The organism is Agrobacterium sp. ST15.13.013 (genome assembly GCF_027956525.1).
Taxonomy (GTDB): Bacteria; Pseudomonadota; Alphaproteobacteria; order Rhizobiales; family Rhizobiaceae; genus Agrobacterium; species Agrobacterium salinitolerans.
This window is the reverse complement of record NZ_JAQKGP010000004.1, coordinates 1-57,102: the sequence shown is the minus strand read 5'-3', so window position 1 is coordinate 57,102 and position 57,102 is coordinate 1. Positions and strand designations below refer to the sequence as shown.

Here is a 57,102-nt window from a genome sequence, read left to right as displayed (position 1 = left end):
AAGTAGCGCCTCCATTTCCTTCACCTGATCGCCGATGCCTGCCGTGAAGCGCGTGCGCAGCGAAATCGGAAAACTCAGGCGCTCCTTGCGGGCGATCATCGTACCGCGCCCCTGCATCGGCTCGAGAATGCCTTCGCTGGCCAGTGCGGCAATGGCGCTTCGGACAGTATGACGGTTGACGCCGAATTTTTCGGCCAGCGTCATCTCGGGCGGCAACATGCCGGTTTCGTCGTGATCGCCAGCCGCAATCTCGCCCCTGATCCGGTCGGCGATCTGCCGCCAGAGCGCTACGCCGTTCTTTCTTTTCATCGCTGCCGCAGGGCTCATGTCACACGCTTGTCATTCATCGACGTTAATTGTAACTTATATTGTATAGTTGTCTATATCAATAGACATTAGAGGTCAAGCGATGAATAACGAAGCTGCGAATATACATGCAGAAAGGAAGCGAGTGGCTGCGCTTCTTGCCCGCGCCACCGTTCAGGAACTTGAAACGGTCTGGAGCCGGCAGGATGCCAGCCCGCAGACGGAAAACGTGCGGGGGCCGGAAACCGGGCTCGTCATGGTCAAGGGCCGTATCGGCGGCGGCGGTGCGCCTTTTAATCTCGGCGAAACCACCGTTACCCGCGCAACCGTCAAGCTTGCCTCGGGAACCGTCGGTCATGCGCATGTTCTCGGCACCGGCCGCAAGAAGGCCTGGTATGCGGCCGTTTTCGACGCGCTCTGGCAGGAAAGCCCAACCCGGGACTTCATCGAGACCGAGCTTCTTTCACCGGTCGAAAAAAGACTGAGCGAGGAAAAGGAACGGAAAACAAGGGAAACCGCCGCCACGCGGGTCGATTTCTTCACCATGGTTAGAGGAGAGGATTGATGGGTGTGAAAGCCGAAGCATTGACGGGCGGCTTTTCCAGCGCCGTGTTCGATTCCCAGCGTATTTTCAAGAAGCTGATGGACGGCATGGCCCGTCCCGGCACGCCGCAGACAATCGAAACGGCTGTCGCCCCGCCGCTGCCGCTTGCCGCTGCCACCGGCGCGGTTCTGCTCGCGCTCTGCGACCACGATACGCCGGTCTGGCTGAGCGGCGCGTTGCGCAAGACCGCGGTGCCGGGCTGGATCGGATTTCATACCGGCGCAGTTGCGACAGACGAAAAGAGCGTGGCGCATTTCGCCGTCATCGAAGCGGGCAGCGCCGTCGCGTCCTTCGGCCTTTTTGCCCAGGGCAGCCAAGAGTATCCCGACCGCTCCACGACGCTCATCATCGAGTTGCCTGATCTGGATGGAGGGCGGGAACTGCTGCTATCCGGCCCCGGTATTCGCCACGTCAACATCATCAGCCCCACTGGCCTGCCGGACATATTCCCGAGGCTGTGGGCGGAGAACAACGCCGTCTTCCCGCGCGGCGTCGACGTCATCCTGACATCCGCCGACAGATTTGTCTGCCTGCCGCGCACGACGCGCATTCAACCTGTGGAGGCATAAGATGTATGTTGCTGTCAAAGGCGGGGAAACCGCCATCGCCAACGCCCACCGGCTTCTGGCCGACAAGCGGCGCGGAGACCGTGACCTGCCCGCCATGACCGTTGCGCAGATCGTTTCACAGCTATCGCTCGCCGTCGACCGGGTGATGGCGGAAGCCTCGCTCTACGATCCGTCGCTTGCAGCCCTTGCCGTCAAGCAGGCGCGCGGAGACATGATCGAAGCAATCTTCCTGTTGCGCGCCTACCGCACCACGCTGCCGCGATTCGGTTATTCGGTTCCGGTGGATACCGCTGACATGACGGTGCAGCGGCGCGTTTCCGCGACCTATAAGGATTTGCCCGGCGGACAATTGCTGGGTCCGACCTTCGACTACACCCACCGGCTGCTTGATCCCTCCCTCCTCGAAGACGGGGCCGTCGAAACCGCTACCCAGCGTGAAGGCGAGCCGGAATATGTCATGCGCGTTTCCGATATCCTCGCTCAGGAGGGGCTGATCGAAAGCGACGGCGACATGCCGGACGATCATATTGCCGGCGACCTGACACGGGAACCGATGGAGTTTCCGATGCCGCGTGACCTGCGCCTGCAATCGCTGGCGCGTGGCGATGAGGGTTTCCTTCTGGCGCTCGCCTATTCGACCCAGCGCGGGTACGGCCGCACACACCCCTTCGTCGGCGAAATCCGTATTGGCGAAGTAGAGGTCGAGCTTGATGTGCCGGAACTCGGCTTCTCCGTCTCGCTTGGCGATATCCAGGTCACCGAATGCCAGATGGTCAATCAGTTCAAGGGATCGGCGAAGGCACCGCCGCAATTCACCCGCGGCTACGGTCTGGTCTTCGGTCAGAGCGAACGCAAGGCGATGGCAATGTCGCTGGTTGATCGCGCGCTGCGCGCCGGCGAATTCGGCGAAGATGTCGTCGCGCCGGCACAGGACGAGGAGTTCGTCATTTCACACGCCGACAATGTGCAGGCGACGGGTTTCGTCGAGCATCTGAAATTGCCGCACTACGTGGATTTTCAGGCCGAACTCGGTCTGGTGCGAAAGATGCGCGCCGATTTCGAGGCGATCAATGCCAATGGCGCGGAATGGATGAGCGATGCGGCCGAATAGCTCAACGGCTGCGCTGCTCACCAAACCAAAGGGCGCAAAAGACGGTCGATGCTGCAAACACAGCAAAGAACACGGCTGCAAGAATTCCAATCTCCATGAGCTTGTACTCCTTTTTTCACAAGGCTAACGCGCAATGCTTGAAGAAGTTTCATTTGACGACGGGCTGGCTGCCTACAACTTCGCCTATCTGGACGAACAGACCAAGCGAATGATCCGCCGGGCGATCCTGAAGGCCATCGCCATTCCCGGTTATCAGGTTCCCTTCGCTTCCCGCGAAATGCCCATGCCCTATGGCTGGGGCACCGGCGGTGTGCAGGTGACCGCCTCCATCCTCGGTCCTGATGATGTGCTGAAGGTGATCGACCAGGGCGCGGACGACACGACCAACGCCGTTTCCATCCGCGCCTTCTTCCAGAAGGTCGCGAATGTGGCGGTCACCACCCGCACGAAGGATGCAACGATCATCCAGACGCGGCACCGCATTCCGGAAGAGGAGCTGCATTCGGGCCAAGTGCTCGTTTATCAGGTTCCGATCCCCGAGCCCCTGCGCTTTCTCGAACCGCGCGAGACAGAAACCCGTGTCATGCACGCGCTCGAAGAATATGGCCTGATGCACGTCAAGCTTTACGAGGATATTGCCCGCAACGGCCGCATCTCCACCACCTATGCCTATCCGGTGAAGGTGGCCGGGCGTTACGTGATGGATCCGTCGCCGACCCCTAAATTCGACAATCCGAAAATGCATCTCTCGGACGCCCTGCAGCTGTTCGGCGCAGGGCGCGAAAAGCGCATCTATGCCGTGCCGCCCTATACCGATGTCGTCAGCCTCGATTTCGAAGATCACCCTTTTGAAATCCAGCGTTTCGACAAGCCCTGCGCGCTGTGCGGGGCGGAGAATGTCTATCTGGACGAGGTGGTGCTGGACGACAGGGGCGGACGCATGTTCGTCTGCTCCGATACCGACCATTGCGAGGACCGCCGCGCCCATGGCCACAAGGGCCATCTGCTGGCAGAAGTGAAGGAGGCCGCAGAATGAGCGACGCATCGCTTCTGAAAGTCCGGGACGTTTCCAAATATTATGGCGACCGCGCCGGCTGCCGCAACGTGTCCTTCGACCTCTATCCGGGCGAGGTTCTGGCAATCGTCGGTGAGTCCGGTTCCGGCAAGACCACCCTCCTCAACTGCATTTCCACCCGGCTGATGCCGACGGCGGGCAGCGTGGAATATCGCATGCGCGACGGCACGGTGCGTGACCTCTATCATATGGGTGAGGCCGAACGGCGTTTCCTGATGCGGACGGACTGGGGTTTCGTGCACCAGAACCCGGCAGATGGGCTGCGCATGGCGGTTTCCGCCGGCGCCAATGTCGGCGAGCGGCTGATGGCCGTCGGCAACAGGCATTATGGCAATATAAGGCAATCGGCCAGCGAATGGCTGGAGCGGGTGGAAATCGGCACCGACCGTATCGACGACCAGCCGCGCGCCTTTTCCGGCGGCATGCGCCAGCGCCTGCAGATTGCCCGTAACCTCGTCACTTCGCCGCGTCTCGTTTTCATGGACGAGCCGACCGGTGGTCTCGATGTCTCGGTACAGGCACGCCTGCTCGATCTGGTTCGCGGCCTCGTCAACGATCTCGGCCTTGCCGTCGTCGTGGTCACCCATGATCTGGCGGTTGCGCGGCTTCTATCGCACCGCATGATGGTGATGAAGGGGGGTGACGTCATCGAACATGGCCTCACCGACCGCGTGCTGGACGATCCGCGCGAGCCTTACACGCAATTGCTCGTTTCCTCCATCTTGCAGGTCTAGCCGCGCGATTCCGAAAAATGGTCCCCGGTTTTCGGACAAAATCACGCGCAGAAAGAAAGAACCCACCATGACGACGCCTCTCATCGTTTCGGAAGTCTTCAAAAGCTTCACCATGCATCTTCGCGACGGTATCGAGCTGCCAGTCGTTCGCGATGTCAATTTCTCCGTCTCTAGCGGCGAATGCGTCGTGCTCGGCGGCCCTTCGGGCATCGGCAAAAGCTCGATCCTGAAAATGCTCTATGGCAACTACGCCATCGACAGCGGGCAGATTCTCGTTCGTCATGAGGGCCAGGTCGTCGATATCGGCAATGCCTCGCCGCGCACGATCCTCGATATCCGCCACCGCACGATTGGTTATGTCAGCCAGTTCCTGCGCACCGTGCCGCGCGTTCCAGCGATAGACGTCGTCGCCGAGCCGCTTTTTGCCCGCAAGGTTGCGGTCGAGGAGGCGCGAGAGCAGGCAGCGGCGCTGCTTTCGAAGCTCAACCTGCCGAAGGAATTATGGTCGCTGCCGCCGGCAACCTTTTCCGGCGGTGAGCAGCAGCGTGTGAATATCGCACGCGGTTTCATCACCGATCACGCCATCCTGCTTCTCGACGAACCCACCGCCTCACTGGATGCCGCCAATCGGCGGGTCGTCGTTGAGATGATCGCCGAAAAGAAGCGCAAGGGGACCGCCTTGCTTGGCATTTTCCATGACGAAGAAGTGCGCGAAGCCGTGGCCGACCGCATTCTCGACGTCTCGCAGTTCTCTCCGCGAAAGGCAGCGGCATGAGCGTCAAGGTCGGTCTCGAACCCGTCATCCACGACAGTGCCCGCGTCACCAATTCCTCGATCGGCCGCTATACCGAAATTTCGGAGCGCTGCCGCCTTGAGGAGGTCGAGATGGGCGATTACTCCTATGTCATGCAAGATGGCGCGATCTGGTGCGCCACCATCGGCAAATTCGTCAACATCGCCGCTTCCGTCCGCATCAACGCCACCAATCATCCGATGCAGCGGGCGACATTGCACCATTTCACCTATCGCGCCCGCAGCTACTGGGACGACGCCGAAGATGAAACGGATTTCTTCGCCGCCCGGCGTGCCAAACGGGTGGTGATCGGCCACGATGTCTGGATCGGCCACGGTGCGACCATCCTGCCCGGCGTCACGGTGGGGAACGGTGCAGTCGTCGGGGCCGGGGCGGTCGTTTCCAAAGATGTTGCCCCGTACACCATCGTCGGCGGCGTGCCCGCCCGGCTGATCCGCGAGCGTTTTACCGCGGAGCTTGGCAAGCGCATGGATGAACTGAATTGGTGGGATTGGGACCATGCGAGGCTGCGCAGCGCGCTGGATGATTTCCGCACACTCGCCGCCGAGGATTTCGTGGCGAAATATGGCGGGTAAACTCCCGCCTATACCGGAGCAATTGCAGTCCCGGGGTCATGTCCCGGGATTTCTGTTTGTCGGCTCCCGATATGCCACGCGGGATTTCCACCGCATGACAAGTCAGAAGAAAAGTTTGTCGGCGAACCCACGGGTGTCGTATCTGCGAATTATGTAATATTTTCTTCATCAAACTGACACTCACGCTTCACGCACCGCTGTTACGTCGAACCCCGTCAAAAGAAGATTGGACGGGGAAATGAGCTTTCACCTGAAGCAAGTCACGCGCCGTTTCGGCAACCACACTGCGGTCGATTCCGTAAATGTCGAGATACCGCAGGGTCAGATGGTCGGCGTGATCGGGCGCTCAGGTGCGGGAAAATCGACGCTGCTGCGCATGATCAATCGCCTCGTCGATCCGTCTTCGGGCTCCATTCATTTCAACGATACCGAAGTGTCTGCACTGAAGGGTGCTGCGCTCCGCAACTGGCAGCGCGACTGCGCCATGATCTTCCAGCAGTTCAATCTGGTGCCCCGCCTCGATGTGCTCACCAACGTCATGCTCGGCCGCCTCAACCACCGTTCAACGGCGCTCAGCCTTTTTAACATCTTCACCCATGAGGAGCGGCTGATGGCTATCGCCGCGCTCGAGCGGCTCGGCATCGAACATGTGGCCATGCAGGCGGCAGGCACGCTTTCCGGCGGCCAGCAGCAGCGCGTCGCCATTGCGCGTGCGTTGATGCAGTCTCCAAAGATGGTCCTGGCCGATGAACCGATCGCCTCCCTCGACCCCCTCAATGCCAAGATCGTGATGGACGCGCTGCGCGACATCAACGAGCGCGAAGGCATCACCGTCATCACCAACCTGCACACGCTGGATACGGCGCGCAATTATTGCGAACGCATCATCGGCATGTCCAAGGGCCGCGTTGTCTTCGACGGAACGCCCGCCGAACTGACGGCCTCCGCCGTGACCGAAATCTACGGTACGGACTCGCATGGGTCAGGCATCGACGAGACCATGACCTCGACCAGCATCAATATTCCAGGCGCGCAATTACCCGCGCGTCCGGTTCAGCAATCTGCCGGTCCCGAACCGCTGGCTTTGGCCGGGCTCTGAGGACCGCTCAGCATCGTTTGCGCCCGCGTCAAGGGCCGATACTTCACAACAAACTCCGGCTCGCCGGGAAACAGGAGAAAGTCCATGTTGAAGAAAGTCCTTCTTTCGGCAGTCGCCCTTGGCGTTCTGGCCGGTTCCGCCATGGCTCAGGACGTCAAGGTTCTGCGCATCGGTCTCGACGGTTCCGAAAACGAAGCCGACCAGATCCGCAACACCAAGTGCGTTGCCGATGGCCTCAAGGCTGCAACCGGCGTTTCCGAAGTTCAGGTTTTCCCGTCGCCGGACTATAACGGCGTCATCCAGGGCCTGCTCGGCGGCACCATCGACATCGCTTCCATGGGCGCATCCTCCTATGCCAAGATCGCCATCGCCGACCCCAAGGCCGTTGATCCGATCCTGACCTATACCGGCTCTGATGGCTCCAGCGGTTACTACACGATTATGGTTGCCCGCAAGGACAGCGGCATCAAGACGCTGGCTGACGCCAAGGGCAAAAAGATCGGCTTCGCCGATCCCGACTCCACCTCCGGCTTCCTGATCCCGAACGTTGCGATCCCGAAGGAGACCGGCGTTCCAGTCAAGGAATACTTCTCCGAAACCGGTTTCGGCGGCGGCCATGAGAACCTCGTTCTCGCCGTTCTCGACAAGAAGTTCGATGTCGGCACCACCTTCGGTTCGGGTGTTGGCAAGTGGGAAGAAGGTTACTCCGGTGGCAACCTTCACCAGATGGTCAAGAAGGGCAACCTCGACATGGACGATATCGTTCAGGTCTGGAAGTCGCCGCTGATCCCGAACGGCCCGCTTCTCGTTTCCAACAAGATCGGCGACACGATGAAGCAGAAGGTCGAAGACTTCTTCATGGAACTGCCGAAGAAGGATCTCGCATGCTTCCAGGGCTTCACCCAGGGCAAGAACACCGCCTACATCAAGGTCGATCCGTCCTTCTACCAGACGATCATCGACGCCCGTAAGTCCGTTATCGGCGGCTGATCCTGCGATCATATCCGGAAGCGGCGGTGCCCCATGGCGCCGCCGCTTTTGCCAATAAAGGAAAAGCGGCATGGCGACCACACTGCACAATAGTACCCTCTCGCCCGAGGGGTTGAGCGCATCGTCCAGGACGGTCATGCGCCATTATCAACAGCAGCTTGCGACACGACGAATCTATACCGTCATTTCGCTCGTGATCTTTCTCGTCATCCTCGCCGCCTCCCTGAATTTCGCCAATGCGGCCAATTCAGGCAAGTTTTTCGAGCGCCTGCCCTATTTCTTCGATTTCATGAAGACCTTCGTGCCTGACAGTCCGCTGGAAATCTTCCGGGCGATGTTCGACCTGCCGTCGCCCTATGCGGATGGTTCGCTGAAATATAACTACGTCGCGGATCGCGTTTACATCACCGACGGTTTCTACATCCCGCACTTCATCTACCAGCTGATCATCACGCTCAATATTGCGCTGGTCTCGACAATCATCGGCACGAGTTTCGCCTTCGTGCTCTGCTTCTTCGCCTCCACCAATCTCGTCGGCGCCGGGCTCGTGCGCTGGGTGGTTCGCCGGATTATGGAAGTGCTGCGCGCCTTTCCCGAAATCGTCGTCGCCGGGCTGCTGACCGCCATCCTCTCGATCGGACCGATCGCCGCCATTATTGCGATTTCGGTCCATACGATCGGTGCGCTGGGTAAGCTCTTCTTCGAAGTGGTGGAAAATGCCGATATGAAGCCGGATGAAGGCTTGCGTGCCGCCGGTGCCAACTGGCTGGAACGGGTGCGTTTCGCCATCGTGCCGCAGGTTCTGCCCAATTTCGTCTCCTATGCGCTGCTGCGCGCCGAAATCAACGTGCGCGCTTCCACCATCATCGGCGCTGTCGGCGGCGGTGGCATCGGCGAAGTCTTCCGGCTTTCGATCGGTAACGATCACGCGTCAAAGACCTATGCCATCATCATCCTTTTGCTGATCACCATCATCGCCGTCGACCAGTTTTCCAGCTGGCTGCGCCGCAGGCTGATCGGCCAACAATCCTTCGAATTCGGACGGGGAGCGGCCTGATGTCGTCCAGCTTCATTCTCAACACCGCCGACCGCGAAAGACTGACGGCTGCATATCCCGGCGTATTCAACCGCAGTTTCATGCAACGGTATGGCCTGCTCGTCGGCCTTCTTGCCGTCACCGCCTATCTCATTGGCTGCTTTTTCTTCTTCAATGTCGGACCGGCCTTCATGCAGGGGCGGTGGGATCGCGCTTCGAGCTATATTCAGGACTGGTACTCCTGGCGCGCCCAACCGCGCCTGCGTTTCGAAGACGGCAAGGTTGAACCGCAATGGTCGAGCCGCGGACAATATCCGGTTGATGCAAAGATCGACTGGCTGCAGCCCCTGCCGGGTGGCGGTTACAGCGTCGTTTATAGGGGTATGGAAAACCGCCTCGACGTGACCCCGACTCAAGTGGATGTCTATATCGACGGCAGGAACTATCCAATTATCATCAACGACGACGGGGCTGTCGCACCACAGGGGATACCCGACGAAATCCAGCAGGACGGCAAGAAGGTCCTCGTCCATTATGGCTTTGCCGGTCAGGCAGAAATCCGTACCAGTCAGGTCTATGTCCAGCGCCGGTTCCTCGGATGGGCGAATTTCCTGTTCGACACCAAATCGGAATTCTGGGGCAAGGGTTATGGCGAGCTTGCGGCTCTCGCGCTCTGGGGAGAGCGGCTCGATCCCGCACGCTCCAATATCGGACATATGGTCGATGATTTCCTCGACAACAGCGTCTGGCAGCATGCCGATATTCTGTCCAAGCTGATGCAGACGCTGGTCATGGCCTTTGTGGGCACGCTGTTCGGCACGCTCGTCGCCCTGCCGCTCGCCTTCATCGCCGCCCGCAACATCACCGCCAACAGGGCAGCAAACTGGGGCATGAAACGTCTGTTCGACTTCCTGCGTTCCATCGACATGCTGATCTGGGCGCTGTTCTTCACCCGCAGCTTCGGTCCCGGACCGATCCCCGGCATTGCCGCGATCTTCTTCACCGATACCGGAGCGCTCGGCAAGGTCTATGCCGAGGCACTGGAAAATGTTGACGACAAGCAGCGCGAGGGCGTCAAGTCGGTCGGCGCATCCCCGATTGCAGTCAACCGCTTCGGTGTGTTGCCGCAGGTGTTACCGGTCTTCATTTCCCAATCACTGTATTTCTGGGAGAGCAACACCCGCTCCGCCACGATCATCGGCGCCGTGGGCGCCGGCGGCATCGGCCTGAAACTGCTAGAGGCGATGGGTACGAATGCCGACTGGGACAAGGTCGCTTATATGGTCCTGCTCATCCTCTTTGTCGTTTTCCTCTTCGACCACATCTCCAATTCTCTACGTTCGCGGCTGATCGGCAAAACACAACACTAAGTCTGAAGGGATGGAATGGCGAACGTCGTAACGATGTTCGTCCTCTCCGCGGAACACCCGCACAGTCCCGATTTATGCCAGTCGTCATCATCTCCGTCTGTGTCTTCAGCACATTCCGAAGCTTGCCGCATTTCCAATACGCTTTTTTCCCTCCGCATCATCATTCTGTCACGGAAACCAATTACCTCGCACTCCTGACCTTGCGGGAAGCCGGCGAGTCACGCCAAATAGCTTCTCATCCCTGGTCTCCCATGACACTGAAGAGTGCTTGCCGTGCGCTATGCCATCTATTTTTCTCCGGCTAAAGATCACCCGCTGACGGAGGCGGCGTCACGCTGGCTGGGCCGCAACGCATTTTCCGGCACGCTGCATGACGACCACGACGACTATGCCGAGATCACGGAGGAGCCACGCCGTTACGGTTTCCACGCGACCCTGAAGGCTCCTTTCGAGCTTGCCGAAAAATACAGCGAAGCGGAACTGCTCACGGCCTTCGAAGATTTCGCGGCCAGCCAGTCCACCTTCGAAATTCCGCGCGTCGTCGTCGGTGCACTCGGGCCCTTTTTTGCACTGGTCCCGGACCGCACCTATCAGCCGCTGCAGGATTTTGCCGCCGAGATCGTCGATCATTTCGACCGGTTTCGCGCGCCCCTTTCAGAGACCGATATTGCCCGTCGGCGGCCACAGATGCTAACGGAGAGCCAGCGGCAGAATCTATCTCTCTGGGGTTATCCGCATGTCATGGATGATTTCCGTTTTCATATGACGCTGACCGGCCGCATCGACGAGAGCGAGCAGCCCGCCATGCACAAGGTGCTTTCGGCGCGGTTTTCCGAATTCACCGATCGACCCCTCAGCATTTCCGGCCTCGCCTTGTTCATTGAAGAAACGCGCGGCGCGCCATTTACCGTTCATAGCTGGCGCCCCCTTGGCCAGCCTCCAAAGAAAGATGCGACCCCATGACCGAGCACGCCCTTTCCAATGCCCGTATCGTTCTGGAAGACGATATTATTCTGGGCTCCGTCCTGATCCGTGACGGCAAGATCGCCGATATCAGCGCAGGCGCCTCCAAAACCGGCGAAGACCTGGAAGGTGATTATTTGATCCCGGGTCTGGTGGAACTGCATACCGACCATCTCGAGCAACATTATTCGCCGCGCCCCGGGGTAATCTGGGACAAGATCGCCGCCATTCAGGCCCATGATGCACAGGTGGCAGCTTCCGGCATCACCACCGTATTCGACTGCCTGCGGCTCGGTTCGGATGAAGACGGCGGCTTCAAGAAGGGTGAAATGCGCGAAATGGCTGACGCCATCGAGGCCGCGGCCGATCAGAATCGCCTTCGTTCGGATCATCTGCTGCATCTGCGCTGTGAGGTCGCCTCCTCGGATGTGCTAGAACATTTCGAGGACTTCGAAACCGATCCGCGCGTGCGGCTGATTTCCCTGATGGACCATTCCCCGGGGCAGCGCCAGTTCCAGTCGATGGATCAATATATATTCTATTACCAGAAGAAGCGCGGGCTGAGCGACGAGGCTTTCGCCGAGTTCGTGCGGCGTCGGCAGGCGGCGTCGGCCGAATATTCCGCCAAGCACCGCGATTATCTGGCCGCCCGCTGCGCCGAGCGCGGCATTACCGTAGCAAGCCATGACGACGCCACCGAAGCGCATGTCGGCGAGGCTATCGGCCACGGCGTGAAACTGGCGGAATTCCCCACCAGCGTCGAAGCCGCAAAAGCCTCGCACAGCGCCGGCATGAGCGTGCTGATGGGCGCCCCGAACATCGTTCGCGGCAAGTCCCACTCCGGCAACATAGCCGCCCGCGATCTTGCCGAGATCGGCGTTCTGGATGTTCTTTCTTCCGACTACGTGCCCTTCAGCCTACTCTTTGCGCCATTCCTGCTCGCCGATCAGGTGGAAGCCATCAGCCTGCCGGAAGCGCTGCGCATGGTCACCGCCACGCCGGCGCGCACCGTCGGCCTTCTTGATCGCGGTCGTATCGCGACGGGATTGCGGGCCGATCTGGTCCGGGTTCACCGCGAGGACGGTGTGCCGGTCGCCCGTTCCGTCTGGCGTCAGGGCAAGCGCGTGGCATGAACGATGATGGGCAGGATAATCGGCGCGAGCAATCGCCGGGTACGATGATCGTGGTTGTCGGCCCCAGTGGGGCCGGCAAGGATACGCTGATGGAGTACGCGGCAGCGCGATTGTGTGGACGGCCGGGCTTTCATTTCACCCGCCGCGTCATTACCCGCAGCGGCGATGCCGGAGGTGAAAACCACGATGCCGTTTCGATGCACGAGTTCAACCGGTTGGAAGATGCGGGCGCCTTCGCGGTATCCTGGCAGGCGCATGGGCTGAAATATGGCATCCCGGCCGCTGTCTACCATCATCTCAATGTGGGAGACGTGGTCATCGCCAACGGTTCACGTTCCGCCCTGCCGCAATTCGGAACCGCCTTTTCCCGTCTTAAGGTCGTGAATATTGTTGCCCGGCCGGATGTGCTGGCAAGGCGGCTGGAGCAGCGCGGGCGGGAAAGCCGGGACGATATTCTCCGGCGGCTGGAACGCAGCTCGCTGAACGTCAATGGAGATTTCGACGTTACGACCGTCGATAATAGCGGCGCTATCGAAGATGCCGGCCAAGCCATCATGCAGGTGCTGGAGCAAAGCGCAGACACCAATCGCACTTAAAATCCCGAAGCCGGGCTGCTCGACAAACGCTCTCTCAAAGCTTACCATCAGGCGACAATTTCCAAACATGGTACGCCAAGGCGAGGGATGCCTGAAAAGAGGGTCAGTGACGAGATAACTGTGGTGGCCGGTCTGGCTGCCGGCGTCAGCAATTATGCCCGGTCCCGGGGCATCGATATCGTGCCGATATGTGCGGCTTTGGACATTGATCCAGCCACATTCAGCAGCCTGACGGAACGCATCAGCCTCGATAGATTTTCCCGCCTGCTCGAAACCTGCGCACTGATTTCCGGCGACGACGCCTTCGGTCTGCAATGCGCCTCCACCTTTCCGGCGGGTGCATCCGGCGCGTTCGGATATGGGCTGATCAGCGCACCGACGGTACGGGCGTTCCTGCGTTTTCTTCAGGACCATGTTTATTACGCCACCAACAACAGCAATTTCACCATGGTAACGGATGCCACGCAGGTAACCCTGTCATGGTCTTTCGCGCCGGTTATCGCCAAACGCGATCAATATGTGGATTTGTCCCTTGCCGTCCTGGTGCAGCGTCTGCGTGATATTCTCGGAGACCGTATCAACCAGATAGAGATCGGTCTGGAGCGGCCGAAACCGAATAATATTCAGCTATTTAAAGAAAGAATGACCAGGCGCGTCAGTTTTTCCCAGCCGATCCATACCATGCGTCTTCCGATATCGCTTCTCGATGTGGTCAATCCGGCTGCGGATGAGCGGCTGTTCGAGTTGATGAACCTGCAATGCCGCATGTTGCGACCGGAAACATCGGCGGATGCGACCCATTTCATTGATCAGGTAAAGCGGTACATGCAGATGCGCCTCTCGGATACCGAGCTTTCACTCGGTGAGATCGCTCCTTATTTCAACCTGTCGGAACGCAGTTTTCAACGGCGGCTCGCAGAGCTCGGCACCAATCTCAACGAGATAAAGGACGCCATTCGCAAAAATGCCGGTTTCAAGCTTCTCGTGGAAAGCGATCTTCCTGTCTCCGACATTAGTTACAGGCTCGGTTATTCGACACCCGGTGCGTTTTCGCGTTCCGTCTCCCGCTGGTTCGGGGCGACACCGACGGATATTCGCAAGAAACACGCGCATCATTCCGCCGGATAATACATGTTGACGGCATCAATATTTCGCAATGACGCATTAAGTTTAAGAAATATTTCGGCGACCATCGCAATATGTGCCGAAACATAACAGTAAAACGGAAAACTTGGCGCGCGATGTTATTCTATCGGTGAGGCATATCACCTATTAGAGCGCCGCATATCCCCAAGGCGTGACGAAAACATTCCAGGGCCTTGAAGCTGCATTTTCCGCAAGATCGATTTTGTCTCTGGCGATATCGGTGTCGCAGTTCCTCTCAATGCTCAGAATAGAGCGTCCGCGCCGGGATCGGCTGGCTGGGAAGCCAGCTTTTATTGCGTAATTCCCAATGCCGGATGAAACCTATTGGCGAATTTAGCGTTTCTGTTCGCGTGTAGACAGAGCGGTAAACGAGCTGGTTTCGGGGAATGAATCATTGCCTGATCGTGCGCCGGAAAGGCCAATCTATTTTAAGGCTGAAAGAAAATGTCTTCAAATACACCGCATGAACATCGCCAAACGCGTGAAATTATCCTTTCGGAGCGTGAGCGGCATTATCTGGGTCTGGTCGCGAGGGGCAAGCATCCCTCCCATGTCGCCTTGATGACGGGTGCTGACGAGGCGGACGTAAAGGATACTCTTGAGCGCGTGCGACACAGGCTGGGTGCGGCCAATCTGCTGAACGCCGTCAGCATCGCATTGCTGCGCGGCCTGATCGAGCAAGAGGCATAGTCGCCGTTTATATTCAAGCTTACGCGAAACGTCTCCTTCCGTAAGCTGAAAACCGAATGAGCAGCTTTCTGCGTCAAAATCCTTCCATATCAGTGGCGGGATGGCGGACCAAAGCGGACCGGACATGATGCCCGGCCCTATCGACGCGAATGTAAAGCAGCCATGTACGGTTTGCCCGGCGGGTCATATTCGACCCGCCGGGTTTTTATCATCACATCAGAGCGATTGAATTTCGGCCAGAATATCGCTTTCGATCACGATGCCGCTTTCCAGTGCCTGTTTGCGAATCCCCTGACTGCGGCGGCCGGGCAGACGCACATTTTCCTGCTTTTCTATCTCGCCGGCGATAAGCGCCAACCGCTCGGTAAAGGTCGCGCCGCCTGACGATACCGGGTCTATGGCGATGATCGTGTGGCCAAGAGAGGGTGGCGCTCCCTTGTCGTCCAGAAGCGAAGAAGCCTGGAATGCGAAGTTCCCGCCGGTAATCGCGGCGGCCATGATCTCCACCATCAATGCCAGCGCAGCGCCCTTGGCCTCGCCCGCGGGCACCATGGTTCCCTCTATTGCCTCTTCGGGATCGGTCGTCGGCCGGCCGTTTCGGTCGAGCGCCCAGTCGCCGGGTATCGTTTCACCCTTCTGGCGGGCGGCCATGATCTTCCCGCGAGCGACCTTGGAGAGCGCGAGATCGATGACCAGCGGATCGGCGCCGCTGACGGGCGTGGCGAAGGCGATAGGATTGGTTCCATAAAGCGGTTTGTTGCCGCCCCAGGGCGCCATGGATGCCGGCGCGTTGGCGAACATGAGTGCAACAAGGCCCATTTCGGCGATCCGCTCGACGGTCAGCGCCATAACGCCTGCATGATGGGAGCGGTGGATTGCGGCAAGCGCAATGCCCTGCTGCCGGGCCATTTCAGGCAATTCCTCGAGAGCGCAATCGATCGCCGGATAGGCATAACCGTGGTTGGCGTCAACCGAGAGTACGCCCGGCTTCACGCGGGTCGCTGCCGGACGCGCCTCGCCATCGACCTTTCCAACCCGCGCCTGCCGGACATAAACGGGGATACGGCGAAAACCGTGACCACCTTGACCGGCCGCCTCGGAGGCGACGAGTGCCTTTGCCACCGAACGGGCGTTTTGCGGCAGAACGCCGTTGCGGTCAAAGATAGAGGATACGAGATCCTCCGCCTCTGCGATTGAGAATTTCATTCCGGAATGCCTCTGCTCGTAAAGTCTCCAAGACCTACACCATCGAAAACATTCGCGAAATGTTATTCGCGCGCAAACCGCGCCGTACGCACGGAATAACGGGTGCGCCCCAAGCGGGACGGCCTAGCGGATGCTGATCGGCAGTGTGATCGTTTTGTTTGCGTCCGGAGGTGGAGCAGGCACAGGTGATGCGCTCTGAATCCATGCCGCAATCTGCTGGTCGATAGAGGAATCTCCCGTAGACTGCACAACGCTGACACCGCTGATGGCGCCAGCATCGTTGACCCGGAAGCGAACCGTCGCGGTCATAGCATCACTACGCAGAGACCGGGGCTTGCGCCGTTGAATATGCGAGCGGACCTTCGACCCCCATTTCGCCGGTGAGGCGGACGATGACGAGAAGAAGCCGGCGTTGCTGCGCGATGCCGCCGTCCGGTCGGACTGCTGCGCTTCAGCTTTTGCCGTTTCGCGAAAGTCCGAGGCCTGCTGCCGTTTGGGACGCTGGCGCTCGATCTTCTTTTTCTCTTCCGGCTCTTTCTTTTCCACCTTCTTTTCAACAGGTGGCGGCGGAGGACGCATGACGGGCAGAGGAACCTCGATATTGTCGAGTTCCGCCATCATCTGCTCCTGAACGGGATCGACCGGCTCGACGGGTTCGGGAATTTCCTGCGGTTCGACGATCTCCTCGACGGGCGGTTCGGGCAACTGCACCGGCTCTGGCGGCGGCTTTTCCGCAACCGGCTCCGGTGGCGGCGGCTCTTCCGGAGCGGCTTCCTCCACCGGTTCGATGCTATCGCTCTTTACCTCTTCGGCGTCTTCGACATCCTGCGCCTGCGTCGTTTCTTCGGTGTGGACGGCTTCCGGTATCGCCGCCATTTCGATCATGATTGCGGCAGGCGGTGGCCCACCGGCATCCACCTCCTCGGGCTCCTGCATCAGATAATAGGCAAAACCGGCGTGAACGCCCAGCATGAGCAGCGCCGCGGCGGACCACAGCGTCACTTCCCCGAGACGGGAATGGCGGGCCTGCGGGTAGCCGTTTTCACTCATGGCGCGGTTCCCGGCGCTGCGGGTTGGCCAACAGTAGCGGGCTGCGATGCGGCAGCCGCGTTTTCCAGCCCTACAAGGGCGATCTTCAGATAGCCGGCATCTCTCAGCAGGTTCATGATTTCCATGAAGTGACCGTAGTCGACGGCCTTGTCGGCCCGCAGAAAGATGCGCGTATCCTTCTTGCCGCCCGTCTGCCGGTCGATGGCGGCGGCCAATTCTTCGCGGGCAACCGCATCATTTCCCAGATTGAGCGACAGATCGTCCTTGACGGTCAGATAAAGCGGCTCTTCCGGGCGCTCCGCCGGTTTGGCAGTGGATGCCGGCAGATCGACATTCACATCGACGGTGGCGAGCGGCGCCGCCACCATGAAGATGATGAGCAGAACCAGCATCACGTCAATAAAGGGCGTGACATTGATCTCGTGGTTTTCGGAGAGATCGTCTCCGCTATTTTCGCGAATACCGCCAGCCATGGCCGATCACCGTCCAACCAGCGATACTGCGGGCTTGCTGGCGCTGCCCGGCGGAATGCGGCGGAAATCGAGGTCGCGGCTGACAAGGCGCTCCACGCCGGCTGCGGCATCCGCCAGCAGGTGGCGGTAACCGGTGATCGAGCGGGCGAAGACATTGTAGATGACGACAGCCGGAATAGCGGCGACAAGGCCGATGGCGGTGGCGAGCAGCGCTTCGGCAATGCCCGGCGCGACGACGGCAAGATTGGTCGTCTGCGATTCCGAAATGCTGATGAAGGAGTTCATGATGCCCCAGACGGTGCCGAACAGACCGACGAAGGGAGCAGTGGAACCGATGGTCGCCAGAACACCCGTCCCGCGCGACATGCGGCGGCCCGCATGGGTTTCGATACGCGAGAGCGCCGAAGAGACACGTTCCTTGATACCGCCGCCATCAGTATGGTCGACCACCGCATCGGAAAGCTGCATTTCATGGGTTGCCATGCGCAGCATCAAGGCTGCCGGACCGCCCTTCTTTTCAACCGCTTCGGTGGCCTCAGTCAGAGTTTTTGCCTTGCGAATGACCTTGAGCGTCGAGCCGGCGCGCACCCGAGCACCCGCAAGCTCGATAGACTTCGCGACCCAGACCGTCCAGGTGACCAGCGATGCGAAGGCAAGACCGATCATGACACCCTTCACGACCCAGTCGGCCGCCATAAACATGCCCCAGGGAGAAAGGTTGTGCGGGATATCCGCTCGATGTTCAGCGCTCGCGGGTTCGGTGCCGAGAGGCTCTATCGGGGTCGCGGCTTCATTCGGCGCGGTCGTCTGGCCCGTCTGTGCGGGTTGCTCGGTTTGCGCCGGCTGCGGCGCCAGGCCTTCGGCTCCCGGTGCGGTATTCGTCGCAGGCTGAGCGGGTGCAGACTGGACTGCTGCGCGCTGAGTTGACTGAGGCTGCGAGGGCGCGGTGGCAGCCGGCTGTCCCGGCGCCATCGCGGAAGGCTGGACTGGCGCGGCGGCCGGAGCGCTCGGCGTTACAGGAGTAGTCGGCTGAACCGCTTCTGTTTGCGGTGCGGGCTGTGCCTGGGTTTCCGGTGCCGTCTGAGCGAAAACCGCGCCGGCATTCAAGCCGGCCAGCAAGGTGACAGCCATGGCAAGGGAGATATGCCTAGTTGTGTTTGCCTTGTTGAAGGATGCGGAAGAAGTTGAGGTCTCAGCTGACATAATTTTATCCCGGATTTCCGTCGATGAACTCATCCGCAGATTGACCGGTTGTTGAAAACCGGGGCCTTGAACGGATGCCGTCGTGAAAGCTTGACGTTCCGATAATAAACCTGAGTTCCTTTGACAACTATTATATTGTCAAAAGACGACTCGTAAACTCTTCTTTACAAAAAATTGACCGATCGACGGCTTTCAGCTGTTCTGCGAGGGCGAAAACTGTGCGACGAGCGCATGGCGGTCACCAGGATAGGTGACACGGACGCGGGTGACATAATCCGCCCCATGCCACGTCCGTCGATCGATGACCAGACAGGCAGCACCGGAGGCAATACCAAGCGCCGCCGCATTTTTACGGTCGGCCGAAACAGCGCTGATGCGGTGTTCGGCAGCGCTCCAGGGCACCATTTTCAGCAACCACGTCCCCGGCCCGATCTGTGAAAAATCCGCAGCTTCCGCATCCGGAACGGCGGTAACATTGATGATGCGTTCCTCAAGGCAAAAGGGAACGCCGCTAGCGAAATGCGTGCAGGTGAGTTCCAGGATCTGGGCGTCGGCAGCAAGCGCCATGGCCGCACCGTCTTTTTCCCCCGCAGGACGCAGCCGTCGTTTGTCGAGATGGTAACTGTAGACGAGACCCAGCGCCTGCACCTCCCGTTCAATATCGTGGATTTCCAGAACGGCGGATTGCGCATGGGGTTGGCGAACGAAAGTGCCAAGCCGGCGGCGTCTTTCGATGAGTCCGCGCTGCACCAATTCACCGAGAGCCTTGTTCACCGTCATGCGTGAACAGGCATATTGCCTGGTCATCTCGTGTTCGAAGGGAATGCGATAACCCGGCGGCCATTCGCCCGACATGATGTGGCGCTCGACATCATTGCGGATGCGCTCATGCAACGATTTTTCTTGAAGATCGGCGCCAGCACTTCTCATCCCGATGCCTTTATCCTCCCCTTTCGCCTATCCATGGGCCGCAGCGGCAATCGCCTCACTGCGGATTTCCTCCGTAAGCTTCGCGCGCAGCTGCGAAAATTCCGGACTGGCCTTGATCGTGTAGTGACGCGGATGCGGCAGGTCGACCGGCGTGATCGACTTGATGCGACCCGGCCTTGCGGACATGGTCACCACACGCGACGCCATGAAGACCGCCTCTTCGATATCATGGGTGACGAAAATGACTGTCTTCTGCTCACGCTCCCATATGCCGAGCAGCAACTCCTGCATCAGACCGCGTGTCTGGTTGTCGAGAGCGCCGAAAGGCTCATCGAGCAGCAGAATTTTCGGGCCGTTCGCGAGCGCACGGGCAATGGCCGTTCTTTGCTGCATGCCGCCAGACAATTGTTTCGGCCAATGATTTTCGAAACCGCGCAGGCCGACCTTGTCGATATAGCTATCGACGATCTCCCATTTTTCCGTCTCGGCCACGCCGCGTTCGCGCAGGCCGAAGGCGACGTTTTCGCGGATCGTCAGCCAGGGAAACAGGGTGTAGGACTGGAACACCATGCCGCGATCCGCCCCCGGGCCCGTCACCGCCTTGCCGGACAGCAGGACTTCGCCGGTTGTCGGACGGTCGAGACCAGCGATGATGCGCAGCAAGGTGGATTTTCCGCATCCCGACGGGCCGAGGATGGTGACGAAATCATTGCGGGGGATTTCCAGATCGGTGGGCTGCAAGGCCAGTGTCGGCTGCCCGCCCTGCACGCCCGGAAAGGTGCGGCTGACGCCCTTGATAACGAGCTCGTTCATCAGGCAAGCCTCCAGGCGAAAAGCTTCCGGTTCAACGATTTGAACGCGAAATCCGAAATAAGACCGATAATGCCGATGACGATGATGCCGAAGATGATCTGCCCGGTCGCCATCAGCGCCTGGCTGTTGATGATCATATAACCGATGCCCGAGGAGGCGCCGATCAGTTCCGCGACAATGACATAGGTCCAGGCCCAGCCGAGAACGAGACGGAGGATTTCCGCGATATCGGGCGCATTGGCAGGAATGAGAACACGGCGAACAACACCCCGATCCTTCGCACCCAGCGTATAGGCGGCCTCCACCAGATCACGCCGCGTGCCGGCGACAGCCACGGCCACCATCAGGATGATCTGGAAAACCGCGCCAATGAAGATCACCAGCAGCTTCTGCATCTCGCCGATGCCGGCCCAGAGAATGAGGAGCGGCACGAAAGCGGAAGCAGGCAGATAGCGCGCGAAGGAGACGAAAGGTTCCAGTAGCGCCTCAATGGGCTTATAGGCCCCCATGGCGATGCCGACCGGCACCGCGACGACCGAGGCCAGCACAAAACCGCCCACCACGCGCCAGATCGTCATGCCTATATCACTGGCAAACCCCTGGTCGGTGAGGAGGTAGATGCCGTCCTTCAGCATGGTGATGGGGTCAGCCAGAAAGGTCGGCGATACGAAACCGCCCAGCGTGGCAAAGCCCCAGGCGAAAAAAAACAGCACGAAGAACAGGATGCCGAGAGCAATTCTCGTGCTGTTCCTGATGGGTTGAAGAGGTTGCATCTGTCGCCTGTCCGGAAAACCGGCGCGGCACCTTTGCCGCGCCATTAGAACGCCATGCGCGTTTCGTGACGCACAATCGACGCACTCACCTGTCTTTGGCTGCTATATTCCCTGCAGGGAATGCGGCCGCATTTTCTGTTACTTGATGAAGGACGTATCCGCGAGTGTCGAAAGATCGGGTTTCGACTTTATAACGCCGATTTCCAGCAGCAGATCCGCCGATTTTTCCGAGAATGTCTTGAATTCACCCTCGAAAAACTTCTGGTTGGCGGCCTTGTCCTGCCATTCGAGGAACTTTGCCGAAGCGGCAAAGGCCTCGCCGGTCTGCTTCACATCCGCCCCCATCGTCGCATAGGACTTTTCGGGATCGGCTTTGATGAGTTCGAGGGCCTGGAAATAGCTGTCCGCCAGGGCTTTCGCCGCCTGCGGATTGGCCTTCAAGAAATCCGGGGTGCAACCGAACGTATCCATGACGGCGGGATAATCCAGCGTCGTGGCAAGGATTTTACCCTTGTCAGGGGCGGCGCGGACAGTGGACAGATAGGGTTCGTAGGTCATGGCCGCGTCATTTTGACCGGCAACGAACGCCTGCGCGGCCGGCCCCGGTTCGAGGTTGACGACCTTGACGTCCTTCAGGGTGAGGCCGTTTTCCTTGAGGATCCAGGCAAGGAAGAAATAAGGCGAAGTGCCCGGCGCGGAAGCGGCAACCGTCTTGCCTTTCAGGTCTTCGACCTTTGCCACATCACTGCGCACGGCGATGCCATCGGCGCCATGCGATTTATCCATCTGGAAAATCTGGGTAGATTTCACGCCATTGGCGTTCCAGGCAATCCATGTTTCCACTGTGGTGGCTGCGCACTGGATGTCACCGGAAGCAAGAGCCAGATGGCGGCTCGCCTGCGGTATTTTCTTGATATCGACCTTGAGGCCATTCTTTTCGAAAATGCCGGCCTGTTTAGCGAGCGTCAGCGGCGCAAAACCGGTCCAGCCGGACATCCCGATCGTTACCGACGTCTCGGCATAGGCGGAAGCGGATGAAAAGAGCGCGGCGACTGTGGCGAGAACCCATGTTTTCTTCATGATCTGAACCCCTTTTGATTTATTTTTGTGCGATGTTGTTTTTCGCTTTATTTGAGGCATGGTAGGCAGGGATTTTGTATTTGTCTAGACAAAATAGAGGTTCCCGAGCGCCTCCAGAACGATTGCAAATGTACCGTCCGGCATTTTAGACATAGGATAACACGGTCCCACCCACAGGCCCGCCGTTTTTCCATATCGAGCTCTCCATGACCAGACAAAGACGCCGCAGTATCATCAGGGCAAGGCGAACCGGAACCGGAATTGCGCTGGTTGCCGCCATTTCCTTCATCGCGGGCATGACGGATGCGGTGGGCCTGCATATTTCAGGTGACTTCGTGTCGTTCATGACCGGTAACACCACGCGCGCCGCAGTCTCGATGGAGGCTGGCCTCTATTCCCATGCCGCAAAGCTGCTTTTCGCAATCGTTGCCTTCGTGGCGGGCAATGCCGGCGGCATCGTGGTGGCGCATAAGTTCGACCGGCGCATCTTCGCCGTTCTGATGGCGGTGGGATTGCTGGTAACAATTGCCGCGCTGCTCGGCGGCGCGACGTCCGCTCTTGCGCAGTTTTACCTCGTCGTTTTCGCCATGGGCATGGTCAACGCCGCCGTTGAGCACATTGAGGGACTGCCGATCGGGCTTACCTATGTGACCGGCGCGCTTTCCCGCTTCGGCCGCGGCATCGGCCGTTTTCTTCTCGGCGAGCGGAGCCTCGACTGGGGCATTCAGATCGTGCCATGGCTTGGCATGATATGCGGCGCGATCTGCGGCGCCGTTCTCGCCGCCACGCTGCAATCGAATGCCCTTTGGGTGGTTGCGGCCACGGTTTTCACCGTCGCCATCGCCACCTTCATCATTCCGCGCTCGCTTCGCCAGCGCTACAATCAAAGGGTCAAAATCCGGCGAATTACGCCCTGAAAATCGTCGTCGTCACTTTCGCGAGATGGTGACGAATTTCGTGCCGCGGACCCGCACCGTCATCAGGCAGGGTTCCTTGTCGGTACGCTCGCAATAACGCGGATGCATCTTCAGCACGAAAACCATGTTGCCGAACCGCTTGATGAAATCATAACCGTAAATCCGGGCCGTCGCGATCATCAGATAGCCGCCCTCTTTCACCTGGACATAGAAATTATAGGGGCATCCCTCGTCGTCGCAGGCGCGGCCTTTTTCGCCGTCGCAATCCAGGACGCCATGATTGACGACGGCATCCATCAGCCCGTCATTGTTGATATCCAGCCGTGTAACGAAATCGTCGCCGAAAGCCGCCACCCTGCACTCGTTGCGGAAATGATCCTTCTCGTAAATCTCCGGATCGTTCACCAGCTGCTGCTGCGCCGCGAGCGCCACCGGGAACATCAAGAGAACCAGCGCCTGAAGAGCGGCAACGAGAGCGATTCGCACGGCATTTTCCTTTGCATCCGTTTGAGTTATGGATGTTGCGATCATCCGGGCGGCCAGCCTAGAGTTTAGTGCTTGCGCGACACTGACGTGTTCGCTGCCCGTGTTCCGGGAGGAACCTTTTCATGACACTTCTCGGTTTTCTCGATTATGCCGGCGTCGCCGTGTTTGCCGCAACCGGCGCACTCGCCGCCTCGCGCAAACAGCTGGACCTGATCGGCTTCCTGTTTTTCGCAGCAGCAACCGGCATCGGCGGCGGTACGGTGCGCGATCTGGTACTGGGCAGAACGCCAGTATTCTGGGTGATAAACCCCACCTATATTCTCGTCTGCGTCTCGGTCGCGGTTCTGCTGTTCTTCACCGCGCATCTTTTCGAATCCCGTTATCGCGTACTGATCTGGCTCGATGCCCTCGGCCTGTCCGCCTATTGCGTCATGGGAGCAGCCAAAGGCCTTGCCGCGAGCGGCTCGGCAACCGTCGCCATCGTCACAGGCGTTCTGACGGCGACATTCGGAGGGGTGCTGCGCGATATTATGGCCGGGGAGCCTTCCGTTCTGTTGCGCCCGGAAATCTATATCACCTGCGCGCTTCTGGGTTCGTCCACCTTCATTATCGTCTATTTCTTCGGCGCACCGCTTTATGCCGCATCCGCCGCGGGTTTCCTGACAGCCTTATCCGTGCGCTCCGGTGCGTTGCTGTTCGGCTGGACTTTCCCACCCTATAAGGCCAAGCCCGGCAGACGGCCGGAAGACGTGATGAAGTGACCTGTCGAAAGAGACGCTGAAAACAGAAATGGCGCCCTTCGGCGCCATTTTCATATCCGTCATCAGATAGAAGCGTCAGCCGCGCTTGCGGCGAAGGCGGATCACCACGTCCACATGGGCGATTTCCATGCCCTCGGGCGCTTCCGGCAGATTGTCGATCTGAAGATTGTTGACGGGAATATCGAGAACCTCGTTCTCACCTTCCACGAAGAAGTGATGGTGATCCGAGACGTTAGTATCGAAGTAGGTGCGCGCACCTTCGACGGCCAGAACTCGGATCAGGCCGGCTTCGGTAAACTGGTGCAGCGTGTTGTAGACCGTGGCGAGAGAAACGGGCACGCCAGCGGTGACCGCCTCGTCATGCAGCTCCTCGACCGTCAGGTGGCGATCACCCTTTGCGAAGAGAAGATCGCCCAAAGCAACGCGCTGGCGCGTGGGCCGCAGCCCCGAGCGCCGCAGCCTCGTTCCGATATCCAATGTGGCGTCAAATGCCATGCCATCCCATTCCAAACAGGGGTATGAAACCCGTCAATTGCAATAGCATATATCTTTTGCAGGGATTGCTTTCAATAGTTTCAGCGCCGCTGCGTGTCGCAAATGGCTGCAAACCGGCCATTCCTGCAAATTTCCTCTGGTTCCAGCCGGATGGTTCCTGTATGCGGACGGCATATTGAGGTAATGACTTCGGCAAAGAAGGTTCTGAAGACAAAGAATGGGGGCGAAACCGCCTCTGCCCTTGCAGCGCTTCATTTTGAACCTAACTTGCTCTAGTGAAGTCGATCAACACCAGTGATTGGGGAAGTGAAAGCGGTATGGCAACGAGGCAATCAAGTTACAATTACGAGGAGATCCTGTCCTGCGGTCGCGGCGAATTGTTCGGCCCGGGAAATGCACAGCTCCCATTGCCCCCCATGCTCATGGTCCATCGCATCACCGAAATTTCCGAAACCGGTGGCGCGTTCGATAAAGGTTTCATCCGCGCCGAATACGATGTCAGCCCCGACGACTGGTATTTCCCCTGCCATTTCCAGGGCAACCCGATCATGCCGGGCTGCCTCGGCCTTGACGGCATGTGGCAGCTGACCGGCTTCTTCCTCGGCTGGCTTGGCGAAGAAGGCCGCGGCATGGCGCTTTCCACCGGCGAAGTGAAATTCAAGGGCATGGTTCGCCCTCACACCAAGCTCCTGCAATATGGTATTGATTTCAAGCGCGTGATGCGCGGCCGTCTGGTGCTTGGCACCGCCGATGGCTGGCTGAAGGCGGATGGTGAAACCATTTATCAGGCATCGGATCTGCGGGTCGGCCTGTCCAAGGAAAAGTCTGCCTGAGGCAGACGAAATAATCGAGACAAACGCCGGACGGCCTTAAGTCGCCCAGCCGAAATCTAAAGAAAAGGTCCCTTTGATGAGACGAGTTGTTGTCACCGGCCTCGGTATTGTTTCCTCCATCGGCGGTGATGCCGCTGAGGTCACCGCGTCGCTGCGCAATGCCAAATCCGGCATTTCTTTTTCGCCGGATTTTGCCGAACACGGTTTCAAGTGCCAGGTCTGGGGCAAGCCGTCTCTAGACCCCACCGATCTGGTCGATCGTCGCGCCATGCGCTTCCTGTCGCAAGGCGGCGCTTGGAACCACGTCGCCATGAAGCAGGCAATCGCCGATTCCGGTCTCGAGGAGAGCGACATCAGCGGCAATGAGCGCACCGGCATCATCATGGGTTCGGGCGGTCCTTCCACCCGCACCATCGTTGAGGCCGCCGATATCACGCTGAAGAACAACAGCCCGAAGCGCATCGGTCCCTTTGCCGTGCCGAAGGCCATGTCCTCCACCGCTTCGGCCACGCTCGCGACCTGGTTCAAGATCCACGGTGTCAACTACTCCATCTCTTCGGCCTGCTCCACCTCGGCGCACTGCATCGGCAACGCCGCCGAAATGATCCAGTGGGGCAAGCAGGACGTGATGTTCGCCGGCGGCCACGAGGATCTCGACTGGTCGATGTCGAACCTTTTCGACGCCATGGGCGCGATGTCGTCCAAATACAACGAAACACCCGACGTCGCCTCGCGCGCCTATGACGTCAACCGCGACGGCTTCGTCATCGCCGGCGGTGCGGGCGTTCTGGTTCTGGAAGAGCTGGAGCATGCGAAGGCACGCGGTGCAAAAATCTATGCCGAAATTGTCGGTTATGGCGCGACCTCGGACGGTTACGACATGGTTGCCCCGTCAGGCGAAGGTGCGATCCGCTGCATGCGGCAGGCGCTTGCCACCGTGAAGGGCGACATTGACTACATCAACACCCACGGCACCTCGACGCCGGTCGGCGACAGCAAGGAAATCGGCGCGATCCGCGAAGTTTTCGGCGACAAGATCCCCCACATCCAGTCGACCAAGTCTCTCACCGGCCATTCGCTTGGTGCGGCCGGCGTGCAGGAATCGATCTACGGCCTCTTGATGATGCAGGAACGCTTCATCGGCGAGAGCGCGCATATTTCCGAGCTCGATCCGGAATTTGCGGGCGTTCCGATCGTTCGCAACCGCATCGACAACGCCAAGATCGACACCATCCTTTCCAATTCCTTCGGCTTCGGCGGCACCAACGCCACGCTCGTCTTCCAGCGTCATAACGGATAATTGCCCATGAACGGCATCATGCAGGGTAAACGCGGCCTCATCATGGGCGTCGCAAATAATCATTCGATCGCCTGGGGTATCTCCAAGGCGCTTGCAGCACAGGGCGCGGAGCTGGCTTTCACCTATCAGGGGGAAGCGCTCGGCAAGCGTGTGAAACCGCTCGCCGCCGAACTCGGTTCCGATTTCATCGTGCCATGCGATGTCGAGGATATCGCCTCGGTCGACGCCTTGTTCGCGACCATCCGCGAAAAATGGGGCTCGCTGGATTTTATCGTCCATGCCATCGGCTTTTCCGACAAGAACGAGCTGAAAGGCCTCTACGCGGATACGACGCGCGAGAATTTCAGCCGCACCATGGTCATCTCCTGCTTCTCTTTCACGGAAATCGCCAAGCGCGCTGCTGAGTTGATGACCAATGGTGGCTCCATGCTGACGCTGACCTATAATGGTTCGCAGCGCGTCATTCCGAACTACAATGTCATGGGCGTCGCCAAGGCGGCTCTCGAGGCGTCCGTGCGTTATCTCGCCGCCGATTACGGCCCGCGCGATATCCGCGTCAACGCCATTTCGGCCGGCCCGGTCCGCACGCTGGCAGGTGCCGGCATCTCGGATGCACGCGCTATCTACGCGTGGAACCAGAAAAATGCACCGCTGCGGCGGACGGCTGACATCGACGATATCGGCGGGTCCGCACTTTATCTGCTGTCCAGCATGTCGCGCGGCGTGACCGGCGAATGTCATTACGTGGATTGCGGTTACAATATCACCTCGACACCCACGCTTGAGGTTCTCTCCAAGGCAGACGCGGAATAAGCCTACCTTTCGCAATCAATAAAGCCCGGCCCTGTGCCGGGCTTTTTATGCGCCGTATCGATTTTGGAAATCACTAAAGTATAGTTTATCGAAGTAACTGATTTTAAACATCGGGTGGTTATGGTCCGCAACAAATTCAACGGTTGCGCTCGCCGCATATTCTTAGAGATCGATATCGCCTCATGCGACTGGCCAGACTGAAGCCATTGCTGGAAAAATTGGGAGTCTCGCGCGACGGGACAGCGGCTATCGAATTCGCGATACTCGCAATACCCTATTTCCTCGTCGTCTTTGCGATCATCGAGACCTTCGTCGCCTTGATGGCGGAACAGGTCGTCGCCAACGCCACCGAGACCATGGCGCGGCGTTTGCGCACAGGGCAAATCAGCAGCTCGATTTCGAAAGAGGATTTCCGCAAGAGTTTCTGCGACGAAGTTTCAGTGATGATTACCTGCTCGGATGAGATCGATAAAGAACAGAAGCTCTATATCGACCTTCGCTCCTTTGCCGCCTTCAAGGATATTCCGACCACGATACCGCTGAAGGCCTATGGCGAATATTACGATCTCGATACCGCTCAATTCGGCTTCACGCCGGGCGGGCCGGAAACCATCAACATGTTGCGTGTCTATTATCGCTGGCGTGTCGTTGCCGATATCATCCGGCCATATCTCACAAAAATACGTCCGGCCGATGGATCAATGCCCTCACATTTCCTCATCGTCGCGACAAATGCGTTCATGAATGAGAAATACATCACAGGCGGGGGCTCATGATGGCAGGGCTGGTGTCCGTTGCGGCAAACGGCAAACGACGCCTGGTTGCGCTCGTTTCACGCTTTGCCAAAGATCGCCGTGGCGTGGGCGCGGTGGAGTTCGCGATCCTCTTTCCGATATTGCTTGCGCTTTATCTAACCTCTTTCGAATTAACGATCGGATACAATACCTACAAGCGGGCAAGCACCGCCGCAGCCTCCATCAATGATCTGATATCGAAAACAGGTTCCGTCGATAAGACCTATCTCACGGGCATGCAGGACGTCGCAGCCGCCGTGTTTGCGCCCTACAGCACCAAGGGTCTGCAGCTGAAGATCAGCGGCATCAAGATCGACGCGCAAAAACAGGCGAAAATCACCTGGTCCTGGGATGAGAAAAATCAGAGACCCTATGCGGTGGGTTCACCGGTCGCCGTTCCGACGCGCCTGCTGGTGGAAAACAGCTTTCTCATCCACGTCGAACTTTCCATACCGCATGAATTGTTGATGTTCATGCCCGACATTGCCTCGTCCGGAGTAAAGTCGATCACGATCGGGCGGGAGTATTTCTTCAAGCAGCGCGACGCCGAGACCGTCTGCACCAATTGCTGAACCAATCGGTGCGTCAAGGCGGTCCCGTCATGGCAATCGTCAGTAGACGTCGCGCAGATAACGTTTTTCGCGCTTCAGCCGGTTCACATACTCGCTTGCCGCCTCGGCGGAGATGCCGGCCTCTTCGCTGACGATGCCACGCAAGGCATCGTCGACATCCTTCGCCATACGGGTCGCGTCGCCACAGACATAGAAAAAAGCACCCTCTTCAAGCCATTGATAGAGCGCCTTACCGTTCTGCCGCATGCGGGTCTGGACATAGATCTTTTCCGCCTGATCTCGTGAAAAGGCGAGGTCGAGACGGGTCAGAACGCCATCGCGACTCATGTCGCCAAGCTCGTTTTCATAGATGAAATCCGACTGCCGGTGCTGATCACCGAAAAACAGCCAGTTTTTGCCCTTTGCGCCTCTGGCTTGCCGTTCCTGCAAAAATGCCCGGAATGGCGCGATGCCCGTGCCCGGCCCTACCATGATAACAGGCGCATCATTGTCCTGCGGCACACGAAACGCCTTGTTCGGCGAGACGAAAATCCCGGCACTCTGCCCGGCCTCCACGCGGTCGGCGAGATAGGTGGAGCACACGCCCCCACGCTCACGGCCCTCGGCGCGATAACGCACGCTGGCGATGGTCAGATGCACGCTGTTTTTTGCAACCAGCGGGCTGGAGGAGATGGAATAGGCGCGATGTTGCAGCGGCTTCAGGAATGTCACGAATTCAGCAACATCAAATAGCGGCTTTTCGGCGAGATTGATGAGGTCGAGAATATCCTTGCTCCAGAGAAAGGCGGCCAGTTGCTCCCTGTCTCCGTTTGCAAGAACATGGCTGAGTTCGTCATGCCCAGCCCGCTTGCCGATCTCGGCGACGAGTTCGCGCGAGGGCGTCGATATCTCGAACATGTTGAGAAGCGCATCGCCGACCGGACCGGCCAGCCCGGCGATTTGGCTGTCCGCAGCCGCTTCGAAGTGTTGCAGCAGCGCGCCGACCAGTTTCGGATCGTTCAGGGGCACGACGCCAAGAGCGTCACCCGCCTCATAGTCCAGACCGCTTTCGCCGAGGTCGAATTCGTAGTGGCGAATTTCCTTGGACGAGCCGGTACCGGACAGGCGACGATTGACGCTTACTTCAGCCGGATAGGGATTTTTGCGGCTCCAGCCCTGTTTTTCCCGCACGGGCGGCTCGGCGACATGGGGCATGGTGACAGATGCCGCATTGCCGCCATCGACAGCAACCGCGAGCGGCAGCGTCTCGCCGATCCATGCGGCGGCGGCGTCCTCAAAGTCGATATCGCAGTCGATACGCGTCTTCATACGCTTGCCACCGAGTTGTTCGAACCGCGTATCGATCAGCTTGCCCGCCTGGCAGAAGCCGTCATAGCCGGTATCGCCGAGCGCGAGGACGGCAAAATTCATCCCGTCCAGACGCGGCGCGCTGTCAGCGGTGAGCGCTTCCCAGAAAAGCTGAGCATTGTCAGGCATTTCACCTTCGCCATATGTCGAGGTGACGACAATGACGCGCTTCATGGCGCCGAGACCGTCCATCGAGACATCGTCCAACGCCGTCACCACCGGCTGCATGCCCTGCGCGCGGGCGGCGGCGGCGATATCCATCGCCAGCGCCTCAGCATTGCCGGTCTGGGTGCCGAAAAGAATATTCAGCATACTGGCCTTGGCATTCGGAGCGGCCGCAGCAAGAGATGTCTCCATGCCGATGGCTGCACGGGAATGGAGCCCCGCCAGAAAACCGGAAAGCCATGCGCGCTGATCACCGTTGAAGGGCGCGTCCTCGGGAATATAAGGTATCTTCATCATGCTGCCCTATGGCTGGATGCGGTGGCGAGGTCCGGAATGGCGCGGGCTGCGAAAAGCTCCTCGAAGCCCGGCAGACGGCCAATCTTCTCAATGTTTTTCCGGTTCTGCTGAATGATCCAGCCATAGGTGCCGGGGCTGTCCACCGACAAGGTGTTCCTGCGCGCCAGCGCCTGCTTGTAATCGTCGAGACGTTTGGCGGCGATCATCACCGCGAGCTGTTGATCGTTATGGTCTGAAAGCGCCTCGCGGGCATATTTCAGCAGCCGCTGCATCAGCGCATAGTCTTCCGTAAGAATGAGATTGCGCACGGCTTTTTCAATAGCCGGGTCGGAAGGACCCGGCGCCGTCGGCACCCGCTGGAGGGCGATGGCCTGCGCCATGCTCAACACCGTGTAGTTATTGAGAAGCGCATACATCTCCTCCGTATCCGTCTCGCCATAATCCGGCACCCTTCCGTTCAGGACGGCCTTGCGGTCGCGATAGGCGAGCTTGAACTTGCGCAGTTGATGGGCGGTAAGCGCGGATGCCAATTCCTCCAGCAGTTCCTTGCGGGGCTTCGCCTTCAGAATCTCGTCGCTATCCTGATAAAGCAGCAGGGCGCGTGGCATGCCATAGACGAAATTATGCTGTTCGCTTTCCCAGTTTTCCAGAAGCCATGCCGCCTTGGCCGAGCCGGTCTCCGCGACATGCCAGGCCAGAAGCTGGTGCACAGCCTGATGATGGATCGCGGCCTGCTCATCCTCACCGGTGATCGAGCCGAGCAGGATGGAATCATGGCTGATCTTCTTCGGCAGATCGCCATAGGGATCATATTGATAAACGAAACCGCCGCTCATGCCGTTGCCGAAACCCTTGCCGAAGCTGCCAAGGTTCAGCACCGCGCCGTTGGTCATATATTCGCAGGCGAAATCACCCACGCCTTCGACGACAGCGGTGGCACCGGAGTTACGCACTGCGAAACGGTCTCCCGCCTGCCCTTCCACGAAGGTGCGGCCGCCGGTGGCGCCGAACAACGCGAAATTGCCGACCAGCACATTACCGCCCGCCTCTTCGGATCCGCCGCCGGGTGAGCGCACGACGATGGTGCCGCCGCAGGCGCTTTTGCCGACACCGTCATTGCAGGTGCCGGTATGAACCATGACCATGCCGTCATTGCAGAAGGCGCCGAAGGACTGACCGGCCGAACCCGACGTCTCGATACGCACCGAACCCGCCTCCAGGAACCGGCGGCCACGGCTGTCCCGCTTCACGGCCGGAAGCGCATCCGCCTCTTCGTCGGAAAGTTCGTGGTTCAGCATGCGTTCAATATCGACGGCGAGCTGGCCGCCGACGCTCTTGTTGCAATTATTCAGGAAGCGATTGCCGCCCAGCTCGATTTTTTCCCGCTTGCTGTCCACCAGAGCCGAGCGCACGAGTTCGATGAAGGCATCGTCCAGCCCAAAATCCTTTTCCATATAGACAGGGCTGTCGATCTTCACCTCTTCGACCACGGCAAGCATTGCCCGGAGGTCAAGCTGGCCGACGCTTGCCGGGTGATCGAGGAGGTGGAGAAGATCGGAACGTCCGCGTGCTTCCCGCAGCGAGCGCAGCCCGAGTGCGGCCAGAATCTCACGCGTTTCATGGGCGATATTCATGAGATATTGCGCCAGCGCGCGCGGATCGCCGTTGAAAGCCTCCTGATTGGTGGTGAGACCGGCCGGGCACTTGATGTTGCAGTTCTTCGCCATGACGCATTTCAGCATCATCAGCGCCGTGGTGCCGAACTCGAAGCTGTCGCCGCCGAGTAACGCCGACTTCACCACGTCGCTGGCCGTCTGGTGTGCGCCGGAACAACGCAGCAGCACCTTGGAGCGCAGGCCGGTGGCGCAGAGCGCCTGGTGCACCTCGGCAATGCCGATTTCTGCCGCACGGCCGGTATATTTGAGGCTGGTGACGGCCGCCGCCCCCGTGCCGCCGGTATTGCCGGCGACATTGATGACATCGGCCCCCGCCTTGGCGACGCCGACCGCGATCGTGCCGATCCCTTCCGACGAGACCAGCTTGACGATGACGCGCACGCGCGCCGCCTTGGCGTCATGGATGAGCTGGGCCAGATCCTCGATGGAATAGGTATCGTGATGCGGCGGCGGCGAGACAAGCTCGACGCCCGGCGTGCCGCCACGCGCGGCGGCGATTTCCACCGTCACCTTGGGAGACGGCAACTGCCCGCCCTCGCCTGGCTTTGCGCCCTGACCGATCTTGATCTCGATCTCTTCCAGCATCGGATCGGCAAGATAACCGGCCCAGACGCCGAAGCGGCCGGAGGCGAACTGCTTGATGCGCGAGGCACGGATGGTGCCGTAACGGGAAATATGCTCGCCGCCCTCGCCCGAATTGGACATGCCGCCGACCATATTGGTGCCATGCGCCACCGCCTCATGGGCGGCTGCGACCAGCGCGCCGTGACTCATGGCGCCCGATGCCAGCGTCCTAGTGATCTCGCTCGCCTTTTGCACTGCCTCGAGCGCAATGCTGTCAGGTGCGGAGCGGATCAGCGACAGATAGGTGAAAGCTTCGCCCTTCGCCTGAACCAGAAGCGCGCCGCCCTCCAGCCAATGGCCGGCAATATCCTCACCGAAACGGTCGAGCAGCGACTGACCGAGTGCGGCAAGCCGGGCAAGCTCGTGACCGTGCGGTCCGGTCAATTGCAGCCGGAACGCACCTTCGCCTGCATTTTCGCAGAGCAATCCGCGCACCATGAAGCTGTTGTTGCCACGTCTGGAAAAGCGCCCCATTTCGCGGCGGAAGTCCTCGGCCGAACCGGCAAAGGTCACATCGGCCGGCAATTCAAGAACATCACGAAGGGCTGCCGGACGGCGTGCCCTTTCTTCCGCCATCATGCGTGCAAAGGCGCGGTAGCCGGGCGTCACCTCGAATGCGTCGATCGCCTCCGGGGTCAGCCGGTCAAAGCTGTTGTGATAATAGGCCGCATCGTTGAGACCGAAGGCATCTTCCAGCCGGTTAAGCGGCAGCAGACGCAAGGCGTCCTCATTTTCGGTTCCCTTGTCGAAACCGATCTTTTCCTCGGTCATATCCACGAAACCGCGTACCGCCGTCGTGCCATAGGAATGGCCAGCACCTTCCGCACGCTCCTTGAAGAGACCGAGCAGCGGAATGTCGTTTTCGTCCTTCACGGACAGCGCTTTGCGGTGCCAGTCCACGACTGCCTGCGCGATGACGGCGAAGTTGACGCCGCCGACCGGTGTCTTCACATTCGGGAAATAGCGCTTCAGCACCGCATCGCCGGTATCGAGGAAATTCGGCTCGAAGAACTCACCGCCGATGTAGCTTTCCGCCGTGCACAGGCCGACTTTGCCCATGGTCTTCATCAGCGACTTTTCAGCCGCCTTGGCGAAGCGCTTGAACGCCTTGTCAGCCTCGGCGCCGAATTTCTCCTCGGCGCGGAACTGCACGCCGAGTGGGTAGACAGCCGAAGCCCCGAAGCCAAGGCTTGCCGCGATGTGGTGCGAGGACGAAAACTGCCCGCTTTCAACAATCAGCGACACGCGCAGCCGTAAACCCTCCTCGATCAGCCGCTGGTTGATGGCGGAGACGACCATGATCATCGGCAGAGCTGCACGGCCCGCCGAAACATGCCGGTCGGTGATGATGGCGATGCCGCCTTCCTCCGCCGCGAAAGCCACAACTTCATCGCAGAGCCCGTCGATTGCCTGCCGTAGCGCGGCTTCGTTGGCCTCCGCAACATCCAAGACCGGCGAATAGAGCATTTCGAAACGGCGAAGAGGGGTCTCCGACTGCTCGCGGATGCGCAACATATCGAGATGGGTCAGGATCGGGGAGTGCACGACGATCTGGCGGGCCTTCTTCGCACCGCTGTTCGGCTTCGCACCGAGGGCGACACGCAACGTCATGCCATCGGCCTCACGAATACTGTCGAGCGGCGGATTGGTGACCTGCGCGAAACGCTGTGAAAAATACTTCGCGACGCCGCCTTCCTGATCGGACAGCGCGTTGATGGCATTGCCATATCCCATCGCCGAAATTTTTTCCGCGCCGGAGGCCAGCATCGGGTCCATCAGGAACTTGAAGCTTTCCTGATTATGCGAATAGGCGACATAACGCTGGTGCCGTTCCAGATCGCCATTGTAACGTAGTGGCGAGCCCTGCTTTTCAGCGGGCACTTCCGGCAGATCGTCCAGCAGGACACGGGCTTCGCGCAGCAGAGATGAATAATCGCGGCGTGAGGCGAGAAGCTCCAACGCCTCGACGGTGGAAAAGGCACGCCGCTCGGCGTGGTCGTAATAAAGCATGCCGCCCGCCTCGATACGACCGCGGCGGATGACGCTTTCCGCCGGAAAGGCGATCTGCCCCGCCTCCGACATGACGCAGAGATAATCTTCCGTCTCGACGGTGCGTAAAGGGCGCAGGCCGAGGCGATCGAGACGGGCGCCGATGATGTTGCCGTCGCCGAAGATCAGCGCGGCCGGACCGTCATTCTTCTCCTCATAGAGCGAGAAATATTCCAGCATCGCCTTGACTCCCGGCGAGAGAGTATCGTCGTTTTCCCACGCCGGCGGCATCATCGAGACCACGGCAGTGACGAGGTCTAGACCATCCTCCATCACCCGCGCCTGCAATGTCTGGTCCAGACGGCAGCTGTCCGACTGGCCCTTCGGCCTGACGATGCTGGCACTCTTCGCCAACGCCACGGCCGCTTCAGACAGCCGGTTCTTCTTGTCGGTGTTGAGCTCACCATTATGCGCCATCAGGCGAAAGGGCTGCGCCATGGAGGGATGCGGATCGGTATTGGTGGAAAACCGCGTGTGGAAATACATCGTATGCACTTCATGGAGCGGATCGGTGAGGTCGCAGAAATAAGGCATGACCTCGTGCGAGTTCAGACGCCCTTTGAGCACCTGCGTGCGCGCGCTGAGCGACAGTGGGTAAAGACCGGCGAGATCAGGCACGGTATAGGCCAGTGCTTCGATGGCGAGCAGCGCCTTGTGGATACGCCAGTCGAATTCGGCAGGGGTGCCGCATTCGGCCGGAGCCGAAAAGACCCATTGCCGGATCGGCAACTGGTAACGGATGGCGGCAGGGCGGATGGCCGCGTCATTCACCGGCACGTCGCGGACGATGAGAGTCGAAAACCCCTGCTGCTGCAGCGCGCTGCCGATAATGCCAACCGCCTGTTCATGGAAAGACGGGTTCTGCGGCAGGAAAAAATTGCCGACGCCAAACCGGCCGGCCTGCAAGGTATCGTTGCCCGTCAGCTTCTGGAAAAAGGAGAGCGACAGATCCATCGACACGCCCGCACCGTCACCGACTCCTTCCGCCGACATGCCGCCGCGATGCGGCACGGCACAGAGAGCCTCGTGGCCGCGCTTCAGCACCTCATGTGTCTGCACGCCGTCCTTGCGGGTGATGAAACCGACGCCACAGCTGCTTTTTTCAAAAGCCGCATCGTAAAGGCCGAATTTTTGCTCCGTCACGCTCAAGGCACTCTCCTCTCGTTGCGCGTTTCGCGCGGCATCGCCGTCTTTCCCGAAACCCGGCGCGTCAGCCGGCACTCTGCGGGCGGAGCCGCAGGCAACCTGGCTGCTCCTCTTCTTCTGCTTATCGGCGTTTAATGGCGCGAACGGTCGTTTTGCGGCCGACAAACGGCGTGGCGGCGTTGGCCGCTTTCTCGCAAATAATGATCGTCGTCGTTCGCATCGCGTTCCCTGATGGCCGGCTTTCCGGCGGTGAGGCACACTGAATTACGTCAGTATTACTTATATAATATTTCATGATCGACTGAGTCAAGATTAAAATCGACCTGGCGCAATAAAAAAACAAAAACGCCGCGAAATCCGACAGGATTCCACGGCGCGATGGGTGCAGGGATTTTTAAATTGCCCAGATCACTCCGATGGCATGTCCAGCGTGCGGCTGAACCAGAGGGCGATCAGCGTGCAGAGCGCACCCGACATCAGGTAAATGCCGACGGCGAAAAGACCGAATTTGGACGAAAATCCGAGCGCGACGAGCGGTGCGAAACCGGCGCCGATCAGCCAGGAAATATCCGAGGTGAGCGATGCGCCGGTATAGCGGTACTCACGGCTGAAGCGGGAAGCAAGCGCGCCGCCCGCCTGACCGAAGGACAGGCCAAGCAGAGAAAAGCCGATCAGGACGAAGAGATAGCGGCCAATATCGCCCGAACTCAGGAGAACGGGTGCCACGAGGCTGAAGAGCCCGATCAGCACGGCCGCAACAGCCAGAAGCTTCCGCCGGCCGATCCGGTCGGCCAGAATGCCCGAAACCACGATCATGCCGCCGGCGATGATGGCGCTGACGAATTGCACGAACAGGAAGTCCGACACACGCTGGCTGGTGTTGAGCGAAACCCAGCTCAGCGGAAAGACCGTGACGAGATGAAAGAGCGCAAAGCTCGCCAGCGGCACGAAGGCACCCGTGACCACCACCGGAAACTGTGAACGTAGCATCTTGAACATGGGGCGCGGTTCCAGCTCGTGCTGCTCCAGCATGGCCTGGAATTCCGGCGTCACGATCATGCGAAGGCGGGCAAAGAGCGCGAGAACATTCAGCGCTAGCGCCACGAAGAACGGGAAACGCCAGCCCCAGGCGAGGAATTCCGCATTGGAAAGCTGCGTCACGAAGACGATGAAGAAGGCGCTGGCGAGACCGAACCCCATGGCCGCACCGATCTGAGGCATCATGGCGTACCATCCGCGCTGCTTCTGCGGTGCATTCATGGCGAGCAGCGAGACGAGACCGTCCCATGCGCCGCCCAGACCAAGACCCTGGCCGATACGGAATACAGCCAGCATGACCGGCGCGAGCATGCCCGCTTCCGCATAGGACGGAAGAAAGCTGATCGCCATCGTGGAACCACAGAGCGTGAAGAGGGCAGCCATCAACTTAACGGCGCGCCCGAATTTTCGGTCTATCTGGAGGAAGATCAGCGAACCGATCGGCCTTGCGATAAAGGCCAATGAGAAAACCGCGAAGGAATAGAGCGTGGCCGTTAGCGGATCGACGAAGGAAAAGAAGACGTGGGGGAAAACGAGCGCGGAGGCGATGGCGTAGATGAAAAAGTCAAAAAACTCCGTCATTCTCGCGAGAATGACTGCAATCGTGATGCGATCCGGATCGACCTTGACGGGACCAGCCCCATGTCCGTTCGCTTCCGGCGCCTGCCCAAAGGATGGAGCAGCATTCGTATAACTCATAATATCCCTCCTGCGTCATGGACGAACCATTTCCTGTAACGCGCCGGCTCCTCATCCGTTGCGTTACGATGCGACGGATTGTCACACGCACCCTACGTAACGTCAATTGAAGTTTGGCAATAAAGGGTTGCCCAGTCAGCCGACCATGCGATAATGCACGGGCTCCGTCCTAAACGCAGCACTGCCCGAGACATGGTGCATCGCGAAGGTTTCGCTGCACCGCGACAATATACCTCATTCTAAAAATGATGTTCGGCAATTATTCGCGGCATAATCCAAACTGTACGAGTTCAAAGAACGTGCGCACGATCAAAAAAATCCTATCCGCCCTTCTGGCAATCCCGGCTCTGCTGCTGCTCAGCGGCTGCAACCTCGTCGTCATGAACCCTTCGGGCGACATCGCGATCCAGCAGCGCGATCTTATCATCACGTCCACGGTTCTGATGCTGCTGATCATCGTCCCGGTCATTGCCCTGACGCTGTTCTTCGCATGGAAGTATCGCGAATCAGGGAAGGCTGAGGATTACGATCCCGAGTGGCACCACTCCACCCGCCTGGAAATGGTGATCTGGTCGGCTCCGGTCGCCATCATCCTGATGCTCGGCACAGTGACCTGGATTTCCACGCACCGTCTCGACCCCTATCGCCCGCTGGAGCGTATCGACGAGAACCGCCAGGTGACCGCCGAAACCAAGCCTATCACGGTAGAAGTGGTGGCCATGGACTGGAAGTGGCTGTTCTTCTATCCCGAACTCGGCATTGGCAGCGTCAATGAATTCGCCGCTCCGGTCGATGTTCCGATCAATTTCAAGATCACCGGCACGACGGCGATGAACTCCTTCTTCGTTCCCGCGCTCGCCGGCCAGATCTACGCCATGGGCGGCATGCAGACGAAGCTGCACGCGGTCATCAACAAGGAAGGCGTTTATGACGGCTTCTCGGCCAATTTCTCCGGCCCAGGTTTCTCGCACATGCGCTTCAAATTCCATGGCCTGAGCCAGCAGGGCTTCGATCAGTGGGTGGCGAAGGCGAAAGAAAGCGGCAAGGGCTTCGGCCGTCAGGAATATCTGGAATTCGCCAAGCCTTCCGAACGCGAACCAGTACAATATTTCGCTTCGGTCGATCCCGAACTCTACAGCGCCATCCTCAACCGCTGCGTCGAGCCGAACAAGCTCTGCATGCGTGACATGATGCATATCGACGCCAATGGCGGCGGCGGCAAGGAAGGCATCGACATCGCCAAGGCGCTGAATTCCGTCGTCTGCACGCCGCTTGCGCCCTTTGGCGTCGCCAGCGGGCCCCAATCCACTCCGGCTGCGCTCGAAGGACAGACTTTCGAACCTGCGGCGCTGCCGGAAACGAAACAAGTCGCTGGCTGACGGATACGTCCCGGCATTATGCGGCGCGGCCAATGGCTGCGCCGATCTTATGTCTTAGAATCGCAAGAGGCTAAAAATGATCGTCAATTCCGATCAAACGTCGTTCCTGTTCGGGAAGCTGACATGGGAGTCCATCCCGCTTCACGAGCCCATTCTTGTCGCGACCTTCGCGGCCGTGGCTCTGGGCGGTATCGCCGTCGTCGGCGCCCTCACCTATTTCCGCCTCTGGGGCTATCTCTGGAACGAATGGTTCACGAGCATCGATCACAAGAAGATCGGTATCATGTACATCATTCTGGCGCTGGTCATGCTGCTGCGCGGTTTCGCCGATGCGATCATGATGCGCGTCCAGCAGGCGATCGCGTCGGGCGGATCGGAGGGTTACCTTCCGCCGCACCATTACGATCAGATCTTCACGGCCCACGGCGTCATCATGATCTTCTTCATGGCCATGCCGATGATCACGGGTCTGATGAACTTCGTCGTACCGCTACAGATCGGCGCCCGCGACGTTTCGTTCCCCTTCCTCAACAACTTCTCCTTCTGGATGACCACGGCCGGCGCCGTCATCACCATGATCTCGCTGTTCATCGGTGAATATGCGCAGACCGGCTGGCTGGCCTATCCGCCGCTCTCCGGCATCGATGGAAGCCCCGGGGTCGGGGTCGATTATTATATCTGGGGTCTGCAGATCGCCGGTGTGGGAACGACGCTATCGGGCATCAACCTGATCGTGACGATCATCAAGATGCGCGCGCCTGGCATGACCATGATGCGCCTGCCGATCTTCGTGTGGACATCGCTGTGTTCGAACATCCTGATCGTGGCCTCCTTCCCGATCCTGACCGGCACGCTGGCACTTCTCACCCTCGACCGTTACGTTGGCACGAATTTCTTCACCAACGATCTCGGCGGCAATCCGATGATGTATGTCAATCTCATCTGGATCTGGGGCCATCCCGAAGTCTATATTCTGGTGCTGCCCGCCTTCGGCGTCTTCTCGGAAATCGTCTCGACCTTCTCCAACAAGCGCCTTTTCGGTTATGCCTCGATGGTCTACGCCACGGGCGTCATCACCATCCTCGCTTATATCGTGTGGCTGCACCACTTCTTCACAATGGGTTCCGGTGCAAGCGTCAACGCTTTCTTCGGCATCACCACGATGATCATCTCGATCCCGACGGGCGCGAAGATTTTCAACTGGCTCTTCACCATGTATAAGGGCCGCATCAAGTTCGACGTTCCGATGCTCTGGACGATCGGCTTCATGATCACCTTCGTCATCGGCGGCATGACCGGCGTTCTTCTTGCCGTTCCGCCGGCGGATTTCGTGTTGCACAACTCGCTGTTCCTCATCGCCCACTTCCACAACACCATCATCGGTGGCGTGGTGTTCGGTGTGCTCGCGGGTATCGTCTACTGGTTCCCGAAGGCCTTCGGTTACCGTCTCGATCCGTTCTGGGGCAAGCTGTCCTTCTGGTTCTGGTTCATCGGCTTCTATTTCGCCTTCATGCCGCTCTACATTCTCGGCCTGATGGGCATCACCCGCCGTCTCAGCCAGTTTGAAGACAATTCGCTACAGATCTGGTTCGTCATCGCCGCCTTCGGCGCCTTCCTGATCGCGCTCGGCATCGCCTCCTTCGTCATCCAGCTCATCGTCAGCTTCCTCAATCGCGAAAAGCTGCGTGACGTGACCGGCGACCCCTATAACGGCCGTACGCTGGAATGGTCGACGTCTTCGCCGCCGCCCGCCTACAACTTCGCCTTCACGCCGGTCATTCACGACGTGGATGCCTGGGCGGATATGAAGAAGCGCGGTTACAGCCGTCCCAAGGAAGGTTTCATTCCGATCCATATGCCGAAGAACACCGGCGCGGGCGTCATCATCAGCGCCATCAGCGTCGTCCTCGGCTTCGCCCTGGTGTGGCATATCTGGTGGCTTGCCGCGCTTTCGATGCTCGCCATCATTGCAGTCTCGATTGCCCACACCTTCAACTACAACCGCGAATACTACATTCCGGCTTCCGACGTTTCGACTGTCGAGGCTGAGCGTACAAAGCTGCTTGCAGAACAGGCGTAACGAATATGGCTCATGCACCTGCACAAAGCGCCAGCGGCGCTGAACCACCGGTCTTTTACCTGAAGGAAGACCACCACCCGGAGAACGGCACGTCGCTGGGCTTCTGGCTCTACCTGATGAGCGACTGCCTCATCTTCGCGACGCTGTTTGCCACCTATGCCGTTGTCGGCCGCAGCTATGCGGCCGGTCCTTCGGGTGCGGACCTGTTTGATCTCAAGCTGGTCGCCATCAATACCGGCTTCCTGCTTTTCTCCTCCATCACCTATGGCTTTGCCATGCTGGAAATGGAAAAGCAGAAGGTAAAAACAACGCTGATATGGCTTGGCGTGACCGGCCTGTTCGGCCTCGCCTTCCTTGCCGTCGAACTTTACGAGTTCCACCACCTGATCGCGGAAGGTGCGGGCCCGCAGCGTTCGGCGTTCCTGTCGGCCTTCTTCGCGCTGGTCGGCACGCACGGCCTGCACGTCACCTTCGGCATCATCTGGCTCGTCACGCTGATGTTCCAGGTCGGCAAACATGGCCTCATCGCGGCGAACAAGCGCCGCCTGATGTGCCTGTCGATGTTCTGGCACTTCCTTGACGTCATCTGGATCGGCGTCTTCTCCTTCGTTTACCTCATGGGAGTTCTTTGATGAGTTCCGAAGCACACGCACATCACGACGCGCATGGCGACGACCATCATCACCATGATGGTGCGAGCCACGGCACCTTCAAGAGCTACATGATCGGCTTCGTCTTGTCGGTCATCCTGACGGCGATCCCCTTCTGGCTGGTCATGGGCGACGTTCTTGAAAACAAGACCCTGCTGGTCATCGCCATCATGGGTCTCGGCGTCATCCAGATCTTCGTTCACATGATCTACTTCCTGCACATGGACACCAAGTCAGAAGGCGGCTGGACCTTCATGGCGCTGATCTTCACCGTCGTGGTGCTCCTGATCACGCTCTCCGGCTCGCTCTGGGTCATGTACAACATGAACAAGAACATGATGCCGCTGCACATCGAGGATGTGAAAAACCTGCCCTGAGCAGCCATAAATCAGCGGCCTGCCGGAAGCCCGGCAGGCCGCTTTCCGCGCCAACACATAACCCCATGAATCGGCGCGATTTATGGGGTTATTTGCTGGAGCAAGCGCATGCGGGTGCAAAGAGCCCCGCCGGAGCAGACGATCTCTCTGCCGGTGACGCTTTGCAAGGACCGTGACATGAGTGAAATCGCACCCCAAAATCGGCGCATCCGTCCTGCGGCAATTGTCGTCCTGTTTTTGACCATTGCCCTGACGGGCTGCCTGCTGGCGCTTGGAACATGGCAGGTTCAGCGCCTTTTCTGGAAACTCGACCTGATCCAACGCGTTGACGCCCGCGCCCATGCCGAGCCCGTCGATGCCCCTGCCGCCAGCGAATGGCCGGCCCTTGGTAACCCCTCGGATTACGAATATCGTCGTGTGAAACTGACCGGCACCCTGCTGAATGATAGGGAAGTCCAGGTCTACACGGTCACCGATCTCGGGCCCGGTTACTGGGTGATGACCCCGCTTCGGCGCGACGATGGTTCAAGTATCATCGTCAATCGCGGTTTCGTGCCGTCCGACCGGCGCGATCCATCTTCACGCACGGAAGGCGAACCCACCGGAAACGTCGAGATCGTCGGGCTGATGCGCGCGCCGGAAACCGGCGGGCTTTTCCTGAGAACCAACGACCCGGCAAATGGCCGCTGGTATTCCCGCAATATTCCAGAGATCACACAGGCTTTCGGGCTGTCAGACGTTGCGCCCTTTTATGTCGATGCGGATGCGACACCCAATCCGGGTGGCCTGCCGGTTGGTGGCAAGACCATGCTGACTTTCCCCAATAACCACCTCTCTTACGCCATCACGTGGTATATTCTGGCGGCGATGGTGGTTGCTGCGGGCTGGTATGTGATGCGCAACCTCAACGCACCGAAATCGAAAGGGGATGCTGATTGAACCGCTGTTTTACCGGATGGTTCATAAAAGCGCTTCCTTCTTCACGTTTTGCTGATCTATAACGACAGTTCGGCCTGACATTGCCCGTCGGCGCATTTTGTTTCGGTGAGTTATGGCAAGAGCATTTCTTCTCGTTCTGGATTCCTTTGGCGTCGGCGGCGCACCCGACGCGGAGCGCTATGGCGATCTTGGCGCAAACACACTCGGCCATATCGCGGAATTCTGTGCAGCGGGCGCTGCCGATAAAGCGGGACTTCGCGCCGGTCCGTTGAAGCTGCCGAACATGTGTTCGCTCGGCCTACTGGAAATCGCCAGACAGGCAAGCGGCGACATTCCCGCCGGCATGGAACCACCGGAACGGATTTTCGGCCTGCACGGCTCTGCCAGCGAAATCTCCAAGGGCAAGGACACGCCTTCAGGCCATTGGGAGATCGCCGGCACGCCCGTGACATTCGACTGGGGTTATTTCCCGACGGAGGGCGACGCCTTTTCCCCGGAGCTGGTTGAGGCCATCTGCAAGGAGGCCGATATTCCCGGTATCCTCGGCAATTGCCATGCTTCCGGCACCGAGATCATCGCGGCGCTCGGTGAAGAACATATCAGGACCGGCAAACCGATCTGCTACACCTCTTCCGATTCCGTGTTCCAGATCGCCGCGCATGAAAAGCATTTCGGTCTGGAGCGCCTCATCGCGCTTTGCGAGACAGTGCGCAAACTGCTCGATCCTCTGAATATAGGCCGTGTCATCGCCCGCCCCTTTATCGGCGAGACGGTGGCAACCTTCGAACGCACCGGCAACCGCCGCGATTTCTCCGTTCTACCACCCGAGCCGACATTGCTCGACCGCCTTGTGGAGGCTGGCAGGAAAGTGCATGCGATCGGTAAGATCGGCGATATCTATGCTCACAAGGGTGTCTCGCGCATCATCAAGGCAAATGGCAACAGCGCCCTGATGGATGCAACACTGCACGCTATTGACGAAGCCGAAAACGGCGATCTTGTCTTCACCAATTTCGTCGATTTCGACATGCTCTACGGTCACCGCCGAGACGTTGCCGGTTATGCGGCGGCGCTTGAGGCCTTCGATGCACGTATTCCGGAAATCCACCGCAAGATGGCACCGGGCGATATAGCGCTTCTCACCGCCGACCATGGCTGCGATCCCACTTGGCGGGGCACGGACCATACACGCGAAAGGGTGCCGATCATGGCATTCGGACCTGGCATCCGATCCCGCGATGTCGGTATTCGTTCAAGCTACGCGGATATCGGCGAGAGTATCGCCCACCATCTTGGCATAGAGGCCGGTTCACACGGCAGGAGCTTCATTTGACATCGCATTTGCTGAAAGCGGAAATTCACTGCCACCTCGAAGGTGCGGCACCGCCTGCCCTTGTTGCGAAACAGGCGGAAAAATACGGTATAGACACCAGCGGCTTTTTGCGCGACGGCCAATATGTATGGTCGGATTTTGCGGAATTCATCCAGTGCTACGATGCGGTGGCGCAGGTGTTCAAGTCCGACGAGGACTATGCGGTCCTGACGGAAACCTATCTGACGGAACTGGCACAAGCCAATACGATCTACAGCGAATTGATCATCTCGCCGGATCATGGCGACCGCATCGGTCTTGGCGCCGACGCCTATCTTGCCGGCATTGCCGAGGGCATCCGTATCGCCAAGGAAAAGACCGGCATCGAAACCCGCATCATCGTCACCGGGGAGCGGCATTTCGGCCCGGAGCGGGTGATCGCAGCAGCCGAATATGCGGCGCGCGCCCGACATCCGCTGGTCACCGGCTTCAACATGGCGGGCGAAGAACGGATGGGCCGGGTTGCCGACTACGCCCGCGCCTTCGATATCGCCCGCGATGCGGGACTTGGGCTGACCATTCATGCCGGTGAGGTCTGCGGACCGGAAAGCGTTGCCGACGCACTCGATCTCGTCAAACCGTCGCGTATCGGCCACGGCGTGCGTGCCATCGAAGATACCGCACTCATCTCCCGGCTCGTCGAGACGGGAACGGTTCTCGAAGTCTGCCCCGGCTCGAATATCGCGCTCGGCGTCTATCCCGATTTCGCCAGCCACCCGTTGAAAGCCCTGAGCGATGCCGGAGTGCGCGTCTGCATCAGTTCCGACGATCCGCCGTTCTTCTTCACCTCGCTTGCGCGGGAATATGCGCTGGCTGCGGGGGCTTTCGGGTTCAGCGATAGCGAGATCAACCGCATGACCCGTACCGCGCTGGAATTCGCCTTCGTGGACGAGGCAACGCGCGAGCGACTGCTTGCTAGACTGGGTAATGCCTGAGACGGTTGTTGGCAGGGTAAAACCGCGAAGAAGGCTTGCGAAAAACGTGCTTTCGGTGAATTACAGGGCATAAGATAAAAAGGAAGGCCAGTTTCATGGACGGCGTCACAGTCATCGAACATCCGCTGGTGCGGCACAAACTTACCATCATGCGCAAGAAGGAAACTTCCACGGCCGGCTTCCGCCGTCTGCTGAGGGAAATTTCGACGCTGCTCTGCTATGAAGTGACGCGCGACCTTGAGATGACGATGGAGACCATCGATACGCCGCTCGAGACCATTCAGGCACCCGTTCTCGAAGGCAAGAAGCTGGTTTTCGCTTCCATCCTGCGCGCCGGCAACGGGCTTCTGGAAGGCATGCTGGAGCTGGTTCCATCTGCGCGCGTTGCCCATGTCGGCGTCTATCGTGACCACGATACGCTCGAAGCCGTCGAATATTATTTCAAGGCACCCGAAAGCCTCGATGCCCGTCTGGTCATCGTTGTCGATCCGATGCTGGCGACCGGCAACTCTTCCATCGCAGCCGTTGAAAAACTCAAAGAGCGTGGCGCGAAGAACATCCGCTTCCTGTGTCTGCTGGCGGCTCCCGAAGGCATCAAGAATTTCCGCGAAGCGCATCCCGATGTGCCGATCTATACCGCCGCCATCGACAGGCATCTGAACGAAAAAGGCTATATCGTTCCCGGCCTCGGCGATGCCGGCGACCGCATGTACGGTACCAAATAACACCGTTCATCATTACTTAACCGTTTGAGCCATTCGCCGCACGCAACGCGGCGGATGGCTTTTTCTTTTAAGATTTCAGCATGTTTTGCGTCTATTCTCGGCAAGGATAACCCCGCCCTTTGAGGAGAAACGACTTGCTGGCGCGCGCGATTTTCCTGCTTGTTGGCATTTCCCTCGGCGCAACGCAAATTCCGGCGCTGGTGGAAAAATTTCAGCCGCGCCCGGAAGCAGGCGTCGAGAAAGCGGAAGCCAGACCCGAGGCGGCCAAACCGGAGTCCGTTTCCCTTGGCGGCGTCAATCTGAAAGCCGATGCTCGCGGCCACTTCAATGCCGCCTTCCGCATCAACGGCAAATCCTTCGACGGCCTTGTCGATACCGGCGCTTCCATGGTCGCCATCAACGAGACGATTGCGCGCCGACTCGGTTACGGGGTCAATAGCCTCGATTTTAAGTATGCGATTTCAACGGCCAACGGCCAGACCATGGCCGCCTATGTGAAGCTCGACCGGGTGGAAATCGGCGCTATCCGGGTTCAGAATGTCGACGCCATGGTGCTGAAGGACAATGCGCTTAGCAACATGCTGATCGGCATGAGCTTCCTCAAGCAATTGTCATCATTCAAGGTATCGGGCGGCGAAATGCGGCTGGTCAGGTGATCCTCTCAAGAACCACGTTGCCGATCTCTGTCGCAGCGTCATCAATCCCGTAACAAGCCGCAATCATTTCGGCGGCGTGTTCCGCTTCTTCTTTCGAGGCAGCATGGACTATCGCGACAGGCTCGCCCTTTTCCACTTTTGTGCCGAGCGGCAGGATGTCAGAAATACCGACCGCAGCGTCAACGGTATCCGACGGCTTTCTTCTACCGCCGCCAAGCTCCACAACCACCATACCGAGATCGCGGGTCGCGCAGGATGAGAGCCAACCGCTGCGCGGAGCCGAGACCGGGAGAGTGACCGGCGCGGACGGCAGGTAATGGGACGGGCGTACAACGAAATCCGAAGGCCCGCCGAGTGCTGAAACCATCCGCGCAAAGACCTCCATGGCCCGGCCGGAGGAAAGAGCGGCCAGCGCCAGCGCCTCGCCTTCATCAAGCGTAGTCGCGCTCCCGGCCTGCGCCAGCATTTCCGCAGCGAAGGCGAGCACGACCTTTTCGAGACGGGTTCCCGCTTTGCGACCAGCCAGAAAATCCAGGCAATTAACGATCTCGACCGCATTACCGGCTGCATCGCCAAGCGGCTGGTTCATGTCGGTTACCAGCGCCGTCGTCGGCAGGCCCGCGCCATTCGCCACATCGACCAACGCGCGAGCCAGATTGCGGGCATCCTCCACATTCTGCATGAAGGCGCCGTTGCCCACCTTCACATCCAGAACCAGCGTCTGCAGCCCGGCCGCAAGCTTTTTCGACAGGATGGAGGCCGTGATCAGCGGTATGGAATCCACCGTCGCGGTCACATCGCGAATGGCGTAAAGACGTTTGTCGGCGGGAGCGAGATCACCCGTCTGGCCGATGATGGCGCAGCCGACCGTCTTTACCGTCCGGCGAAACAACATCTCGTCCGGCGTGACGTTGTAACCGGGGATCGCTTCCAGCTTGTCCAGTGTGCCGCCGGTATGGCCAAGGCCCCTGCCGGAAATCATCGGCACGGCAAGACCGCAGGCGGCAACGATGGGCGCGAGCATCAGGGAGACATTATCGCCGATGCCGCCGGTGGAGTGCTTGTCCGCCACCGGCCTGCCGAGATCGCTCCAGGACAGGACCTCACCGCTGTCGCGCATCGCCAGTGTCAGCGCCACCATCTCATCCCGGTTCATGCCGCGGAAGAACACCGCCATGGCAAAGGCAGCCGCCTGCCCTTCCGAGATGCCGTCTTTTGAAAGCGCCTCTATGAAAGCGGCAATCTCCCGAGGCTCAAGTGACAGGCCATCGCGTTTGCGCCGGATGATTTCCTGCGGGATCAAGCTCAATACCCGCTGGCGGCCCTGGCGGGCTCGCCGCCGGCCAGCACGTTCAGCACATCATCGAGGACACCCGACGCGCCGAAACGGAAGGTGGACGGCATGGCCCAGTTGGGCGCCATGATGGTTTCCGCAAGCCTCAAGTAAAGCGTGGCGTCCTCCACCGTGCCGATGCCGCCGGCGGGCTTGAAACCCACCTTCTGCCGGCTGTCGCGGATCGCCTGCAACATGATGTCGGCGGCCTCCAGCGTGGCATTGATGGCAACCTTGCCAGTCGAGGTCTTGATGAAATCGGCCCCTTCGGCAATGGCGAGTTCGGATGCGCGACGGATCAGCGCCTTGTCCTTCAACTCGCCGGTTTCAAGAATAACCTTGAGCAACACAGGTGCCGCGCAGGCCTTGCGAACGGCAGCCACCATGTTCGAAACCGCCGTTTCATCGCCTGCTATGAACTTTCGATAGGGAATGACCAGATCGATTTCGTCAGCGCCGTCGCGGATCGCCGCCTCGGTTTCCGCAACCACAGCCGCGATGTCGAGATCGCCCGAAGGAAAATTGACGACCGTGGCGATGCGGATAGCATGGTCTTTTCCGAAAGCAGCACGGGCCTGCGCCACGAAGCGCGGCCAGATGCAGATTGCGGCCGTATTGCCGTATTCCGTATGGGCCCGCTGGCACAGAGCGGCGATCTGCTCGGGCGTGCAATCTTCCTTGAGATTGGTCAGGTCCAGCAAGGACAAAGTGAGGGCAGCCGCTTCGCGCGGACGCTGGAGTTCCATGGTCACGCTCCTCCTGCGATCATTTCCTTTAGGATGGCGGCAAGCCTCTTGCCGCCCACGGGAGCCATATCCTTGGTTTCTTCATGGCTCAGTTCCGCACCGGTCATGCCGGCACCGTAATTGGTAATAACCGATGCAGCAGCAACACGCATCCCGAAAAAGCGGGCAAGGATGACTTCCGGCACGGTGGACATGCCGACGGCATCAGCCCCCAGCAGCCGCGCCATGCGGATTTCCGCCGGCGTTTCGAAGCTCGGGCCGGAAAACCACATATAGACGCCGCCAAACAATGGCACCGTCGCGCGGATGGCGGCGTTGCGCATGGCAAGCATCAGATCAGGATCGTAAGCAGTGGTCATGCCGACGAAGCGACGGTCGCTTTCTTCACCGATCAGCGGGTTCATGCCGGAATAGTTGATGTGATCGGTGATCTGCATGACTGAACCGGGCGGCATATCCTGCCTGACCGAGCCTGCCGAATTGGTGAGGATGAGCGACTGCACGCCGAGACCAGCCAGCGCTTCGATGACAACCCGCATCGCGGACGGATCGCCCTTTTCGTAAAAGTGCACCCGACCGGAGAGCATCATGACCGGCTCACCACCGAGATAACCGGCCACCAGCTCGCCCGCATGGCCGGAAACACCGCTTGCGGGAAAACCGGGAAGCTCGGCATAGGGCACGCGGATCGGATCGCTGACCTCTTCCACCAAAGAACCCAAACCCGAGCCGAGCACGATGGCTACGCGCGGCATTAGGCCGTTCAGGCGCTCCACCAGAATATCGATCAGCGTATCCGGCATCAGGGCAGCTCTGTCTTGAAGCTGAAGGGCAAAAGCTCTTCCATGGTCATGACCTTCTGGACGCCAGTTTCGTCGCACAGATAGACTCGCGTTTCCGGCGTGGCAAATTCGGCGATCTTCTGCCGGCATCCGCCGCAAGGCGGGCAGAGAGCCAGCTTTTCAGCAATGACAGCGATCTCGCTGATCTTCTTTGCCCCACCCATGATCATGGCGCTGATCGCAGAAGGTTCGGCGCACCAGCCCTGCGGAAAAGAGAGGTTCTCGATATTGGCGCCCTTGTAAATCTTCCCGTCTTCCGCGCGGATCGCCGCGCCGACCGGAAATTTGGAATAAGGCGCGTGCGCAAAGGCCATGGCCTCCACCGCCGCCTCGAACAGCGCATGGGATTTTGGGTCGGAGGACATGGATTTAACGCTCCTTTGCATAGGCAACGCCACCGGCCTTGGGGGGCTTGGCGACGCCGATGAAACCGGCAAGCAGAATGCAGGTCAGAATATAGGGCATGGCCTGGAAAATCTGCACCGGCACTTCGCCGATACCGGGCACGGATTTGCCCTGCATGAAGTTAGCGAAGGCGTCCAGAAAACCGAACAGCAGGCAGGCGAACATGACCGGCACCGGCTTCCATTTCGCGAAGATCAGCGCTGCCAGCGCGATATAGCCCTTGCCCGCCGACATGTTGGCGATGAAGGCCGCCGATTGCGCAACGGCAAGATAGGCACCTGAGAAACCGCAGAGAAAGCCGGCGACGATGACCGCGCGGTAACGCATCCACGTCACCGAAATGCCCGCCGTATCGACGGCACCCGGGTTTTCACCGACAGCGCGCAGGCGCAGGCCGAAACGGGTGCGGTAAAGCACCCACCAGGACAGCGGTACCGCCAGAAATGCCAGATAGGTGAGGATATTGTTGCCGGAAATGACATTGGCATAAAGCGGGCCGATGAAGGGCACCTCACGCATCGCGTCCGCACCTGGCAAGATGATCGGCGCAAAACGGCCCTCTGCCGACAATTGCGGCGTGCGGCCGCCTTGCCCGAACCAGGCCTGCCCCAGAACAACCGTCAGGCCGGCGGCGATGAAATTCAGCGCCACGCCGGATACGATCTGGTTGCCACGGTTAGTGATGACGGCAAAACCATGGGTCAGCGAGAACAGAATGGAGATGGTGATGCCCGCCAGCAGACCGGCCCAGGGATTGGCCGTGATATAGGCCACACAGGCGGAAGCGAAGGCCGCCGCCAGCATCTTGCCTTCAAGGCCGATATCGAACACGCCAGCGCGCTCGGAAAAGAGCCCGGCGAGCGCGGTGAAGAGCAGCGGGATAGTGAGACGGACGGTCGAGCCGAGGATGCTGACCAGCATATCGAAAAAATCCATATCAACTCACCCCTTTGCCAAACGCTGGTAGATGCGCACAACCGCCGGCCGGTACATATATTCCAATGCGCCTGCGAAAAGGATCACCAGACCCTGGATGACAACGATCATCTCACGGGTGATGTTCGGCATCTCGAAAGAAAGATCCGCACCGCCCTGATAGAGAATACCGAACAGCAATGCCGAAAAGATGATGCCAAGCGGATGGCTTCGCCCCATCAGCGACACAGCGATACCGACGAAACCCGCACCGCCGACGAATTCCACCTGCAGGCGGGCGGAAGCGCCCATGACCGGGTTCAGCGCCATCATGCCCGCCAGACCGCCGGAAATCAGCATGGCGATGATGACAGTGCGCGCATAGGGAATGCCGGCATAGACGGCGGCCGACGGGCTGATGCCGAGCGTGCGCATCTCATAACCGAGCTTGGTGCGCCAGATCAGAACCCAGACAAGGAAACACATGACCAGCGCGATGATGAAGGAGACGTTGAATGGCGCCGGCCCGAGCTTGAGGCCGAACAGCGCCATCAGCCAGTCAAGCTTCGGCAATTGCCCGTCCGGCAGAAAAGTGCGTGTTTCCGGCGCCATTTTGCCCGGCACGATCAGCACATTCACCAGCAGATAGACCATCAGCGCAGCCGCGATGAAGTTGAACATGATGGTGGTGATGACAACGTGGCTGCCGCGTTTCGCCTGCAGCCAAGCCGGAATGAAGGCCCAGGCCGCGCCGAAAACCGCAGCGCCGATGACGGCGAAAGGCATCGTCACATACCACGGCACGTAACGATCAAGCGCCAGAGCCACCAGCGCAGCGCCCAGCCCGCCAATATAGGCCTGACCTTCGGAGCCGATATTGAAAAGGCCGGCATGGAAAGCCACGGCGACGGAGAGACCGGTGAAGATGAAGCTCGTCGTGTAGAACAGCGTGAAGCCGATGGCGTCGCCGCGGCCGAGCGCTCCTTCGATGAGAAGGCGGAGCGCCGCCAGCGGGTTTTCCCCGATCGACCAGACAACGAGGCCGGAAATCAGGAAGGCGGTGACGACGTTCAGCAACGGCAACAGGCCATAGCTGATCCAGTTTGGTAAGGGAACGGAAGCGGTGCTCATTCATGCCTCATGCGGCGATGCCGGCCATCATCAGGCCCAGCGTCTGTTCTTCGGCTTCCGCCGTTTTCTCTCCAACGATACGGCCGGCGAACATGACCATGATCCGGTCCGAAAGGGAACGGATTTCATCAAGTTCGACCGAAACCAGCAAAATCGCCTTGCCGGCATCGCGCATTTCGATAATGCGGCGATGGATGAATTCGATAGCGCCAATGTCCACGCCGCGGGTCGGCTGGCCGATGATCAGCATCTTCGGGTCGCGTTCGATTTCGCGGGCGACGACGATCTTCTGCTGATTGCCGCCGGAAAAATTGGCGGTCTTCAGCTGCGGGTTCGGCGGGCGGATATCGTATTTCTCGATCTTTTCGACCGCATCCTTGCGGATCGCCTCGGGGTTGAGGAAAGGCCCTTTGCCGTATCGCTCATCATGGTGATAACCGAGGATGGAGTTTTCATATTCCTCGAATTTCAGCACCAGCCCCATATGGTGGCGGTCCTCCGGGATATGCGCGAGGCCGAGCCCGCGCAAAATTGCCGGATCGGGGCGGTCCACCTTCCGGCCATCCACCCATATCTCGCCCGAATAGGGCTTGCGGATCCCGGCTATGGCTTCGAGCAATTCCGACTGGCCATTGCCCGCCACACCGGCAATGCCGACGATTTCACCGGCGCGGACATCAAGAGAGACATCATCCACCATGGTGACGCCACGGTTGTCCTTGACAGTCAGATTGCGGATGGAGAGCAGAACATCGCCCGGCGTCGTCTCACCCTTCTCCACCCGGAGCAGCACGCGGCGACCGACCATCAGCTCAGCCAGTTCCTCGACGCTGGTTTCGGACGTCTTGCGGGTTGCCACCATTTCGCCGCGGCGCATGACGGAGACGGAATCCGTGATCGCCATGATCTCGCGCAGCTTGTGGGTGATGAGAATGACGGTCTTGCCCTGCTCGCGCAGAACGCCGAGGATCTTGAACAGGTGATCCGCCTCAGCCGGCGTCAGAACGCCGGTCGGCTCATCGAGGATCAGGATTTCGGCGCCGCGATACATGGCCTTGAGGATTTCGACGCGCTGTTGCAGGCCGACCGGCAGTTCCTCGATCACCGCATCCGGATCGACTTCCAGCCCGTAATCGTCCTCGAGGCGCTTTAGCTCCCTGCGGGCCGCCGCCCGCCCCTTGGCAAGCGATGCGCCGCCTTCCGCGCCCAGCATAACGTTTTCCAGCACGGTGAAATTTTCCACCAGCATGAAGTGCTGATGCACCATGCCGATGCCGGCATTGATGGCCGCCTGGCTGTCACGGATCGCGACGGGCGCGCCATTCACCCGGATTTCACCGGCATCCGCCTGGTAAAAACCGTAAAGGATCGACATCAGGGTCGACTTCCCGGCACCGTTTTCCCCGATGATGCCGTGTATCGTACCCTTGGCAACGGTCAGGTTGATATTCTTATTGGCGTGAACGGCACCGAATTTCTTGTCGATGCCCACGAGTTCGATTGCTGGGTCCATACTCAAACCGAAACCTTTCCGAAGGCTGGATATGAAAAGGGCGCAAGATGAAAAACATCATGCGCCCCAGTCAGATATCATATCATTTCGGGCAGGAATTGTCCGCCATATAGTCATGGACCTTGACGGCGCCGGAGATGATATCGGCCTTCGCCTTGTCCACGGCGGCGGTCATTTCCGGCGTGATGAGCGCCTTGTTGTTGTCGTCGAGGGCATAGGCCACGCCATCTTCCTTGACGCCGAGCGCAACGATGCCGGGGGTGAACTTGTCGTCCTTGGCATCCTTGTAGGCGTTATAGACAGCCAGATCGACCCGCTTGACCATCGAGGTCAGAACGGAACCCGGATGCAGATGGTTCTGGTTGGAGTCAACGCCGATGGAGAGCTTCTTGTTATCGGCGGCAGTCTGCAGAACGCCGAGACCAGTCGCACCGGCTGCCGCATAGATCACGTCAGCGCCCTGATCGATCTGGTTCTTGGTGAGTTCACCGCCGCGCACCGGATCGTTCCAGGCTGCACCTGTCGTTCCGGTCATGTTCTGGAAGACTTCGATCTTGTCGTTTGCCGCCTTGGCACCCTGGGCGTAACCACAGGCGAACTTGCGGATCAGCGGAATATCCATGCCGCCGATGAAGCCGACCTTGCCGGTCTTGGAGGCCATGCCGGCCAGAAGACCGACGAGGTAGGAACCTTCATGCTCCTTGTAGACCACGGAGCGGACATTCGGCAGCTCAACGACGGAATCGACGATCACGAACTTGGTGTCGGGGAATTCGGCTGCGACCTTTTCCATGGCCGAGGTCCAGGCGAAAGAAACGGCCACGACCGGGTTGAAGCCCTTGCTGGCGAAGTTGCGGATGGCCTGTTCGCCCTGCGTGTCGCTGGTCGGTTCGAAGTCACGGAAATCGATGCCCGTTTCCGCCTTGAACTTTTCAGCGCCGGCCGCAGCGGCCTCGTTGAACGACTTGTCGAACTTGCCGCCCGTGCCATAGACCAGCGCCGGCTTGATATCGGCAGCCAGCGCGGAAGCCGACATTGCGGCAAGCGCAAAAAGCGTCAGAAGGGATTTTTTCATTGTGCAGCCCTGTTGTTGCAATTGATATTTTAAGGGTCCTCCCGCAATCCCGTTTACCGGGAATGTCTGCGGAACCGCCAGCCGTTATCCCGGCTGTGCTTGCCTCATATCCTTGCATGGCTCAATGAAAAATTCATCCGGTTTTTTTGACCCGGTGGAAAAACTTTATTCTGGCGCTTTTTTGGTCTTTCCACCGGAGCGACTTGCAAAAAAACTAGTCGATATTGCAGCTTACGCCGGTTCCCCTCAGGCCGCAGTAGCCACCGGGGTTCTTGGCAAGATATTGCTGGTGATAGTCCTCGGCGTAATAAAACGTTTCAAGCGGCCCGATCTCGGTGGTGATGGTAGCGCCATGACCGGCATCGTTGAGGGACTCCTGAAAGGCATCCCGCCCCTTCTGTGCCTGCTGCAACTGCCCTTCCGTCGTCGCGTAGATGGCGGAACGGTAGGTCGTGCCGACATCGTTGCCCTGCCGCATCCCTTGAGTCGGATCATGCTCCTCGAAGAATATCTTCAGCAGGCCCGAAAGCGAGATAACCGCCGGATCGTATACAACCTTGACCACTTCGGCGTGGCCCGTCTGGCCGGTCGTCGTCTCCTGATAGGTGGGGTTGCGGGTGAAGCCGCCGGCATAACCAACCGCCGTCACCCAGACACCCGGCGTTTTCCAAAACAACCGTTCCGCACCCCAAAAGCAGCCCATGCCGAGATAAATGGTTTCAAGTCCCTCAGGATAAGGCCCCTTCAAGGGCCGGCCATTGACGAAATGGGCTTCCGGCACCGCAAGCGCCTCTTCACGGCCGGGCAAGGCGGTTTCTTCTGTCGGCATCGTGGTTTTTTTTGAAAGCGTATCGAACAGGAACATTCGGTCCTCCATGCGGCAAGTCCGCCGCTTTTCGTGGTTCACGTCTGCGGGCGCATCCTTTCGACAGACACAAAGTCAGGCCGATAAACGCCTCATCGCCTTGTGTTTCCTGTAACCCGCCATCCAGCAGAGCAGCGAAAGCGCCAGGGAAACGGCAAATGCGGGCACCGCCGACAGGGCATTTTCAATGAAGCGCCACGCTTCAGGGTGAATATAGTGAGCCATGGCCGCTTCCACCATGGTGCGGGAAGCAGGAAGAAGATAGTTCCAGACGGACAGGACGCCAGCGATGTTGACCGAGGATGTGGAAACCGAACGGATCGAATCGAGCACGCCCAGAAAAACCGCCGCAACGAGGAAAAGAAAGCTCAAAAACCGCAAAAAAGCTTTCATCAGAGACACCTCGCTTACGATCTGTCGGTCAGACAGACATATTTTCAAATCTATAATGCATCGATAAAGGCGGGAAAACCGGTTTGCAATCGCATCGGAACACAGGAAATTGCCGACATTTCAAAAAACTGTCAGATTCGTGTTGATCCCTGCGAATTCATCGGTATATATCGCGCCGTTCCAGTGATTTGCATTCTTCAAAACATGCAGATTTGAAAAAGGACAGGTGGCCGAGTGGTTTAAGGCGCACGCCTGGAACGCGTGTGTGCGTGAAAGCGTACCGTGGGTTCGAATCCCACCCTGTCCGCCATTTCACCCCACTGTCCAGACCGGAGACATAGGTAACAGTTTGTACCTAAGACATAGGTGACAATCTCGTGCCGAACGGATTGTCGATTGTTTGCAGCGTTCTCTGTTCCA

56 protein-coding genes and 1 tRNA gene (1 of these 57 only partly in view) are annotated in these 57,102 nt (G+C 59.1%); 33 read left to right on the top strand and 24 right to left on the bottom strand.

The annotated features are described in order from the left end of the window. On the bottom strand, positions 1–327 hold the 5' portion of the coding sequence (gene phnF / locus PL597_RS05615) for a phosphonate metabolism transcriptional regulator PhnF (protein ID WP_077984527.1). 411 nt of this gene lie to the left of the window's left edge; the window shows 327 of its 738 coding nt (coding positions 1–327); it begins with the start codon at positions 325–327; its stop codon lies off the left edge, out of view. Positions 328–409: 82 nt separating this feature from the next. Here phnF and phnG point away from each other — a divergent pair, with 82 nt between their 5' ends. The 16 genes from phnG to PL597_RS05535 all read left to right on the top strand — a co-directional run bounded on the left by phnG (position 410) and on the right by PL597_RS05535 (position 14,811). Next, positions 410–871: a phosphonate C-P lyase system protein PhnG gene (phnG, locus tag PL597_RS05610; protein WP_271364733.1), complete on the top strand. Its 462-nt coding sequence runs from the start codon at positions 410–412 to the stop codon at positions 869–871. Then, positions 871–1,479: a phosphonate C-P lyase system protein PhnH gene (phnH, locus tag PL597_RS05605; RefSeq protein WP_162520582.1), complete on the top strand. Its 609-nt coding sequence runs from the start codon at positions 871–873 to the stop codon at positions 1,477–1,479. The genes phnG and phnH overlap by 1 nt, the downstream gene beginning before the upstream one ends. 1 nt (position 1,480) lies before the next feature. Beyond that, on the top strand, positions 1,481–2,590 hold the full coding sequence (locus tag PL597_RS05600) for a carbon-phosphorus lyase complex subunit PhnI (protein WP_271364732.1): 1,110 nt from the start codon (positions 1,481–1,483) through the stop codon (positions 2,588–2,590). 133 nt (positions 2,591–2,723) lie between these two features. Beyond that, on the top strand, positions 2,724–3,626 hold the full coding sequence (locus tag PL597_RS05595) for an alpha-D-ribose 1-methylphosphonate 5-phosphate C-P-lyase PhnJ (RefSeq protein ID WP_269833593.1): 903 nt from the start codon (positions 2,724–2,726) through the stop codon (positions 3,624–3,626). Continuing rightward, positions 3,623–4,399, top strand: coding sequence for a phosphonate C-P lyase system protein PhnK (gene phnK / locus PL597_RS05590; protein ID WP_137409577.1), 777 nt, complete (start codon positions 3,623–3,625; stop codon positions 4,397–4,399). The genes PL597_RS05595 and phnK overlap by 4 nt, the downstream gene beginning before the upstream one ends. A 67-nt stretch (positions 4,400–4,466) precedes the next feature. Beyond that, positions 4,467–5,174 carry a phosphonate C-P lyase system protein PhnL gene (gene phnL / locus PL597_RS05585; protein WP_173987846.1) on the top strand — a complete coding sequence of 236 codons (708 nt, stop codon included), beginning with the start codon at positions 4,467–4,469 and terminating at the stop codon, positions 5,172–5,174. Continuing rightward, positions 5,171–5,788, top strand: coding sequence for a DapH/DapD/GlmU-related protein (locus PL597_RS05580; protein WP_271364731.1), 618 nt, complete (start codon positions 5,171–5,173; stop codon positions 5,786–5,788). The genes phnL and PL597_RS05580 overlap by 4 nt, the downstream gene beginning before the upstream one ends. Positions 5,789–6,026: 238 nt before the next feature. Next, entirely contained in the window at positions 6,027–6,887 is an 861-nt protein-coding gene (gene phnC / locus PL597_RS05575) for a phosphonate ABC transporter ATP-binding protein (protein WP_271364730.1), read from the top strand. Positions 6,888–6,971: 84 nt separating this feature from the next. Next, positions 6,972–7,877: a phosphonate ABC transporter substrate-binding protein gene (phnD, locus tag PL597_RS05570; RefSeq protein WP_269824880.1), complete on the top strand. Its 906-nt coding sequence runs from the start codon at positions 6,972–6,974 to the stop codon at positions 7,875–7,877. Positions 7,878–7,947: 70 nt separating this feature from the next. Further along, a complete protein-coding gene (gene phnE, locus PL597_RS05565) occupies positions 7,948–8,934 on the top strand; it encodes a phosphonate ABC transporter, permease protein PhnE (protein WP_271364729.1) in 987 nt (328 codons plus the stop codon). Further along, on the top strand, positions 8,934–10,283 hold the full coding sequence (gene phnE / locus PL597_RS05560; protein WP_269824882.1) for a phosphonate ABC transporter, permease protein PhnE: 1,350 nt from the start codon (positions 8,934–8,936) through the stop codon (positions 10,281–10,283). The genes phnE (PL597_RS05565) and phnE (PL597_RS05560) overlap by 1 nt, the downstream gene beginning before the upstream one ends. A 264-nt stretch (positions 10,284–10,547) precedes the next feature. Then, positions 10,548–11,246 (top strand): DUF1045 domain-containing protein, encoded by a 699-nt coding sequence (locus PL597_RS05555; protein WP_170985425.1) that lies wholly within the window; start codon positions 10,548–10,550, stop codon positions 11,244–11,246. Further along, positions 11,243–12,379, top strand: coding sequence for an alpha-D-ribose 1-methylphosphonate 5-triphosphate diphosphatase (locus tag PL597_RS05550; RefSeq protein WP_077984538.1), 1,137 nt, complete (start codon positions 11,243–11,245; stop codon positions 12,377–12,379). Before PL597_RS05555 ends, PL597_RS05550 begins: the two co-directional genes overlap by 4 nt. Further along, positions 12,376–12,975, top strand: coding sequence for a phosphonate metabolism protein/1,5-bisphosphokinase (PRPP-forming) PhnN (gene phnN / locus PL597_RS05545; RefSeq protein WP_165691305.1), 600 nt, complete (start codon positions 12,376–12,378; stop codon positions 12,973–12,975). The genes PL597_RS05550 and phnN overlap by 4 nt, the downstream gene beginning before the upstream one ends. 87 nt (positions 12,976–13,062) lie before the next feature. Then, positions 13,063–14,103, top strand: coding sequence for an AraC family transcriptional regulator (locus PL597_RS05540; protein ID WP_142913776.1), 1,041 nt, complete (start codon positions 13,063–13,065; stop codon positions 14,101–14,103). Between the two features lie 462 nt (positions 14,104–14,565). Continuing rightward, positions 14,566–14,811, top strand: coding sequence for a transcriptional regulator (locus tag PL597_RS05535; RefSeq protein ID WP_077984540.1), 246 nt, complete (start codon positions 14,566–14,568; stop codon positions 14,809–14,811). 216 nt (positions 14,812–15,027) lie between these two features. Here PL597_RS05535 and PL597_RS05530 read toward each other — a convergent pair whose 3' ends face one another. The 8 genes from PL597_RS05530 to PL597_RS05495 all read right to left on the bottom strand — a co-directional run bounded on the left by PL597_RS05530 (position 15,028) and on the right by PL597_RS05495 (position 22,339). Beyond that, positions 15,028–16,017 (bottom strand): Ldh family oxidoreductase, encoded by a 990-nt coding sequence (locus tag PL597_RS05530; RefSeq protein ID WP_271364728.1) that lies wholly within the window; start codon positions 16,015–16,017, stop codon positions 15,028–15,030. 123 nt (positions 16,018–16,140) lie between these two features. Beyond that, positions 16,141–17,067 (bottom strand): TonB family protein, encoded by a 927-nt coding sequence (locus tag PL597_RS05525; protein WP_271364727.1) that lies wholly within the window; start codon positions 17,065–17,067, stop codon positions 16,141–16,143. Beyond that, a complete protein-coding gene (gene exbD / locus PL597_RS05520) occupies positions 17,064–17,540 on the bottom strand; it encodes a TonB system transport protein ExbD (RefSeq protein WP_137409572.1) in 477 nt (158 codons plus the stop codon). The genes PL597_RS05525 and exbD overlap by 4 nt, the downstream gene beginning before the upstream one ends. Positions 17,541–17,546: 6 nt before the next feature. Next, positions 17,547–18,743 (bottom strand): tonB-system energizer ExbB, encoded by a 1,197-nt coding sequence (gene exbB / locus PL597_RS05515; RefSeq protein WP_271364726.1) that lies wholly within the window; start codon positions 18,741–18,743, stop codon positions 17,547–17,549. 192 nt (positions 18,744–18,935) lie between these two features. Continuing rightward, positions 18,936–19,673, bottom strand: a complete 738-nt coding sequence (hutC, locus tag PL597_RS05510; RefSeq protein WP_271364725.1) for a histidine utilization repressor — start codon at positions 19,671–19,673, stop codon at positions 18,936–18,938. 27 nt (positions 19,674–19,700) lie between these two features. Beyond that, positions 19,701–20,486 (bottom strand): ABC transporter ATP-binding protein, encoded by a 786-nt coding sequence (locus PL597_RS05505; RefSeq protein WP_142913779.1) that lies wholly within the window; start codon positions 20,484–20,486, stop codon positions 19,701–19,703. Next, positions 20,486–21,259, bottom strand: a complete 774-nt coding sequence (locus PL597_RS05500; RefSeq protein WP_142913780.1) for an ABC transporter permease — start codon at positions 21,257–21,259, stop codon at positions 20,486–20,488. The genes PL597_RS05505 and PL597_RS05500 overlap by 1 nt, the downstream gene beginning before the upstream one ends. Before the next feature lie 138 nt (positions 21,260–21,397). Next, a complete protein-coding gene (locus PL597_RS05495; protein ID WP_162520586.1) occupies positions 21,398–22,339 on the bottom strand; it encodes an ABC transporter substrate-binding protein in 942 nt (313 codons plus the stop codon). A gap of 206 nt (positions 22,340–22,545) precedes the next feature. On the opposite strand from PL597_RS05495, the gene PL597_RS05490 reads away from it, so the two are divergent. Beyond that, positions 22,546–23,256, top strand: coding sequence for a YoaK family protein (locus tag PL597_RS05490; RefSeq protein WP_271364724.1), 711 nt, complete (start codon positions 22,546–22,548; stop codon positions 23,254–23,256). Positions 23,257–23,268: 12 nt separating this feature from the next. Here PL597_RS05490 and PL597_RS05485 read toward each other — a convergent pair whose 3' ends face one another. After that, positions 23,269–23,787 (bottom strand): hypothetical protein, encoded by a 519-nt coding sequence (locus PL597_RS05485; protein WP_137409568.1) that lies wholly within the window; start codon positions 23,785–23,787, stop codon positions 23,269–23,271. Between the two features lie 77 nt (positions 23,788–23,864). On the opposite strand from PL597_RS05485, the gene PL597_RS05480 reads away from it, so the two are divergent. Then, on the top strand, positions 23,865–24,503 hold the full coding sequence (locus PL597_RS05480; RefSeq protein WP_077984550.1) for a trimeric intracellular cation channel family protein: 639 nt from the start codon (positions 23,865–23,867) through the stop codon (positions 24,501–24,503). A gap of 75 nt (positions 24,504–24,578) precedes the next feature. Here the strand turns inward: PL597_RS05480 and irrA are convergent, their stop codons facing one another. Continuing rightward, positions 24,579–24,998 (bottom strand): iron response transcriptional regulator IrrA, encoded by a 420-nt coding sequence (irrA, locus tag PL597_RS05475; protein ID WP_003507276.1) that lies wholly within the window; start codon positions 24,996–24,998, stop codon positions 24,579–24,581. Positions 24,999–25,315: 317 nt separating this feature from the next. On the opposite strand from irrA, the gene fabA reads away from it, so the two are divergent. From fabA to PL597_RS05450, 5 genes are all read left to right on the top strand, one after another. Then, positions 25,316–25,831, top strand: coding sequence for a 3-hydroxyacyl-[acyl-carrier-protein] dehydratase FabA (gene fabA, locus PL597_RS05470; protein ID WP_077984552.1), 516 nt, complete (start codon positions 25,316–25,318; stop codon positions 25,829–25,831). Between the two features lie 76 nt (positions 25,832–25,907). Then, positions 25,908–27,131, top strand: coding sequence for a beta-ketoacyl-ACP synthase I (fabB, locus tag PL597_RS05465; protein ID WP_077984553.1), 1,224 nt, complete (start codon positions 25,908–25,910; stop codon positions 27,129–27,131). A 6-nt stretch (positions 27,132–27,137) separates the two neighbouring features. Then, on the top strand, positions 27,138–27,944 hold the full coding sequence (gene fabI / locus PL597_RS05460) for an enoyl-ACP reductase FabI (protein WP_142913783.1): 807 nt from the start codon (positions 27,138–27,140) through the stop codon (positions 27,942–27,944). Between the two features lie 182 nt (positions 27,945–28,126). After that, complete coding sequence (locus PL597_RS05455) at positions 28,127–28,720, top strand: TadE/TadG family type IV pilus assembly protein (RefSeq protein ID WP_077984555.1); 594 nt, start codon at positions 28,127–28,129, stop codon at positions 28,718–28,720. After that, positions 28,717–29,310: a TadE/TadG family type IV pilus assembly protein gene (locus PL597_RS05450; RefSeq protein WP_137409565.1), complete on the top strand. Its 594-nt coding sequence runs from the start codon at positions 28,717–28,719 to the stop codon at positions 29,308–29,310. Before PL597_RS05455 ends, PL597_RS05450 begins: the two co-directional genes overlap by 4 nt. A 39-nt stretch (positions 29,311–29,349) precedes the next feature. Here the strand turns inward: PL597_RS05450 and PL597_RS05445 are convergent, their stop codons facing one another. The 3 genes from PL597_RS05445 to PL597_RS05435 all read right to left on the bottom strand — a co-directional run bounded on the left by PL597_RS05445 (position 29,350) and on the right by PL597_RS05435 (position 38,351). Then, positions 29,350–31,119, bottom strand: a complete 1,770-nt coding sequence (locus PL597_RS05445) for a sulfite reductase subunit alpha (RefSeq protein WP_333781940.1) — start codon at positions 31,117–31,119, stop codon at positions 29,350–29,352. After that, the gene (locus PL597_RS05440; RefSeq protein WP_271364722.1) at positions 31,116–36,617 is read right to left on the bottom strand and encodes a glutamate synthase-related protein; all 5,502 of its coding nucleotides are present in this window, start codon (positions 36,615–36,617) and stop codon (positions 31,116–31,118) included. The genes PL597_RS05445 and PL597_RS05440 overlap by 4 nt, the downstream gene beginning before the upstream one ends. Positions 36,618–37,022: 405 nt before the next feature. Continuing rightward, complete coding sequence (locus PL597_RS05435; RefSeq protein ID WP_077984559.1) at positions 37,023–38,351, bottom strand: MFS transporter; 1,329 nt, start codon at positions 38,349–38,351, stop codon at positions 37,023–37,025. 248 nt (positions 38,352–38,599) lie between these two features. Between PL597_RS05435 and cyoA the strand changes: the two genes are divergently transcribed. From cyoA to PL597_RS05390, 9 genes are all read left to right on the top strand, one after another. After that, positions 38,600–39,730 (top strand): ubiquinol oxidase subunit II, encoded by a 1,131-nt coding sequence (cyoA, locus tag PL597_RS05430; protein WP_269824906.1) that lies wholly within the window; start codon positions 38,600–38,602, stop codon positions 39,728–39,730. A 76-nt stretch (positions 39,731–39,806) separates the two neighbouring features. Continuing rightward, positions 39,807–41,810: a cytochrome o ubiquinol oxidase subunit I gene (gene cyoB, locus PL597_RS05425; RefSeq protein ID WP_269833600.1), complete on the top strand. Its 2,004-nt coding sequence runs from the start codon at positions 39,807–39,809 to the stop codon at positions 41,808–41,810. A 5-nt stretch (positions 41,811–41,815) separates the two neighbouring features. Beyond that, entirely contained in the window at positions 41,816–42,442 is a 627-nt protein-coding gene (gene cyoC / locus PL597_RS05420) for a cytochrome o ubiquinol oxidase subunit III (protein WP_173987824.1), read from the top strand. Further along, entirely contained in the window at positions 42,442–42,837 is a 396-nt protein-coding gene (cyoD, locus tag PL597_RS05415) for a cytochrome o ubiquinol oxidase subunit IV (protein ID WP_003514416.1), read from the top strand. Before cyoC ends, cyoD begins: the two co-directional genes overlap by 1 nt. Before the next feature lie 177 nt (positions 42,838–43,014). After that, entirely contained in the window at positions 43,015–43,776 is a 762-nt protein-coding gene (locus PL597_RS05410) for an SURF1 family protein (RefSeq protein WP_271364820.1), read from the top strand. Positions 43,777–43,888: 112 nt separating this feature from the next. Continuing rightward, positions 43,889–45,109, top strand: coding sequence for a phosphopentomutase (locus PL597_RS05405; protein WP_271364721.1), 1,221 nt, complete (start codon positions 43,889–43,891; stop codon positions 45,107–45,109). Beyond that, positions 45,106–46,083, top strand: coding sequence for an adenosine deaminase (locus PL597_RS05400; protein WP_271364720.1), 978 nt, complete (start codon positions 45,106–45,108; stop codon positions 46,081–46,083). The genes PL597_RS05405 and PL597_RS05400 overlap by 4 nt, the downstream gene beginning before the upstream one ends. A gap of 95 nt (positions 46,084–46,178) precedes the next feature. After that, a complete protein-coding gene (upp, locus tag PL597_RS05395) occupies positions 46,179–46,808 on the top strand; it encodes a uracil phosphoribosyltransferase (RefSeq protein ID WP_004439188.1) in 630 nt (209 codons plus the stop codon). Positions 46,809–46,942: 134 nt separating this feature from the next. Further along, positions 46,943–47,464, top strand: coding sequence for a TIGR02281 family clan AA aspartic protease (locus PL597_RS05390; RefSeq protein ID WP_162520587.1), 522 nt, complete (start codon positions 46,943–46,945; stop codon positions 47,462–47,464). Here the strand turns inward: PL597_RS05390 and deoA are convergent. The 10 genes from deoA to PL597_RS05340 form a co-directional block, all read right to left on the bottom strand. Next, positions 47,457–48,773: a thymidine phosphorylase gene (gene deoA, locus PL597_RS05385; protein ID WP_271364719.1), complete on the bottom strand. Its 1,317-nt coding sequence runs from the start codon at positions 48,771–48,773 to the stop codon at positions 47,457–47,459. The two genes, PL597_RS05390 and deoA, sit on opposite strands and share 8 nt — an antisense overlap. Further along, a complete protein-coding gene (gene deoC, locus PL597_RS05380) occupies positions 48,770–49,543 on the bottom strand; it encodes a deoxyribose-phosphate aldolase (protein WP_077984568.1) in 774 nt (257 codons plus the stop codon). Before deoC ends, deoA begins: the two co-directional genes overlap by 4 nt. Positions 49,544–49,545: 2 nt before the next feature. Beyond that, on the bottom strand, positions 49,546–50,346 hold the full coding sequence (locus PL597_RS05375) for a purine-nucleoside phosphorylase (RefSeq protein WP_137409555.1): 801 nt from the start codon (positions 50,344–50,346) through the stop codon (positions 49,546–49,548). Further along, positions 50,346–50,750, bottom strand: a complete 405-nt coding sequence (locus tag PL597_RS05370) for a cytidine deaminase (protein WP_077984570.1) — start codon at positions 50,748–50,750, stop codon at positions 50,346–50,348. Before PL597_RS05370 ends, PL597_RS05375 begins: the two co-directional genes overlap by 1 nt. 4 nt (positions 50,751–50,754) lie before the next feature. Continuing rightward, positions 50,755–51,726 carry an ABC transporter permease gene (locus PL597_RS05365; RefSeq protein WP_077984571.1) on the bottom strand — a complete coding sequence of 324 codons (972 nt, stop codon included), beginning with the start codon at positions 51,724–51,726 and terminating at the stop codon, positions 50,755–50,757. 6 nt (positions 51,727–51,732) lie between these two features. Continuing rightward, entirely contained in the window at positions 51,733–52,836 is a 1,104-nt protein-coding gene (locus PL597_RS05360; protein ID WP_271364718.1) for an ABC transporter permease, read from the bottom strand. A 7-nt stretch (positions 52,837–52,843) separates the two neighbouring features. Then, positions 52,844–54,349 (bottom strand): ABC transporter ATP-binding protein, encoded by a 1,506-nt coding sequence (locus PL597_RS05355; protein WP_271364819.1) that lies wholly within the window; start codon positions 54,347–54,349, stop codon positions 52,844–52,846. A gap of 82 nt (positions 54,350–54,431) precedes the next feature. Beyond that, positions 54,432–55,424, bottom strand: a complete 993-nt coding sequence (locus tag PL597_RS05350) for a BMP family lipoprotein (RefSeq protein ID WP_077984574.1) — start codon at positions 55,422–55,424, stop codon at positions 54,432–54,434. Between the two features lie 214 nt (positions 55,425–55,638). Then, positions 55,639–56,289, bottom strand: coding sequence for a peptide-methionine (S)-S-oxide reductase MsrA (gene msrA, locus PL597_RS05345; RefSeq protein WP_271364717.1), 651 nt, complete (start codon positions 56,287–56,289; stop codon positions 55,639–55,641). A gap of 75 nt (positions 56,290–56,364) precedes the next feature. Beyond that, on the bottom strand, positions 56,365–56,682 hold the full coding sequence (locus tag PL597_RS05340) for a hypothetical protein (RefSeq protein WP_142913793.1): 318 nt from the start codon (positions 56,680–56,682) through the stop codon (positions 56,365–56,367). A 220-nt stretch (positions 56,683–56,902) separates the two neighbouring features. Between PL597_RS05340 and PL597_RS05335 the strand changes: the two genes are divergently transcribed. Continuing rightward, a tRNA-Ser gene (locus PL597_RS05335) sits at positions 56,903–56,992 on the top strand. Positions 56,993–57,102: the final 110 nt, after the last annotated feature.

Coding starts and splice junctions, on each gene's coding strand:
- phnG (WP_271364733.1), top strand. CDS start 410: ATGAATAACGAAGCTGCGAATATACATGCAGAAAGGAAGCGAGTGGCT.
- phnH (WP_162520582.1), top strand. CDS start 871: ATGGGTGTGAAAGCCGAAGCATTGACGGGCGGCTTTTCCAGCGCCGTG.
- PL597_RS05600 (WP_271364732.1), top strand. CDS start 1,481: ATGTATGTTGCTGTCAAAGGCGGGGAAACCGCCATCGCCAACGCCCAC.
- PL597_RS05595 (WP_269833593.1), top strand. CDS start 2,724: ATGCTTGAAGAAGTTTCATTTGACGACGGGCTGGCTGCCTACAACTTC.
- phnK (WP_137409577.1), top strand. CDS start 3,623: ATGAGCGACGCATCGCTTCTGAAAGTCCGGGACGTTTCCAAATATTAT.
- phnL (WP_173987846.1), top strand. CDS start 4,467: ATGACGACGCCTCTCATCGTTTCGGAAGTCTTCAAAAGCTTCACCATG.
- PL597_RS05580 (WP_271364731.1), top strand. CDS start 5,171: ATGAGCGTCAAGGTCGGTCTCGAACCCGTCATCCACGACAGTGCCCGC.
- phnC (WP_271364730.1), top strand. CDS start 6,027: ATGAGCTTTCACCTGAAGCAAGTCACGCGCCGTTTCGGCAACCACACT.
- phnD (WP_269824880.1), top strand. CDS start 6,972: ATGTTGAAGAAAGTCCTTCTTTCGGCAGTCGCCCTTGGCGTTCTGGCC.
- phnE (WP_271364729.1), top strand. CDS start 7,948: ATGGCGACCACACTGCACAATAGTACCCTCTCGCCCGAGGGGTTGAGC.
- phnE (WP_269824882.1), top strand. CDS start 8,934: ATGTCGTCCAGCTTCATTCTCAACACCGCCGACCGCGAAAGACTGACG.
- PL597_RS05550 (WP_077984538.1), top strand. CDS start 11,243: ATGACCGAGCACGCCCTTTCCAATGCCCGTATCGTTCTGGAAGACGAT.
- phnN (WP_165691305.1), top strand. CDS start 12,376: ATGAACGATGATGGGCAGGATAATCGGCGCGAGCAATCGCCGGGTACG.
- PL597_RS05540 (WP_142913776.1), top strand. CDS start 13,063: ATGCCTGAAAAGAGGGTCAGTGACGAGATAACTGTGGTGGCCGGTCTG.
- PL597_RS05535 (WP_077984540.1), top strand. CDS start 14,566: ATGTCTTCAAATACACCGCATGAACATCGCCAAACGCGTGAAATTATC.
- PL597_RS05530 (WP_271364728.1), bottom strand. CDS start 16,017: ATGAAATTCTCAATCGCAGAGGCGGAGGATCTCGTATCCTCTATCTTT.
- PL597_RS05525 (WP_271364727.1), bottom strand. CDS start 17,067: ATGAGTGAAAACGGCTACCCGCAGGCCCGCCATTCCCGTCTCGGGGAA.
- exbD (WP_137409572.1), bottom strand. CDS start 17,540: ATGGCTGGCGGTATTCGCGAAAATAGCGGAGACGATCTCTCCGAAAAC.
- exbB (WP_271364726.1), bottom strand. CDS start 18,743: ATGTCAGCTGAGACCTCAACTTCTTCCGCATCCTTCAACAAGGCAAAC.
- hutC (WP_271364725.1), bottom strand. CDS start 19,673: ATGAGAAGTGCTGGCGCCGATCTTCAAGAAAAATCGTTGCATGAGCGC.
- PL597_RS05505 (WP_142913779.1), bottom strand. CDS start 20,486: ATGAACGAGCTCGTTATCAAGGGCGTCAGCCGCACCTTTCCGGGCGTG.
- PL597_RS05500 (WP_142913780.1), bottom strand. CDS start 21,259: ATGCAACCTCTTCAACCCATCAGGAACAGCACGAGAATTGCTCTCGGC.
- PL597_RS05495 (WP_162520586.1), bottom strand. CDS start 22,339: ATGAAGAAAACATGGGTTCTCGCCACAGTCGCCGCGCTCTTTTCATCC.
- PL597_RS05490 (WP_271364724.1), top strand. CDS start 22,546: ATGACCAGACAAAGACGCCGCAGTATCATCAGGGCAAGGCGAACCGGA.
- PL597_RS05485 (WP_137409568.1), bottom strand. CDS start 23,787: ATGATCGCAACATCCATAACTCAAACGGATGCAAAGGAAAATGCCGTG.
- PL597_RS05480 (WP_077984550.1), top strand. CDS start 23,865: ATGACACTTCTCGGTTTTCTCGATTATGCCGGCGTCGCCGTGTTTGCC.
- irrA (WP_003507276.1), bottom strand. CDS start 24,998: ATGGCATTTGACGCCACATTGGATATCGGAACGAGGCTGCGGCGCTCG.
- fabA (WP_077984552.1), top strand. CDS start 25,316: ATGGCAACGAGGCAATCAAGTTACAATTACGAGGAGATCCTGTCCTGC.
- fabB (WP_077984553.1), top strand. CDS start 25,908: ATGAGACGAGTTGTTGTCACCGGCCTCGGTATTGTTTCCTCCATCGGC.
- fabI (WP_142913783.1), top strand. CDS start 27,138: ATGAACGGCATCATGCAGGGTAAACGCGGCCTCATCATGGGCGTCGCA.
- PL597_RS05455 (WP_077984555.1), top strand. CDS start 28,127: ATGCGACTGGCCAGACTGAAGCCATTGCTGGAAAAATTGGGAGTCTCG.
- PL597_RS05450 (WP_137409565.1), top strand. CDS start 28,717: ATGATGGCAGGGCTGGTGTCCGTTGCGGCAAACGGCAAACGACGCCTG.
- PL597_RS05445 (WP_333781940.1), bottom strand. CDS start 31,119: ATGATGAAGATACCTTATATTCCCGAGGACGCGCCCTTCAACGGTGAT.
- PL597_RS05435 (WP_077984559.1), bottom strand. CDS start 38,351: ATGAGTTATACGAATGCTGCTCCATCCTTTGGGCAGGCGCCGGAAGCG.
- cyoA (WP_269824906.1), top strand. CDS start 38,600: ATGTTCGGCAATTATTCGCGGCATAATCCAAACTGTACGAGTTCAAAG.
- cyoB (WP_269833600.1), top strand. CDS start 39,807: ATGATCGTCAATTCCGATCAAACGTCGTTCCTGTTCGGGAAGCTGACA.
- cyoC (WP_173987824.1), top strand. CDS start 41,816: ATGGCTCATGCACCTGCACAAAGCGCCAGCGGCGCTGAACCACCGGTC.
- cyoD (WP_003514416.1), top strand. CDS start 42,442: ATGAGTTCCGAAGCACACGCACATCACGACGCGCATGGCGACGACCAT.
- PL597_RS05410 (WP_271364820.1), top strand. CDS start 43,015: ATGAGTGAAATCGCACCCCAAAATCGGCGCATCCGTCCTGCGGCAATT.
- PL597_RS05405 (WP_271364721.1), top strand. CDS start 43,889: ATGGCAAGAGCATTTCTTCTCGTTCTGGATTCCTTTGGCGTCGGCGGC.
- upp (WP_004439188.1), top strand. CDS start 46,179: ATGGACGGCGTCACAGTCATCGAACATCCGCTGGTGCGGCACAAACTT.
- deoC (WP_077984568.1), bottom strand. CDS start 49,543: ATGGAACTCCAGCGTCCGCGCGAAGCGGCTGCCCTCACTTTGTCCTTG.
- PL597_RS05375 (WP_137409555.1), bottom strand. CDS start 50,346: ATGCCGGATACGCTGATCGATATTCTGGTGGAGCGCCTGAACGGCCTA.
- PL597_RS05370 (WP_077984570.1), bottom strand. CDS start 50,750: ATGTCCTCCGACCCAAAATCCCATGCGCTGTTCGAGGCGGCGGTGGAG.
- PL597_RS05365 (WP_077984571.1), bottom strand. CDS start 51,726: ATGGATTTTTTCGATATGCTGGTCAGCATCCTCGGCTCGACCGTCCGT.
- PL597_RS05360 (WP_271364718.1), bottom strand. CDS start 52,836: ATGAGCACCGCTTCCGTTCCCTTACCAAACTGGATCAGCTATGGCCTG.
- PL597_RS05355 (WP_271364819.1), bottom strand. CDS start 54,349: ATGGACCCAGCAATCGAACTCGTGGGCATCGACAAGAAATTCGGTGCC.
- PL597_RS05350 (WP_077984574.1), bottom strand. CDS start 55,424: ATGAAAAAATCCCTTCTGACGCTTTTTGCGCTTGCCGCAATGTCGGCT.
- msrA (WP_271364717.1), bottom strand. CDS start 56,289: ATGTTCCTGTTCGATACGCTTTCAAAAAAAACCACGATGCCGACAGAA.
- PL597_RS05340 (WP_142913793.1), bottom strand. CDS start 56,682: ATGAAAGCTTTTTTGCGGTTTTTGAGCTTTCTTTTCCTCGTTGCGGCG.